The sequence below is a fragment of the Streptomyces sp. NPDC050738 genome (genome assembly GCF_040654175.1).
In the GTDB taxonomy this organism is placed as follows: Bacteria; Actinomycetota; Actinomycetes; order Streptomycetales; family Streptomycetaceae; genus Streptomyces.
The window spans coordinates 55,737-109,565 of the sequence record NZ_JBFAHN010000012.1 but is presented as its reverse complement, the minus strand read 5'-3'; the positions used below and the strand labels follow the sequence as shown (position 1 = coordinate 109,565).

At 70.8% G+C, this 53,829-nt stretch carries 57 protein-coding genes and 1 other RNA gene (1 of these 58 cut by a window edge); 26 read left to right on the top strand and 32 right to left on the bottom strand.

The features are described 5' to 3' along the window. Window positions 1-173, bottom strand: the 5' end (the start) of a protein-coding gene (locus AB0H78_RS27450) for a M15 family metallopeptidase (protein WP_363237280.1). The gene continues 490 nt to the left of window position 1, outside the view; 173 of the gene's 663 nt are visible here — the first part of the coding sequence; its start codon is at window positions 171-173; the stop codon falls past the left edge of the window. 92 nt (window positions 174-265) lie between these two features. Here AB0H78_RS27450 and AB0H78_RS27445 point away from each other — a divergent pair, with 92 nt between their 5' ends. The 3 genes from AB0H78_RS27445 (at window position 266) to AB0H78_RS27435 (ending at window position 2,289) form a co-directional block, all read left to right on the top strand. Further along, complete coding sequence (locus AB0H78_RS27445) at window positions 266-868, top strand: hypothetical protein (protein WP_363237279.1); 603 nt, start codon at window positions 266-268, stop codon at window positions 866-868. 121 nt (window positions 869-989) lie between these two features. Next, window positions 990-2,039, top strand: coding sequence for a hypothetical protein (locus tag AB0H78_RS27440; RefSeq protein ID WP_363237278.1), 1,050 nt, complete (start codon window positions 990-992; stop codon window positions 2,037-2,039). A 52-nt stretch (window positions 2,040-2,091) separates the two neighbouring features. Then, window positions 2,092-2,289 (top strand): hypothetical protein, encoded by a 198-nt coding sequence (locus AB0H78_RS27435; protein ID WP_363237277.1) that lies wholly within the window; start codon window positions 2,092-2,094, stop codon window positions 2,287-2,289. Between the two features lie 1,085 nt (window positions 2,290-3,374). On the opposite strand, the gene AB0H78_RS27430 is transcribed toward AB0H78_RS27435, so the two are convergent. Both AB0H78_RS27430 and AB0H78_RS27425 read right to left on the bottom strand, forming a co-directional pair. Next, on the bottom strand, window positions 3,375-3,809 hold the full coding sequence (locus AB0H78_RS27430; RefSeq protein ID WP_363237276.1) for a DUF6188 family protein: 435 nt from the start codon (window positions 3,807-3,809) through the stop codon (window positions 3,375-3,377). Beyond that, window positions 3,806-5,062, bottom strand: a complete 1,257-nt coding sequence (locus tag AB0H78_RS27425; RefSeq protein ID WP_363237275.1) for a multidrug effflux MFS transporter — start codon at window positions 5,060-5,062, stop codon at window positions 3,806-3,808. Before AB0H78_RS27425 ends, AB0H78_RS27430 begins: the two co-directional genes overlap by 4 nt. Window positions 5,063-5,117: 55 nt before the next feature. Here AB0H78_RS27425 and AB0H78_RS27420 point away from each other — a divergent pair, with 55 nt between their 5' ends. Then, window positions 5,118-6,119, top strand: coding sequence for a Gfo/Idh/MocA family oxidoreductase (locus AB0H78_RS27420; protein ID WP_363237274.1), 1,002 nt, complete (start codon window positions 5,118-5,120; stop codon window positions 6,117-6,119). On the opposite strand, the gene AB0H78_RS27415 is transcribed toward AB0H78_RS27420, so the two are convergent. Further along, complete coding sequence (locus tag AB0H78_RS27415; RefSeq protein WP_363237273.1) at window positions 6,106-7,725, bottom strand: alkaline phosphatase D family protein; 1,620 nt, start codon at window positions 7,723-7,725, stop codon at window positions 6,106-6,108. The two genes, AB0H78_RS27420 and AB0H78_RS27415, sit on opposite strands and share 14 nt — an antisense overlap. 77 nt (window positions 7,726-7,802) lie before the next feature. On the opposite strand from AB0H78_RS27415, the gene AB0H78_RS27410 reads away from it, so the two are divergent. Both AB0H78_RS27410 and AB0H78_RS27405 read left to right on the top strand, forming a co-directional pair. Beyond that, complete coding sequence (locus AB0H78_RS27410) at window positions 7,803-8,585, top strand: SDR family oxidoreductase (RefSeq protein WP_363237272.1); 783 nt, start codon at window positions 7,803-7,805, stop codon at window positions 8,583-8,585. Between the two features lie 101 nt (window positions 8,586-8,686). Then, window positions 8,687-9,145 (top strand): lamin tail domain-containing protein, encoded by a 459-nt coding sequence (locus tag AB0H78_RS27405; RefSeq protein ID WP_363237271.1) that lies wholly within the window; start codon window positions 8,687-8,689, stop codon window positions 9,143-9,145. A gap of 15 nt (window positions 9,146-9,160) precedes the next feature. On the opposite strand, the gene AB0H78_RS27400 is transcribed toward AB0H78_RS27405, so the two are convergent. Together AB0H78_RS27400 and AB0H78_RS27395 are read right to left on the bottom strand one after the other, a co-directional pair. Next, window positions 9,161-10,357 carry a serine hydrolase gene (locus AB0H78_RS27400; RefSeq protein WP_363237270.1) on the bottom strand — a complete coding sequence of 399 codons (1,197 nt, stop codon included), beginning with the start codon at window positions 10,355-10,357 and terminating at the stop codon, window positions 9,161-9,163. Between the two features lie 74 nt (window positions 10,358-10,431). Continuing rightward, the gene (locus AB0H78_RS27395; RefSeq protein ID WP_363237268.1) at window positions 10,432-11,427 is read right to left on the bottom strand and encodes an aldo/keto reductase; all 996 of its coding nucleotides are present in this window, start codon (window positions 11,425-11,427) and stop codon (window positions 10,432-10,434) included. A 66-nt stretch (window positions 11,428-11,493) separates the two neighbouring features. Here AB0H78_RS27395 and AB0H78_RS27390 point away from each other — a divergent pair, with 66 nt between their 5' ends. From AB0H78_RS27390 to AB0H78_RS27380, 3 genes are read left to right on the top strand one after another with little or no spacing between them, the layout of a single operon-like run. Beyond that, the gene (locus tag AB0H78_RS27390) at window positions 11,494-11,850 is read left to right on the top strand and encodes a MazG-like family protein (RefSeq protein ID WP_363237267.1); all 357 of its coding nucleotides are present in this window, start codon (window positions 11,494-11,496) and stop codon (window positions 11,848-11,850) included. Next, a complete protein-coding gene (locus AB0H78_RS27385) occupies window positions 11,847-12,737 on the top strand; it encodes a PhzF family phenazine biosynthesis isomerase (RefSeq protein ID WP_363237266.1) in 891 nt (296 codons plus the stop codon). Before AB0H78_RS27390 ends, AB0H78_RS27385 begins: the two co-directional genes overlap by 4 nt. Beyond that, complete coding sequence (locus AB0H78_RS27380; protein WP_363237265.1) at window positions 12,734-13,354, top strand: HAD-IA family hydrolase; 621 nt, start codon at window positions 12,734-12,736, stop codon at window positions 13,352-13,354. Before AB0H78_RS27385 ends, AB0H78_RS27380 begins: the two co-directional genes overlap by 4 nt. A gap of 5 nt (window positions 13,355-13,359) precedes the next feature. Here AB0H78_RS27380 and AB0H78_RS27375 read toward each other — a convergent pair whose 3' ends face one another. Then, window positions 13,360-14,307 (bottom strand): DMT family transporter, encoded by a 948-nt coding sequence (locus tag AB0H78_RS27375; RefSeq protein ID WP_363237264.1) that lies wholly within the window; start codon window positions 14,305-14,307, stop codon window positions 13,360-13,362. A 19-nt stretch (window positions 14,308-14,326) separates the two neighbouring features. Next, window positions 14,327-15,154, bottom strand: a complete 828-nt coding sequence (locus AB0H78_RS27370) for an AraC family transcriptional regulator (protein ID WP_363237263.1) — start codon at window positions 15,152-15,154, stop codon at window positions 14,327-14,329. A gap of 238 nt (window positions 15,155-15,392) precedes the next feature. On the opposite strand from AB0H78_RS27370, the gene AB0H78_RS27365 reads away from it, so the two are divergent. Next, on the top strand, window positions 15,393-16,601 hold the full coding sequence (locus AB0H78_RS27365) for an MFS transporter (RefSeq protein WP_363237262.1): 1,209 nt from the start codon (window positions 15,393-15,395) through the stop codon (window positions 16,599-16,601). Here the strand turns inward: AB0H78_RS27365 and AB0H78_RS27360 are convergent. The 5 genes from AB0H78_RS27360 to AB0H78_RS27340 form a co-directional block, all read right to left on the bottom strand. Further along, complete coding sequence (locus AB0H78_RS27360; protein WP_363237261.1) at window positions 16,577-16,846, bottom strand: Txe/YoeB family addiction module toxin; 270 nt, start codon at window positions 16,844-16,846, stop codon at window positions 16,577-16,579. The two genes, AB0H78_RS27365 and AB0H78_RS27360, sit on opposite strands and share 25 nt — an antisense overlap. Next, window positions 16,843-17,103 (bottom strand): type II toxin-antitoxin system prevent-host-death family antitoxin, encoded by a 261-nt coding sequence (locus AB0H78_RS27355; protein WP_363237260.1) that lies wholly within the window; start codon window positions 17,101-17,103, stop codon window positions 16,843-16,845. The genes AB0H78_RS27360 and AB0H78_RS27355 overlap by 4 nt, the downstream gene beginning before the upstream one ends. A 169-nt stretch (window positions 17,104-17,272) precedes the next feature. Continuing rightward, window positions 17,273-17,676, bottom strand: an RNA gene (gene rnpB, locus AB0H78_RS27350) — RNase P RNA component class A. A gap of 46 nt (window positions 17,677-17,722) precedes the next feature. After that, window positions 17,723-18,292, bottom strand: a complete 570-nt coding sequence (locus AB0H78_RS27345) for a Uma2 family endonuclease (protein ID WP_363237415.1) — start codon at window positions 18,290-18,292, stop codon at window positions 17,723-17,725. A gap of 141 nt (window positions 18,293-18,433) precedes the next feature. Beyond that, window positions 18,434-19,873 (bottom strand): RNB domain-containing ribonuclease, encoded by a 1,440-nt coding sequence (locus AB0H78_RS27340; RefSeq protein ID WP_363237259.1) that lies wholly within the window; start codon window positions 19,871-19,873, stop codon window positions 18,434-18,436. Between the two features lie 104 nt (window positions 19,874-19,977). Between AB0H78_RS27340 and yaaA the strand changes: the two genes are divergently transcribed. Beyond that, on the top strand, window positions 19,978-20,760 hold the full coding sequence (gene yaaA, locus AB0H78_RS27335) for a peroxide stress protein YaaA (protein ID WP_363237258.1): 783 nt from the start codon (window positions 19,978-19,980) through the stop codon (window positions 20,758-20,760). A 64-nt stretch (window positions 20,761-20,824) separates the two neighbouring features. Further along, the gene (gene eda, locus AB0H78_RS27330; RefSeq protein WP_363237257.1) at window positions 20,825-21,445 is read left to right on the top strand and encodes a bifunctional 4-hydroxy-2-oxoglutarate aldolase/2-dehydro-3-deoxy-phosphogluconate aldolase; all 621 of its coding nucleotides are present in this window, start codon (window positions 20,825-20,827) and stop codon (window positions 21,443-21,445) included. A 264-nt stretch (window positions 21,446-21,709) separates the two neighbouring features. Here the strand turns inward: eda and AB0H78_RS27325 are convergent, their stop codons facing one another. The 4 genes from AB0H78_RS27325 to AB0H78_RS27310 are packed head-to-tail and all read right to left on the bottom strand — an operon-like array spanning window position 21,710 to window position 25,583. Further along, window positions 21,710-22,924 (bottom strand): bifunctional RNase H/acid phosphatase, encoded by a 1,215-nt coding sequence (locus AB0H78_RS27325; protein WP_363237256.1) that lies wholly within the window; start codon window positions 22,922-22,924, stop codon window positions 21,710-21,712. Then, the gene (locus AB0H78_RS27320) at window positions 22,924-23,667 is read right to left on the bottom strand and encodes a C4-type zinc ribbon domain-containing protein (protein ID WP_363237414.1); all 744 of its coding nucleotides are present in this window, start codon (window positions 23,665-23,667) and stop codon (window positions 22,924-22,926) included. The genes AB0H78_RS27325 and AB0H78_RS27320 overlap by 1 nt, the downstream gene beginning before the upstream one ends. Further along, complete coding sequence (locus AB0H78_RS27315) at window positions 23,664-24,503, bottom strand: Nif3-like dinuclear metal center hexameric protein (RefSeq protein ID WP_363237255.1); 840 nt, start codon at window positions 24,501-24,503, stop codon at window positions 23,664-23,666. Before AB0H78_RS27315 ends, AB0H78_RS27320 begins: the two co-directional genes overlap by 4 nt. Window positions 24,504-24,548: 45 nt before the next feature. Further along, complete coding sequence (locus AB0H78_RS27310) at window positions 24,549-25,583, bottom strand: iron-siderophore ABC transporter substrate-binding protein (protein WP_363237254.1); 1,035 nt, start codon at window positions 25,581-25,583, stop codon at window positions 24,549-24,551. 186 nt (window positions 25,584-25,769) lie between these two features. On the opposite strand from AB0H78_RS27310, the gene AB0H78_RS27305 reads away from it, so the two are divergent. Beyond that, complete coding sequence (locus AB0H78_RS27305; RefSeq protein ID WP_363237253.1) at window positions 25,770-26,921, top strand: hypothetical protein; 1,152 nt, start codon at window positions 25,770-25,772, stop codon at window positions 26,919-26,921. A 52-nt stretch (window positions 26,922-26,973) separates the two neighbouring features. Continuing rightward, window positions 26,974-27,138: a hypothetical protein gene (locus AB0H78_RS27300; RefSeq protein ID WP_363237252.1), complete on the top strand. Its 165-nt coding sequence runs from the start codon at window positions 26,974-26,976 to the stop codon at window positions 27,136-27,138. Window positions 27,139-27,196: 58 nt separating this feature from the next. Here the strand turns inward: AB0H78_RS27300 and AB0H78_RS27295 are convergent, their stop codons facing one another. The 3 genes from AB0H78_RS27295 to AB0H78_RS27285 are packed head-to-tail and all read right to left on the bottom strand — an operon-like array spanning window position 27,197 to window position 30,160. Beyond that, a complete protein-coding gene (locus tag AB0H78_RS27295; RefSeq protein WP_363237251.1) occupies window positions 27,197-28,138 on the bottom strand; it encodes a 3-oxoacyl-ACP reductase in 942 nt (313 codons plus the stop codon). 34 nt (window positions 28,139-28,172) lie between these two features. After that, window positions 28,173-29,249: a Zn-dependent alcohol dehydrogenase gene (locus AB0H78_RS27290; protein WP_363237250.1), complete on the bottom strand. Its 1,077-nt coding sequence runs from the start codon at window positions 29,247-29,249 to the stop codon at window positions 28,173-28,175. A 56-nt stretch (window positions 29,250-29,305) separates the two neighbouring features. Beyond that, a complete protein-coding gene (locus tag AB0H78_RS27285) occupies window positions 29,306-30,160 on the bottom strand; it encodes a MaoC/PaaZ C-terminal domain-containing protein (RefSeq protein WP_363237249.1) in 855 nt (284 codons plus the stop codon). A gap of 329 nt (window positions 30,161-30,489) precedes the next feature. On the opposite strand from AB0H78_RS27285, the gene AB0H78_RS27280 reads away from it, so the two are divergent. Beyond that, window positions 30,490-31,650, top strand: coding sequence for a sensor histidine kinase (locus AB0H78_RS27280; RefSeq protein WP_363237248.1), 1,161 nt, complete (start codon window positions 30,490-30,492; stop codon window positions 31,648-31,650). After that, the gene (locus tag AB0H78_RS27275; RefSeq protein ID WP_363237247.1) at window positions 31,647-32,252 is read left to right on the top strand and encodes a response regulator transcription factor; all 606 of its coding nucleotides are present in this window, start codon (window positions 31,647-31,649) and stop codon (window positions 32,250-32,252) included. Before AB0H78_RS27280 ends, AB0H78_RS27275 begins: the two co-directional genes overlap by 4 nt. On the opposite strand, the gene AB0H78_RS27270 is transcribed toward AB0H78_RS27275, so the two are convergent. Then, entirely contained in the window at window positions 32,249-33,166 is a 918-nt protein-coding gene (locus AB0H78_RS27270; protein ID WP_363237246.1) for a MerR family transcriptional regulator, read from the bottom strand. The two genes, AB0H78_RS27275 and AB0H78_RS27270, sit on opposite strands and share 4 nt — an antisense overlap. A 173-nt stretch (window positions 33,167-33,339) precedes the next feature. On the opposite strand from AB0H78_RS27270, the gene AB0H78_RS27265 reads away from it, so the two are divergent. Then, on the top strand, window positions 33,340-33,624 hold the full coding sequence (locus AB0H78_RS27265) for a hypothetical protein (protein WP_363237245.1): 285 nt from the start codon (window positions 33,340-33,342) through the stop codon (window positions 33,622-33,624). 57 nt (window positions 33,625-33,681) lie between these two features. Beyond that, window positions 33,682-33,858, top strand: coding sequence for a hypothetical protein (locus AB0H78_RS27260; RefSeq protein WP_363237244.1), 177 nt, complete (start codon window positions 33,682-33,684; stop codon window positions 33,856-33,858). Window positions 33,859-33,880: 22 nt separating this feature from the next. Here the strand turns inward: AB0H78_RS27260 and AB0H78_RS27255 are convergent, their stop codons facing one another. Together AB0H78_RS27255 and AB0H78_RS27250 are read right to left on the bottom strand one after the other, a co-directional pair. Further along, a complete protein-coding gene (locus AB0H78_RS27255) occupies window positions 33,881-34,378 on the bottom strand; it encodes an N-acetyltransferase (RefSeq protein ID WP_363237243.1) in 498 nt (165 codons plus the stop codon). A 58-nt stretch (window positions 34,379-34,436) separates the two neighbouring features. Beyond that, complete coding sequence (locus AB0H78_RS27250) at window positions 34,437-34,916, bottom strand: helix-turn-helix domain-containing protein (protein ID WP_363237242.1); 480 nt, start codon at window positions 34,914-34,916, stop codon at window positions 34,437-34,439. Between the two features lie 32 nt (window positions 34,917-34,948). Here AB0H78_RS27250 and def point away from each other — a divergent pair, with 32 nt between their 5' ends. Further along, window positions 34,949-35,515 (top strand): peptide deformylase, encoded by a 567-nt coding sequence (gene def, locus AB0H78_RS27245; protein WP_363237241.1) that lies wholly within the window; start codon window positions 34,949-34,951, stop codon window positions 35,513-35,515. 13 nt (window positions 35,516-35,528) lie between these two features. Here the strand turns inward: def and AB0H78_RS27240 are convergent, their stop codons facing one another. The 4 genes from AB0H78_RS27240 to AB0H78_RS27225 all read right to left on the bottom strand — a co-directional run bounded on the left by AB0H78_RS27240 (window position 35,529) and on the right by AB0H78_RS27225 (window position 42,050). Then, the gene (locus tag AB0H78_RS27240; protein WP_363237240.1) at window positions 35,529-36,749 is read right to left on the bottom strand and encodes a GNAT family N-acetyltransferase; all 1,221 of its coding nucleotides are present in this window, start codon (window positions 36,747-36,749) and stop codon (window positions 35,529-35,531) included. Between the two features lie 58 nt (window positions 36,750-36,807). Further along, window positions 36,808-38,277, bottom strand: a complete 1,470-nt coding sequence (locus AB0H78_RS27235) for an MFS transporter (protein WP_363237239.1) — start codon at window positions 38,275-38,277, stop codon at window positions 36,808-36,810. A 396-nt stretch (window positions 38,278-38,673) separates the two neighbouring features. Next, window positions 38,674-39,864: a lipid-transfer protein gene (locus AB0H78_RS27230; RefSeq protein WP_363237238.1), complete on the bottom strand. Its 1,191-nt coding sequence runs from the start codon at window positions 39,862-39,864 to the stop codon at window positions 38,674-38,676. Window positions 39,865-39,875: 11 nt separating this feature from the next. After that, entirely contained in the window at window positions 39,876-42,050 is a 2,175-nt protein-coding gene (locus AB0H78_RS27225; RefSeq protein WP_363237237.1) for an acyl-CoA dehydrogenase, read from the bottom strand. A 171-nt stretch (window positions 42,051-42,221) separates the two neighbouring features. Between AB0H78_RS27225 and AB0H78_RS27220 the strand changes: the two genes are divergently transcribed. The 6 genes from AB0H78_RS27220 (at window position 42,222) to AB0H78_RS27195 (ending at window position 48,744) form a co-directional block, all read left to right on the top strand. Then, window positions 42,222-43,967, top strand: a complete 1,746-nt coding sequence (locus AB0H78_RS27220; RefSeq protein ID WP_363237236.1) for an MFS transporter — start codon at window positions 42,222-42,224, stop codon at window positions 43,965-43,967. Window positions 43,968-44,068: 101 nt separating this feature from the next. Continuing rightward, on the top strand, window positions 44,069-44,869 hold the full coding sequence (locus tag AB0H78_RS27215; RefSeq protein WP_363237235.1) for a thioesterase family protein: 801 nt from the start codon (window positions 44,069-44,071) through the stop codon (window positions 44,867-44,869). Between the two features lie 48 nt (window positions 44,870-44,917). Further along, window positions 44,918-45,568, top strand: coding sequence for a class I SAM-dependent methyltransferase (locus tag AB0H78_RS27210; protein WP_363237233.1), 651 nt, complete (start codon window positions 44,918-44,920; stop codon window positions 45,566-45,568). Window positions 45,569-45,591: 23 nt separating this feature from the next. Further along, window positions 45,592-46,575, top strand: a complete 984-nt coding sequence (locus AB0H78_RS27205) for an N-acetylmuramoyl-L-alanine amidase (protein ID WP_363237232.1) — start codon at window positions 45,592-45,594, stop codon at window positions 46,573-46,575. A 118-nt stretch (window positions 46,576-46,693) separates the two neighbouring features. After that, window positions 46,694-47,596: a hypothetical protein gene (locus tag AB0H78_RS27200; RefSeq protein ID WP_363237231.1), complete on the top strand. Its 903-nt coding sequence runs from the start codon at window positions 46,694-46,696 to the stop codon at window positions 47,594-47,596. Between the two features lie 137 nt (window positions 47,597-47,733). Then, window positions 47,734-48,744, top strand: a complete 1,011-nt coding sequence (locus tag AB0H78_RS27195) for an LLM class F420-dependent oxidoreductase (RefSeq protein WP_363237230.1) — start codon at window positions 47,734-47,736, stop codon at window positions 48,742-48,744. Window positions 48,745-48,750: 6 nt separating this feature from the next. On the opposite strand, the gene AB0H78_RS27190 is transcribed toward AB0H78_RS27195, so the two are convergent. Continuing rightward, window positions 48,751-49,527 (bottom strand): maleylpyruvate isomerase family mycothiol-dependent enzyme, encoded by a 777-nt coding sequence (locus tag AB0H78_RS27190; protein WP_363237229.1) that lies wholly within the window; start codon window positions 49,525-49,527, stop codon window positions 48,751-48,753. Window positions 49,528-49,568: 41 nt separating this feature from the next. Continuing rightward, window positions 49,569-50,108, bottom strand: coding sequence for a hypothetical protein (locus tag AB0H78_RS27185; RefSeq protein WP_363237228.1), 540 nt, complete (start codon window positions 50,106-50,108; stop codon window positions 49,569-49,571). 118 nt (window positions 50,109-50,226) lie between these two features. On the opposite strand from AB0H78_RS27185, the gene AB0H78_RS27180 reads away from it, so the two are divergent. Then, the gene (locus AB0H78_RS27180) at window positions 50,227-50,514 is read left to right on the top strand and encodes a hypothetical protein (RefSeq protein ID WP_363237227.1); all 288 of its coding nucleotides are present in this window, start codon (window positions 50,227-50,229) and stop codon (window positions 50,512-50,514) included. Between the two features lie 18 nt (window positions 50,515-50,532). Here AB0H78_RS27180 and AB0H78_RS27175 read toward each other — a convergent pair whose 3' ends face one another. Genes AB0H78_RS27175 through AB0H78_RS27165 form a run of 3 tightly spaced genes read right to left on the bottom strand, consistent with a single transcriptional unit; the run spans window position 50,533 to window position 53,704 of the window. After that, window positions 50,533-51,621 carry a prenyltransferase gene (locus AB0H78_RS27175; RefSeq protein ID WP_363237226.1) on the bottom strand — a complete coding sequence of 363 codons (1,089 nt, stop codon included), beginning with the start codon at window positions 51,619-51,621 and terminating at the stop codon, window positions 50,533-50,535. Then, complete coding sequence (locus AB0H78_RS27170) at window positions 51,618-52,349, bottom strand: class I SAM-dependent methyltransferase (protein WP_363237225.1); 732 nt, start codon at window positions 52,347-52,349, stop codon at window positions 51,618-51,620. The genes AB0H78_RS27175 and AB0H78_RS27170 overlap by 4 nt, the downstream gene beginning before the upstream one ends. A 20-nt stretch (window positions 52,350-52,369) precedes the next feature. Continuing rightward, window positions 52,370-53,704 (bottom strand): glycosyltransferase family 4 protein, encoded by a 1,335-nt coding sequence (locus tag AB0H78_RS27165; protein ID WP_363237224.1) that lies wholly within the window; start codon window positions 53,702-53,704, stop codon window positions 52,370-52,372. Window positions 53,705-53,829 lie beyond the last annotated feature (125 nt).

Here is a 53,829-nt window from a genome sequence, read left to right as displayed (position 1 = left end):
CGCAACCGCTCCAGCACGCCTTCTCGCAGATACGCGAAAGCATCTGCCGGGTCCTGCTGGCGGGAATCAACCAGCAACCAGTCACTGCGGCGGACATCCACGAGCCGTTCACCGCACTCCGCAACAGGTACGGCGGCGACCTTCGGATCCGACATCAAGACGATCTCGTTCATACCGCGATCATCTCGCGGGCGCTGCCAGGCGAGTCCGCCCGGTCGCGGCGCCGGACAATCTCGGAGGCACGGTCCGGCTGTGACATGCGAAGGTGACGCGCAGGGGCAACTCAAAGGCGTATCCGGTCTTCCGTACCACGGACGCCGAAGAGGCCTGGGCTCAGACCCTGCGCCTGAGCGCCTTGTTGAAGGAGCGGGACGACGAGGTCATCCTGTCGGCTGATCTGCTGACGGTGGAGGATGCTCAGCGGATGGCCGCGACACTGCCCGGCGCAGAGTTCGGCTACCCGGAGGTCCGCCGGGTGGACCCGGTGACCGGTGACTCCCTCGTCTTCGGCTTGGACATTGGCAGCGCAGAACACTCCGTACTTGAGGCTGCACTCCCTCTGTCCGTGCTGCACTACGCAGCATCAGGCACGGTGGAGAACCGATTCGTGGAGTCGGTGGGCCGGGGTATCGCCGCGATCGGCTTGGCCGGCAGATGGCCCGACGATCCAAAGACAGACTCGTACGGCATCGCGAAGTACGACGGCGTGGAAGTCCTCTTCAACTGCGACGATGTGAACGGGTCTCAGCGAACCGATCGCCACACTGTGTTCGTACACGTCGACAAGGGGGGCGACCTCCCCCGAGCCAGAGCCCTGGCAGCACAGCTCGGCAGCACCGTGTTGGGGGACGCCGAGCTGGGTTGGTGAAGCGGGGCCAGCGGCTGCGGTGTCAGCGGCCACGAACGGCCCGCCTCCACGCCGCGCACCGACTGCACCACCGCCATCAACCCAAGTCGTCGCCACGCAACGATCCCCCTAGGTTGGGCTCATGACGAGCCTTTCTCATCCGCAGCTGTCCGGGCTGGGGCGGAACCCGGCAGCCCCTCAGGACGTACTGGTTCGCCTCACTGCGCACAAGGCCGGACGACATGGGATCTCGCTGCGTCCCGGCCGGCTGGAAGACGCGGTCGTCGAAGCCTTGTTGAGGCATGGCGACAACAGCGCAGCGATACGCCTTCGCAGGGACCGGATCTCCGCGACGATGCGTCGCAGAATTGCCGAACACCCTGATCCGGCGATCCGCGATACGTACGCGGACTTCGTCCGCTCCATGGTGGACTCCGGCGTATCGATCGGCATCGACCCCCTTGAGGAGGCTTACGGCCAGCCAAGGACCGCACTCGTCAGCGCGCCGGACCCGAAGCTGCGCGCCGCGGTCGCGCGAGCCTGGCTCGACCGGCCTCTGACCGTTCAGGTAGGGCTACTGGCCGACCCGGATCCACAGGTTCGCTCAGCAGCCACCGAGCACAGTGAGTCGGGCGTGCCTCCCGAATGGAGGGACCGCTGCTTGACCGACCCTGCCGTGCGCACCAACGTGGCGCGCTACATCCCTCTCACACCGGCCCAGTTCGCGCGGCTCCTGCACAGTGGCGAAGACGAGGCCTGTCGGGCAGTTGCCCGAAACCCGCACCTTTCGGCGGGGATGGTGGCCCGACTCCTGGACGTCGACGATCCAGCGGTGCGGGTCGCAGTGGCGCAGAGTCACCATGTCGACGCCGACACCAGGAGCCGCCTGTACGCCCTCGTAGAAGCCGAGCGAGCAGAGGGGAGCATCGACGCGGATGTGGCCCTGAACTGGGGAACGACTAGGCCGACTTGGCTGCAGCGCGTTCCCCTCAGAGAGCGGATGACCTACCTGGACTGCCCGTTCACGACGTTTCGGCTTGTACTGGCCTCCTGTCACGACTTGCCCGCGGAGGCGTGGCACCGGTTGGACAACGACCCCGATCTCGCGGTCCGCCGCGCTGCCGCCCGGCGGCCGAACACTTCTCGTGGACCACCCCAATTACCCCCGCGATACGTTGCCCACGCTCGTTGACGAGCCGGATCCACACGTACGCTTCGTCGCCTTGCAGGACGGAGAACTTCCGGTGTCGGCCCTTCAGCAACTCGCCGCCGCTGCCGAGCCCTTCCTACGAAGCGGGGTCGCCCGCCATCCCAACGTTTCGGACGCGCTGCTGGAACAGCTGCTGGCGGACCCCGACTCGACAGTGGCCGACAGCGCCGCGGCCAACGCCGAGCTGCCGCCGTCCCGGATGCATCGCATTCTCACGGCTGCCGGTCTGTGACCGCAGGAGAGCCTCGCGCCCATGCCGGGAGGGGCGGGGGGGGGCGGGGGGCGGCCTCCTACCCGGTGGCTCTTGTCGGGGTCGGATGGGTGGGCCCCCCTGCCGACCGATACCTGGAGTGTGGCGTTTCCGGGGCGGAGTAAAGGGCGCGACTGCGTCGCGTCGGCTACGCCGATTCCGCTGCGCTCCACCCTTGACACCACCCCTCCACCGCAAAAACTTGGCGGGTTATCGGTCGGCAGAGGGTCCTGGCCGCAGAGATAGCAGGGCACCTGGGGCCCCCTCGGCCCGGGGTGGCACGGCGGCCATTCAGAGCACGGCCGGTGGCCCGGTCCGCCACCCGCACCGGGTGTGAACGAACGACCGCACCCGCTGAGCACGTGGTGCGGGTCTGCTCGGCGGATGCGGGACGGCGGACCGGACCCCTCCGCGTGCGATTCGTGCCCCTAACTGAACACACACCCACCCCACGCCCGACGAGCACACGACACACAGGCATCGTCGCAGGTCACAGCCCTGCACCCCGGGAACGGGATGGTTGAAGGCTCAAGTGGGTCACCTAAGGGGCACTCCCACCGCTTCCGCCCACCCGAAACAGCGACCAGCGGGGCACGAAGTCCCGCCGAGCGACGGCCCTTTGGCGCCGAGCCGAGAGCCACAGCCCCATGCAAGTCGTGCGACCTTCGCCCCCGGCGCGGGGAGCGGAGCTCCACCTTGGATGCTGTGACGATCACCCCCCGCCGAAGTGCCCCGCACACGAACCGCCCAGTCCCACCGGTCCGCAGGAGCAGCGCGGTGTACGCGAAGCGCCAGCCCCAACGCGGCAGCAGCCAGCCGGACGAGCCCCCAAGGCTCGGCCTACGACGCGCAGCGTCGTACATCCCTGACGCCGACATCAAGCCGAGCCGCGTGACCGGCAACCGGCGCACGCCCCCCACCTGTTCGTCGTAGCTGCTTCTGTGTGCCCGGAGGGCGCGAAACGCTCCCGCCACCGCCCCACCCACCCGAAGCCCACCACCCACCCCGCCACCGCTCTCGCCGCGACGGTACGGATCGGGTGCGGGCCCGGGGCGTCGAGTCTGCGCCTACTGAGAACCGGGGCGAACATCGAGACCCCCGCCAGGTCTCGCGGCGAACAGGCTCCCGCGTGGACCTGCGATCTGCCACGCTTCGCGTTCCGGGTCGGGTGCGCAGGTCAACATCAGCGGGGTGTCGAAGACCAGGCGCAGGCTGCCGGACTTGAACGCGACCGCCGACAGAACCTTCGCGCCGAACAGCGGGAGTGCCGCACCCGCACCCACACCCACACCCACACCCCACGTTGCCGGGTTGACTCGTACGGACGGCCCGGCCACCGGACCGAGGCGCGCGGGCCCCTCCAGTACGACCGCCCAGTCCCGCCCTAGGGACAGTCTGAGCTGGGCGTCGACTTCGATCCTGGTGACCGTAAGGCCACGCAGGCCCAGGCGCCAGCGGTCCTCGTCCTCCACCGGCTCGTGCGCGGGTACGGCAGGATTCATCGCCCCCGCTGCCACGGCCGGCACAGCACCGCGAAGCACACCGCCGCCCCCACCCCGCACGCCAGCTGCACCACCGCCATCGGTACCGCCGTCGCCTCCCCCGCTATCCCCACCAGGGGCGACGCCACCGCGCCCAGCAGGAACGTGGACGTGCCGAGCAGCGCCGATGCCGAGCCTGCCGCGTTCGGGGTGCGCATCAAGGCCTGGGCGTTCGTGTTCGGCATGGCCAGGCCCATTGCCGACATCAGGACGAACAGGCCCGCCGCCACCGGGAACAGGCCCGGCTTGCCGAAGACCCCTGACGTCATCAGGAGCAGTGCCGTCGCCGCCAGGATGATCACCGCCAGGCCGAAGCCCAGCGCCTTGTCCAGGCTGACCCGGCCCACCAGGATCTTGCCGTTGATCTGGCCCACCGCCACCAGACCTATCGAGTTCAGGCCGAACAGGAGGCTGAAGGTCTGCGGCGATGCGCCGTACAGGTCCTGGACCACGAAAGGGGAGGCGCTGATGTACGCGAAGAGCGCCGCGAAGGCCAGGCCGCCCGACAGCATGTAGCCCGTGAAGACGCGGTCCGCGAGCAGGCCCCGCATCGTACGGAGGGCGTCGCCCACCCCGCCTGCGTGGCGGCGCTCCGGCGGGAGCGTCTCGTGCAGCCACTTCCAGACGATCAGGGTGAGGAGCGTGCCGATGACCGTCAGGACCACGAAGACTCCGCGCCAGTCCGTGAGGCGCAGGATCTGGCCGCCGATCAAGGGGGCCACCACCGGGGCCACACCGGAGATCAGCATCAGCGTCGAGAAGAAGCGGGCCATCTCCACGCCGTCGTAGAGGTCGCGGACCACCGCCCGGGCGATCACGATGCCCGCCGCTCCCGCCAGGCCCTGGAGCAGGCGGAAGGCTATGAGCAGTTCCGCCGTGGGGGCGAAGGCGCAGACCGCCGTGGCCGCCACGTAGATCACCATGCCGATGAGCAGCGGGGTCCTGCGGCCGAATCTGTCGCTCATCGGGCCCACCACCAGCTGGCCGAGCGCCATGCCCACCAGGCAGGCGGTGAGCGTCAGCTGGACCGTCGCGGCCGGGGAGTGCAGGGCGCCGGTGACCTCCGGGAGTGCCGGGAGGTACATGTCCATCGAGAGCGGTGGGAGCGCGGTGAGCCCGCCGAGGACGAGGGTGACGAGAAGGCCGGTGCGGCGGGTGGCGGCAGGGGCGGGCTGCCCGGTTCGTATGTGGCCGGGCGTGGAGGTCTTCGGCATGGCCTCTATTCTCTCAGCACGGGTGGAGTGGTCGGGACCTTCTTTTGGGGTGGGTATGGACAGGGTCATTCGCTGGGGTGTGCTGGCTACCGGAGGCATTGCCGCCTCCTTCACCGCCGATCTGCTGGCCATGGAGGGGGCCGAGGTCGTCGCCGTGGGGTCGCGGAGCGACGCTTCCGCCCAGGCCTTTGCCGAGCGGTTCAAGATCCCCCGGGCTTACGGGAGTTGGGCCGGGCTGGCGGGCGACGCGGACGTTGATGTGGTGTACGTCGCCACTCCTCACTCCGCCCACCGCGAAGCCGCCGGGCTCTGCCTGGAGGCCGGGCGGGACGTGCTGTGCGAGAAGGCCTTCACACTGAATGCGGGTGAGGCCGAGGAGCTCGTCCAGATCGCGCGGGACCGCGGGCGCTTCCTGATGGAGGGCATGTGGACGTACTGCAATCCCCTCATCCTGCGCATGATGGAGCTCGTACGGGACGGCGCCATCGGTGAAGTCCGCACTGTTCAGGCCGACTTCGGGATCCAGGGGCCCTTCGGTCCCGATCACCGTCTCCGTGATCCTGAGCTGGGTGGCGGCGCGCTGCTCGATCTCGGGGTGTACCCGGTCTCCTTCGCTCAACTGGTGCTCGGTGAGCCCGATTCCGTACAGGCGCATGCGCTGATCTCGGAGGAAGGCGTCGATCTCAATACCGGGATCCTGCTGGGCTGGTCCGGGTCCGGGGCCTCCGCCCTGCTGTCGTGTTCCGTGACCGGCAGCAGCCCGACCACCGCGTCGATCACCGGCACCGAGGGGCGCATCGAACTCCCCCACGGGTTCTTCCACCCGGAGCGGTTCGTGCTGCACCGCGCCGGGCGCGAGCCCGAGGAGTTCGCCCTGGAGAGCGGTGACCTGCGCGGCTTCGCCCCGGAGGCCGCCGAGGTCATGCGGTGCCTGCGGGCCGGCGAGAAGGAGTCGCCGCTCGTTCCGCTCGACGGGAGCCTCGCCGTGATGCGGACGCTCGACGCGGTACGGGACCGCATCGGCGTCCGCTATCCCCGGGAGATCACGCCTGCTTGAGGCCCGGGTCCCCCGCCTCCGTCACGAAGGATCCGACCGTGGATATCGCGGCTCCGGGCGTGGTCACCCCGGCCACCGCCCGGAAGTCCGCCCGCGTCTGCTGCTCGGTGAGCGTGGCCGTCACATAGCCGCGGCGGCCGTGGTAGAAGCGCATGTGCGGGTTGGACGTCATGTAGGCGTCGTAGTTGCTCGGCCTGTCCGCGCCGTCGCCTCCGCTGGTGATGGAGGTGGCGACCAGTTCCACGCCGACCGTCTTCGACGCGGGGTCGTCGAAGTTCTGCTTGAGGTCGTGCGCGTAGGCATTGTGCAGGTCGCCGGTGAGGACCAGCAGGTTGTCGGCGCCCGTCGCCACCGCGCCGTCCAGCATCCGCTGCCGTGCCGCCGGGTAACCGTCCCAGCCGTCCATCGAGAGCTTCGAGACACCGGTCGGGACGTTGCGGCGCTGGGCCACGCAGACCTGCTGGGGTACGACGTTCCAGGTGGCCCGCGATGCCCGCCAGCCGTCCAGCAGCCACCGCTCCTGGGTCGCGCCCGTCATGGTGCGCGCCGGGTCCTCGGACTCCGGGCCCGGGTACTGCCAGCCGTCGCCGTACGCCTGGTCCGAGCGGTACTGCCGGGTGTCCAGGACGTCGAACTGCGCGAGCCTCCCCCACTGGAGGCGGCGGTAGAGCTGGGCGTCGGGTCCGGTGGGCCTCTGCGGGAGGCGCAGCGGCTGGTTCTCCCAGTACGCGCGGTACGCGGCCGCCCTGCGCAGCAGGAACTCCTCCGGCGGGACGTCGTTCTCGGGGGTCTCGTCCGCGTAGTTGTTCTCGGTCTCGTGGTCGTCCCAGGTGACGACGAAGGGGTGCGCCGCGTGCGCCGCCTTCAGGTCCGGGTCGCTCTTGAAGAGCGCGTACCGCAGCCGGTAGTCCTCCAGCGTGATCGTCTCGCGGTTGAAGTGCGCGGGCACGCGGCGGTCGGTGTAGTTGCGGAGACCGCCGACGGCGTTGACCGCGTACTCGTAGAGGTAGTCGCCGAGGTGGAAGACGACGTCCAGGTCCTCCTCCGCCAGGTGCTTGTAGGCGGTGAAGTAGCCGTCGTGGTACGCCTGGCAGGTCACCGCGGCCAGTTTCAGCTCGCCTACGCGGGCGCCGTGCGCCGGTGCGGTACGGGTGCGGCCGACCGGGCTGAGCCAGCTCCCGGCGCGGAAGCGGTAGTAGTAGACGCGGTCGTGGTCGAGACCGCCGACCTCGACGTGCACGCTGTGGTCGAACTCCGGGTGCGCGGTGGCGGAGCCGCGCCGCACGATGCGGGTGAAGCGCTCGTCGTGGGCGACCTCCCAGCGGACGGTGACGCGGGCGGCGGGCAGGCCGCTGTCGGCGGCGTACGGGTCGGGCGCGAGTCTCGTCCACAGGAGTACGGAGCTCGGCAGCGGGTCCCCGGAGGCGATGCCCAGCGTGAAGGGGTCCGCGGTGATCTTCGCGGCGTCGAGTTCGGCGGCCTGCGCGGTGCCGGGGAGGTTGGTGGCGAAGGCGAGGGCTGCCGCGGCGCCGGTGACGGTGAGGAAGCGACGGCGGCCCATGTGACGTGCGGCGGCCCTGAGTTGGGGTGAGTGCTCTGTCGTCATGAGTGCATTCGAGTGGCGCGGGACGACGGCAGGTTGTCGCGTACACCACAGCCGGATGGCGGACGGATGAGGTCCGGATGTCGGACCCTCCCGTACGCTGCGGCCCCATGAACGCAGCTGAGAAGAAGATCGCGCTGGTCACGGGCGCGGGCTCCGGCATCGGCCGGTCCGTCGCGCGCACTTTGTCCGAGGCCGGCTGGTCGGTGGCGCTGGCCGGGCGGCGCACCGAGGCGCTGGAGGAGACGGCGGCGGGGATGACGGATGCGCTGTGCGTACGGACCGACGTGGCGGACCCCGCCGACGTGGACGCGCTCTTCGCCGCCGTGCGCGGGCGGTGGGGGCGGCTCGACCTCCTCTTCAACAACGCGGGGACCTTCGGGCCGGGCGGGACGCCGCTGGAGGATCTGCCGTACGAGGCGTGGCAGCACGTGGTGAACACCAACCTCACCGGGTCGTTCCTCTGCGCGCAGGGTGCCTTCCGGCTGATGAAGGCGCAGGATCCGCAGGGCGGCCGGATCATCAACAACGGGTCGATCTCGGCCCATGCGCCGCGGCCGAACTCGGTGGCGTACACGGCGACGAAGCACGCGACGACCGGGCTGACGAAGTCGCTGTCGCTGGACGGACGCCCGTACCGCATCGCCTGCGGACAGATCGACATCGGCAATGCCGCGACGGAGATGACCGAGCGGATGCAGACCGGGACCCTGCAGGCCGACGGCTCGCTGGCGGTGGAGCCGGTGATGGACGCGGGCGATGTCGCACGGACCGTGCTGCACATGGCGGAGCTGCCGCTGGAGGCGAATGTGCAGTTCGTCACGGTGCTGGCGACCGCTATGCCGTATGTGGGGCGCGGCTGAGGGGAGTTGGGGCGGAAGGGGTTCGGTCGAAGCGCTTACGGCGGCCTTCTCGGACCCCTAGAATTGCCCCTTCTTCACACTTTCCACATACGGAGCACACCGTGCGCATACGCACCGCGGCGCCTGCCGCCCTCGCCGTCGCCGCCCTCGGGGGCACCCTGCTCGTGACCGCTCCGAGCGCTTCGGCCGCCGCATCGCCCGTACAGATAAGCAAGGTGCAGTACGACTCCCCGGGCAAGGACGTCCACACGAACAAGTCCGTCAACGGCGAGTGGGTCAGGCTCCTGAACCGTTCCAAGGGCACGGTCAGCATCAAGGGCTGGAAGCTCACGGACACCAAGCGCCACGTGTACACCTTCGGCAACGTCTCGCTGAAGAAGGGCCAGTCGCTCACCGTCTACACGGGCAAGGGCAAGGACACCGCGGCGTCCAAGTACCAGCAGCGCGGCTGGATGATCTGGAACAACACCCACGACACGGCGACCCTCACCGACGCCAAGGGCGCGAAGAAGGATGCCGTGAAGTGGACGAAGCCCGGCAAGGGGTACATCAACAGCTGAAACCCGCCGTGACGCTCAGCGCCGGTGACGGTGCCGGCCGCCGCCGCTCTCCGGGGCAGCGGCGGCCGGCTCGCTCCGCCTGCGGTTCCTGAGCGCGAACACCGAGCCCCCGAGCAGCGCCAGCGCGCCGCCGGCCCCGCCGATCAGCGGCCAGGAGAAGGCGCTCGCCGAGGCGGCCGGGGAGCCGGAGACCGTCGCGGCGGCGGCCCCTGGACCGCCCCCGGCCTTCGGCGCCGCCGGGGCACCGCCCGCGCTGACCGGCTTGACCAGCGTGCCGACGGCCTGCGCCGTGCCCGCTGCCGCGAACCCCCAGTCGAGGAGCGCCGAGGTGTCGCGGTACACCGCGTCGTAGCCGGGCGCCGGGTGCATCACCGTGACCAGCAGCGTGCGGCCGCCGCGGGTCGCGGCGCCGGTGAAGGTGTTGCCCGCGTTGGTCGTGTAGCCGTTCTTGACGCCGATCAGGCCCCTGTACGTACCGAGCAGGCGGTCGGTGTTCTGGATCTGGAACGTCTTGCCCTTGTTCCCGTCGGGGAAGTCCGCGAGCCGCATCCCGCAATAGTGGCGGAAGCTGTCGAGGCCCAGACCGTGCCGGGCGATGAGCGTGAGGTCGTACGCGGACGAGACCTGCCCGGGGTGGTCATAGCCGTCCGGGCTGACGACCTTGGTGTCGAGTGCCTGCAGATCGACGGCCTTGGCCTGCATCTGGCGGACGGTCTCGTCCACCCCGCCGTTCATATGGCTCAGCACATGGACGGCGTCGTTGCCCGACCGCAGGAAGACGCCCTGCCACAACTGGTCGACGGTGTACGTCGTCCCGGCCTCGACCCCCACCAGGCTGCTGCCCCCGGGTATCCCGGCCAGGTCGGCCGCGGTGACCTTGTGCCGCTGCGTGACCTCGCCGACGCGCGGCAGCACCGTGTCGGCGAAGAGCATCTTCAGCGTGGAGGCCGGCGGCATCGCGCGGTGCGCACGGTACGAGGCGAGGACCTCGCCGGTGGTGTGGTCCGCGACCAGCCAGGACGCGGCCCTGATCTTCGGCAGCGCGCGGGCCCCGGAGAGGTCCGCCTGGACCCCGTCGAGGCCCAGCCGCTCACCGCCCACGGCTTCGGCGGCCGCGGCGGAACCGCTTCCGGCGAGGACTGCGGCCGGGACGGCGGCGGCCAGGCTCAGGGCCGCGCGTCGGGACATCGGGGCTCGGGAGGATTCACGCACCTCAGGACCGTACAAACCGATGCTGTGCGTACGAACAGCGGGTCCGCGTTCCGCTTTCCGGACCCGCCTCACACTCAGCCCAGGATCCGGGCGATCTCCGCCAACTGCCCTTCGTCCAGGGGCCCTTGGGCCAGCGCACCCGCATTCTCCTCCGCCTGGGCGACGCTGCGGAATCCGGGGATCGGGACGGTACGGGGGCTGCGCCCCCAGAGCCAGGCCAGCGCGCCCTGCCCCGGCGTGCGCCCGCCACTGGTCAGAATGTCCCGTAACGCCTCCACGCGAGCCGCCCACTCGGGGGCGGGCGCCCCTCCCTCGCCGAACCAGCGCAGCCAGGCCGGCGGGACCGTGCGGATGTCGCTGTCACCGGGGCGGACCCCGGCCGCGTACTTGCCCGTGAGCAGCCCCATGGCGAGCGGGCTGCGGTTGACGCTGGCCAGATCCAGCCGCTCGCACAGGGCCAGCATCTCGGGTGCGTCCTCCAGCACACTGCAGGAGTGCTGCACCGCCGCGCAGTGCTCCCCCGCGGCGAAGACTTCGGCGCGCTCCGGGTCGTCGGTGCTCCATGCGTACGCCCGGATCAGGCCCTCCCGTACGAACTCCTCACAGGCGTCCCGCAGTTGAGCCCCCTCGACGAGCTCCGCGTCACCGGGATGGAGCTGGAACAGGTCGACGTGATCGGTGCCGAGCCGCCGCAGCGAGGCGGTCAGCGCCTCGCGCGCGTACTGCGGTGTGGTGTCGCGCCCGGTCAGCGTGCGCGTCGTCTCGTCGAACCGATTGCCCCATTTCGTGGCGATCACGACCTCGTCCCGCCGCCCGGCGAGCGCCCGCCCGAGCACCCGCTCGCTGTGCCCGGTGCCGTACACATCGGCGGTGTCGAAGAAGGTCACCCCGAGGTCGAGCGCCCGGCGGATCGCGCGCACCGACTCCTCGTCGTCGACCTTCCCCCACCCCAGCGGATTCCCGCCGGCGTCCGCCCACTCCCCGCCGATCGCCCAGCACCCGAATCCGAGCGCGCTCACCTCGATGCCGCTGCGTCCCAGCTTCCTTGTCGTCGTCCTTGTCGTCTCCATGCCTGTGCACGCTAGGAGTTGGAGTGCATACGAAGGCAAGACCCCGGGCGTGGGAAGGTGGCGTTCATGGACGACCGGACCTGGAAAACCGTCGAGCAGCTCCACGCCTGGCTCGCCACAGCGCACACCCGACCGCCCGAGGAGGAGGTGCTGCTGCGCATCCTCAAACTCTCCGAGGAGGTCGGCGAGGTCGCCCAGGCGGTCATCGGGGCGACCGGGCAGAACCCCCGCAAGGGCGCGAGCCACACCTGGCAGGACGTGGAGGCCGAGCTCTGCGACGTGATCATCACGGCGATGGTGGCGCTGCGCACGCTCACTCCGGACGCGTCGGGGACCTTCGGCGCGCACCTCGGCCGGGTGGCGGACCGTTCTCTCGGCAGCGACGGGAATGATCCTTCGGTCCCGGGAGTTCCCCGGCCATGACTGCTTCGCACGCGCGCCCCGAGATCCTCCGTTACACCGCTTTCTCCGCCGACCCCGCGGGCGGCAACCCCGCCGGTGTCGTCCTGGATGCCGCGGGCCTCTCCGACGAGGAGCAGCTCGCGATCGCCGCGGAGCTCGGATACAGCGAGTCCGCTTTCCTGACCGCGCCGCCCGAGGGGCTCGGCGGGGAGCCGGGCCGGGCGTTCACCGTGCGCTACTTCTCCCCCAAGGCCGAGGTCGCCTTCTGCGGCCATGCCACCATCGCCACGGCCATCGCCTTCGCCGAACGCCACGGCGCCGGTGAGCTGCTCTTCTCCACGCAGGCCGGTCAGGTCCCGGTGACGGTGACGCAGTCCGCCGACGGCACTCTGCGCGCCACGCTCACGAGCGTCGAGCCCGCGGTCTTGGATGCCGAGGAGAAGGTCGTCGCCGAGGCACTGGAGGCGCTCGGCTGGTCCGCCGCCGATCTCGACCCGGCGTTCCCGCCGCGGATCGGTTTCGCGGGCAACCGCCACCTGGTCCTGGCGGCCGCGACGCGCGCCCGGTTGGCCGACCTGGACTACGACTTCGAGCGCCTGCTCGCCCTCATGACGGCGCTGGACTTCACCACGGTGCAGCTGGTGTGGCGCGAGTCGGAGACCGTCTTCCATGTACGCGACCCGTTCCCGGTCGGCGGGGTCGTCGAGGACCCGGCGACGGGCGCCGCGGCCGCGGCCTTCGGTGCGTACGCCCGCGAACTGGGCCTGGTCCCCGAGGAGTCGGTCCTCACCCTGCACCAGGGCGCGGACATGGGACGCCCCGGCGAGCTGCGGGTCGAGCTGCGCGCGGGCGATGCGCGGGTGCGGGTCGGCGGCACGGGGGCACGTATCCCTGAGGCCACCGCGTGACGGTTCGCCACCCCTTCGACTTCGACGCCCTGCTCTGCGACCTGGACGGGGTCATCCGCTTCTACGACACCACCGAGGTCAGCCGCCTGGAGCTGGCCGCGGGCCTCCCGGACGGCACGACGGCAGGGTTCGCCTTCGCGCCCGAGCGTGACGGGCTCTTCCTGCTGGGGAAGATGACGCACGCGGAGTGGGTGGAGTCGACGGCCGAGGCGCTCACCGAGGTGACGTCCGTGCCCCGGGCGCGGGAACTGGCGGCGGCTTTCGCCTCGTCGCCGTTCCGGGCGGACCCGGAGATCCTGGAGCTGCTCGCCCGCGTACGGAAGCACGTCCCCCTCGTCCTCGTCACCAATGCGACGACGGACCTGGAGGGGGACCTGACCCGGCTGGGCCTCGACGGCTTCGTGGACCATGTGGTCAGCAGCGCACGGATCGGCGTGGCCAAGCCCGACGAGCGCTTCTACGAGATCGCGGCGGGCCGTGTCGGCGTCCCGTACGACCGCTGCCTGTTCGTCGACGACTCCGAGGAGAACGTCAAGGCAGCGGTCGCACTGGGGATGACCGGGGTCCACTACCGCGAACTCGCGGACCTGAAGCGGGCATTGAGCCCGCTGCCGTAGGCCGGTTACGCGAGCCCGGCGGGCGCCGGCAGCCCTTCCCCGCTGTCGCCCGCCGACTGCGCTTCCCCCTTCGTTTCCGTGGCTTCGTCGACCTCCGCCCGGCCCTTCGCCGTCGCGAGCACCGAACCGCCGAGGATGAGGACGAAGGCCCCGCCGACCGACACGGTCAACTCCTCGCCGAGCAGGGCGACTCCGGCCGCCACCGCGATGGCCGGGTTGACGTAGGTGATGACCGAGGCCCGGACGGGTCCGACCTCGCGGATCAGCTCCAGGAAGGCGACGAAGGCCAGCGCGGTGCAGACGACCCCGAGCCCGGCGAGGCTGGCGATGACCTGCCCGGAGGGCATCGCGGACGGCCAACTGCCCACCGCCGCAGGGGCGTAGACGACCGCGGCCAGGATCAGGCAGGGGGTGATGAGCCGCAGCGTCGGCACGTCCTTCATGTGCCGGGCGGCGATCAGCGGCGCCGTGGCGTATCCGAGCGCGGTCAGCAGCACCTCGGTGATCGACCAGGCGTCTCCGCCGCTGAGGTGCGGCACGGTCAGCACGGCGACCCCGCCCAGTCCGAGCGCGAGCCCCAGCCCCCGCCGCTTCCCGAGCTTCTCCGTGTCGCCGAAGAACCGGGCGATGAAGGCCCCGAAGATCGGTACGGCCGCGATGAGCAGCCCCGCCATGGAGCTGGAGAGCTTGCGCTCGGCGTCCGTCAGGGTCCACCACGGGCCGATGATCTCTATCGCGGCGAAGGCCAGCATGGGCACCCAATGCGCCCGTACCGTACGGAAGAAGCCGCCGCCCCGCAGCGCGAACGGCAGCAGCAGTGCCGCCCCGATGGCGCATCGTACAAAAACCACCCCGGCCGGCGAGAAGCCGTCGACCGCCACCTTGATCATCAGGTACGGGATGCCCCAGAGCACACCCATCATCCCGAAGAGAGCCCACCCACGTGTTGTCATGTCCCCATGATCCCGGGTCTCACCCCCCGCTGTCTTGAACGCTGTTGCGGTACGCGGCCGGGGTCGCCCCCGTCACCCGCCGGAACCACCGCGTCAGATGCGCCTGATCCGCGAAGCCGACGAGGCCCGCCACCTCGGCAGGCTTCTGCCCCGCTTCCAGCAGGGTCCGCGCGCGCATCACCCGGTGCTGCGCGAGCCAGGCGTACGGCGGCATCCCGAAGGTGTCGCGGAAGGCGCGCAGCAGTTGGTACCTGGAGAGCCCCAGCTCGGCCGCCAGCTCGGCCAGCGAAGGCGGCTCGACGACCGCCTCCACCAGCCGGTCGCGCACCCCCACCGCGATCCCCCGCGCCCCCACGACCCGGTCAGGGACGCAGAGCACCCCCGATCCGTGCCGCCGCGCCAGCGCGGTGAGCAGCCACGGTATGCGCGACTCGGCCTCCAACGGGTCGTCGGTCAGGCTCAGTTCGGTGTGCGCGGTCCGCAGCGCGAGGGACAGCTCGGGGTCGTCGATCACGGCGTCCCGGAAGAAGGGCAGCCCCACCGACCCCTCGCTCAGCAGCGCGGCCTTCGGATACATCGACCGGTACGCGTACCCCTCGCACCCCGAGGCCGGCCGCCCGGTGTGCGCCTCGTCGGGCATCAGGACGACGATCGACCCCACCCCGGAACGCACGCGCTCGCCCCGGTAGTCGATGATCTCCTCGCCGCCGACGGTCACCCCGACCGTCAGCTCCTCATGCGCGTGCGGCGCGAACTCGTGCCGCTCGAAGCGCGCATGCAGCAGATGCAGCGACTGCCCCGGCCCCAGACAGGCCAGCGCCCAGTCGGCCCGCTCACCCACACCCATGCCCCACCCCCGATCCTGCTCCCTGCACAAACCGTAAAGCCTGGCACCGACAAAGCCCGAACCCCTATGCTCACAAGCTCATTCACATGACTTCTGCCCGGTGACGGAGTCGGCGTGGGGTGCGTGTCCCCGCTCCACGCCAACACTGGACGGTTCCAGGCGATGACCACGGGTCGGATCTTCCGGACGCCGACGACCCCGGGTGGTCCGCCCCGCCGGGCAGCGAAAGGGACCCGCCGTGCCCTCGGCGAACTACTCCACCCTGCTGCGCACCCCCGGCGCCAAAGCCTTCTACCTGACCGCCGCCCTCGGCCGCATCGGCATCGCGATGACCGGTCTCGGCATCGTCTGGCTCGTACAGGGCCGGACCGGTTCGTACGCCGTGACCGGGATGGTCACCGGCGGTTGTGCCATCGGCGACGCCGTGGCCGGACCCCAACTCGGCCGGCTGATCGACCGGTTCGGCCAGACCAGGGTGCTGCCGCCCGCCCTGCTGGCCCACGCCGCAGCGGTGGCGACACTCCTGGCCCTGGTCCTCTGCTCCACCTCGACCTGGCTGATGACAGCGGGCGGAGTCCTGGTCGGCGCCACCCTCCCGCTGCTCAGCGCGGCGTCCGCGGCCCGCTGGGCGGCGCTGCTCCACGGCGACCGGGCCGCTGAACTCCCCACCGCCTTCGCACTGGAGTCGCTCGCCAACGCGCTGGGCTATCTGGTCGGCCCGGCCCTGGTCAGCGCGCTCGGAGCAAGCGGACACCCGGTGCTCGGAACGGCCCTGGCAGCCACTCTGGTGGTCGCGGGCGGACTGGCCTTCGCCGCACAGCGCGGCACCGCACCGCCGCCGGCCCCCGCATCCACCCCGCACACCCGCGCGGCCCGCTCCCTGCTCCGTCCCGGCTTCGCCGTGCTCGTCGCCCTCAACCTCGCGATCGGCGTGTACTTCGGCGCCCTGCAGCTCTCGGTGACTGCGTTCGCGGTGGAGCACCATGCCGCGGCGTCGGCCACACCGGTCTTCGCGGTGTCGAGCTGCAGCGGCCTGCTGGCGGGCTGGCTCTACGGGCTACGCCGTTGGAGGATGGCGCCCCGGACCCAACTGGCAGTGGCAACAGCCGTGTTGGCACCGGCCAGCCTCCTGCTGCTCGCGGCCACCACGCCGCTCGGACTCGGGGCGGTGGTCCTGGTGACCGGTGCGACGATCCCGCCCGTACTGGTGCTGTTCTCGGTCCTGACCGAATCGACCGTCCACCGGACCGTCCTGACCCAGGCCTTCACCTGGCTCGGCTCGGCAAGCGTCGCAGGCTCGGCCGGTGCGGCGGCGCTCTCCGGCTGGGCGATCGCCGCTTCCGGCGCGCGGGGCGGATTCGCGGTGGCGATCACGGCGGCCGCCGCGATGGCGGCACTGGCCGCGGTCGGCATACGACGACCTTACCGCTCGGTGTCATGCCCGTAGGCGCGGGCGATCTCCAGTACGTCGCCGCTCACTCGGTACACGAGCCGGTGCTCCTCGGTGATGCGACGCGAGCACCAGCCCTTGAGCGCACCTTTCAGCATCTCGGGCTTTCCGATGCCGTTGTTGTCATCGGGGTTGCGCTGAATGTCCGCGATCAGGGCATTGATGCGCTTGAGGGTGCGCCGGTCGGTCATGGCCCACTGCGCGTACTGCTCCCATGCGCGGGTGGAGAACATGACCTTCACGCCGATTCCTCCGGGTCGATCAAGTCGCGCACAGCGCCATGTCCGGCGTCCAACTCAGCAACCGACTCCATCAGTTCGGCGGCGGTGCGCGCGTTACCGAGCAGATACATGGTCTCCGTCCACGCTTCGTAGTCGGACTCGGCCATGAGGACGGCGTTCCCCTGTTTGGAGGCGATCCGCACCGGCGCGTGATCGTCATTGACCTTCTTCAGCAGCGGGAAAAAGTCTCTCCGCGCCTCGGTTCCTGTGATCGTCATTGCCGGTGCCCCTTTCGCCCCAACCACCGCTATATCGGTACCGAAAAGCGTACATCATTGGTACGAAATTCGGTACCATGCTATCGCGGTCGCTCACGCCCACGGAGTACGCACCGCTGCACGCAAAACAGCCCCAACCCAGGCGATTCCCAGGTCAGGGCCTTAATGGCGGACGAGTCGGCCTGTACGCCGGGTTTTGTCTCCCGGTGACCTTGCGGTCGCCGGGGAGACGGCCATCCATCTAGGACCGGCATTGCTGCCGGCCTCCTGCGGTCTACCCGCGAACTCGGGCGAGCAGCCCTCGAACGTCCGCGCAAAGCCGTCTTCCGACGGCCTCTCTTGACCTTGCTCCAGGTGGGGTTTACCTAGCCGCCTGAGTCACCTCAGGCGCTGGTGGTCTCTTACACCACCGTTTCACCCTTACCGAGGACCGAAGCCCTTGGCGGTCTGTTTTCTGTGGCACTGTCCCGCGGGTCACCCCGGGTGGCCGTTAGCCACCACCTTGCCCTGTGGAGCCCGGACGTTCCTCGGGAGGAATCCGAAGATCCCTCACGCGGCCGTCCGGCCGGCTCGTCCGCCGTGACGACCATGCTACCCGGGGATACAGGACCTCTCCGACTCAGGCGAAGTCGGTGGTCTCCAGGTCGAAGCCGAACGGCTCGGGCAGGGTGACGGACTTCCCGAAGGGACGGGTGCAGGACTCGCGGTAGTCGCCCTTCTCCGGGTCGCTGAAGAGCGTGAGGGACGACTTGTCGCGGTCGATGAGGAGATAGAGAGGGATGCCGCCCTGGGCGTAGCACCGGCGCTTGGCTTCGCGGTCGGCCTGTGGTTTGGAGGAGGTCACCTCGACCGCCAGGGCCACACCCGCGCAGGGCATCCAGGATCCTGCACCCTGGAACAGGCGGCGAGCCGTCGGCGCGAAGGTGCCGTCCGGAATGACGTGGTTCTTCGGGCAGTCCCCTCCGCTGGGCAGCTTCAGTCCCTTGTTGCCGGAGAAATCCATGTCGGTGTGGGACTGCCTGATCACCTGCTTCATGATCAGGTTGATGTAGTCCTCGTGGTCCCCGTCCGGCGGCGGCGTCACGACAATGTCCCCCTCGATGAGCTCGGCCCGGAAGCCTGTCGGCGTATCCAGGGCCAGGAAGCCCTCCAGCAGGACATCCGCCTGCGCGAGCTGCTCGTGTGCCATGACTGCCATGTCGCGCCCCTTCCTCGGCCGGTCGTCAGACTGGGACATGGGGGATCCGCCCGTCCATGAGAAGGAGAACTGTTCCCTCGATCGTGGCACAGACAACCGTTTCTGCGGGGAGTTGCGGCCGTCCGGTCACCGTCACGCCGGAGCGAACTGCACCTTGGAGGTCCCCGGGTCGGCCTGGGTGAGGCGCACCCGAAGCCGCTCCCCCAGCGGGAGCTTCGACGTGCCGCCCTCGATGCGCGCCACCACCGCCGGGTCCTCCAGGTGGACCGTGCCGGACGACGGGTCCTTCTCCTTCAGGTCCACCACGTACGCGTCGAACGTCTCGCCCACCCGGTCCTTGAGCAGGGCCGCCTCGACGAGGTCGACGCACTCGCGCTCCACGGAGTTGGCGCGGCGAGTTCCGTCGGCCATCTCCTGGGGGAGGGCGGGAAGGGCCGCCGTCACCCAATCCGGTGGGGTCTCGTTCGCCACCGCCGCCAGGCACAGCTCGCCCGCGTAACGGTCGACCAGGCGGCGGAGCGGTGCCGTGCAGTGGGCATAGGGGGCGGCCACGGCCGCGTGCGTCGCCGGGTCGGGGCGCTCGCCGTCCGTGAAGAGCGTGTAGCCGGCGCCTCGCAGGAGGCTCGTGCACTCCTGGAGGAAGGCCGCGTGGCGCGGTTCGGACGGGTCCAGGGTGCGGATGAGCTGCGCGTACGGGACGTGGTGCGGCCAGTCGATGCGCAGGGCTTTGGCCGACCTGCGCAGGCGCGAGACCGCTCCGTCGGGGGCCGTGGGAAGCGTACGCAGGATGCCGGTGCCCGCGGCGAGCATCAGGTCGGCGGCCGCCATGCCGGTGAGGAGGGAGATCTGGGCGTTCCAGCCGTCGGCGGGGAGCGGGGTGCGGTAGCCGAGGTCGTAGGCGCCCGCGTGCTCGGTGATCTCCTGCTCGGGAACGTTGAGGGAGATGCCGCCGCGGGCGACCTCCTGGGCCTCGCGGAGGCGGCCGATGTCGGCGAGGAGGGCCACGGGGGTCTCGGCGGTGCCGTCGTCGATCCGGTGCTGGACCGTCTCGTAGTCCAGCTTCGAGCGGCTGCGTACGAGAGCCCGCTCGACGTGGGCCGCCGTGGTGGCGCCGTCCTTGTCCAGGTCGATCCGCCAGAGGAGGGCCGGGGCCGTCTGGTCGGGCAGGAGGCTCGCCGCGCCCTCGGAGAGCAGCGTCGGGTGGAGGGGGACCTTCGTGTCCGGGAAGTAGAGCGTCGTCACGCGGCGGTGGGCCTCGGTGTCGAGCGCGCCGCCGGGGGTGACGAAGGCGGCCACGTCGGCGATCGCGTAGTGGACGCGGTAGCCGGTGGGCGTGCGGGCGAGGTGCATCGCCTGGTCGAGGTCTCGGGAGGTCGGCGGGTCGACCGTGAAGAAGGGGATGTCCGTCGCGTCGCGGGCGGGCAGACGCGGGGACTTGGCGGCCTGTTCGGCCTCGGCGAGCACCTCGGGCGGGAAGGCGTCGGGGAGCTCGAGTGTGGTGCGCAGTCCGCACAGGGCGGCGCGCAGCGGAGCTTCGGCTTCGCCGGTCATGTACATGTGGCGGCTGGGCATGGGGCGAGCGTATTGCGGGTGGGGGGCACCGGCACCTTTACGCTGGCCGTTGCAGTCGTAGTCGTTGTCGTAGTCGTTGTCGTACGTCGCTGAGGAGAGTTGTCGTGCTGGTGCTCTTGCCGCCGTCGGAGGGTAAGGCCGCGAGTGGGTCCGGTGCGCCCCTGAAACTGGAGTCGCTGTCGCTGCCGGGGCTGAACGAGGCCCGCGCCGCCGTGGTGGACGAGCTCGTCGAGCTCTGCGCGGCCGACGAGGAGAAGGCGCGCGAGGTGCTCGGGCTGAGCGAGGGGCTGCGCGGCGAGGTCGCGAAGAACCTGGAGCTGAGGACCGCGGGGGCGCGGCCCGCGGGGCAGATCTACACCGGCGTGCTGTACGACGCACTGGATCTCGGATCGCTGGACGCGGCGGCCAAGCGGCGGGCCGGGAAGGCGCTGCTGATCTCGTCCGGGCTGTGGGGCGCGGTGCGGGTGGGGGACCGCATTCCCTCGTACCGGTGCTCCATGGGCGTGAAGCTGCCGGGGCTCGGGGCTCTGGGTGCGCACTGGCGGGGGCCGATGGCGGAGGTCATGCCGGAGGCCGCGGGAAGTGGGCTTGTGCTCGATCTGCGGTCGGGGGCTTATGCGGCCGCGTGGAAGCCGAAGGGGGAAGTCGCCGGGCGGACCGCTTCGGTGCGGGTGCTGCACGCGCCGACCCGGAAGGTGGTCAGCCACTTCAACAAGGCCACGAAGGGGCGGATCGTACGGGACCTGCTGGTGGCCGGGGCGGCTCCTCGTGGGCCCGGTGAACTGGTCGAGGTGTGGCGGGAGTTGGGGTACGTGGTGGAGGTGGCGCCTCCGTCCGGGGGCGGGCAGGCCTGGTCGCTGGATGTGCTGGTGGATCAGATCCACTGAGGGTGCGTTGCGGAGGGTGCAACGCTCGTTGCGCATGTCGTGTGGGGCCAGGCAGGATGGCCGCATGACTTCCGTGCTGGACCTCGCGCCCGTTGTTCCTGTTGTCGTGATCGACGACGCCGCCGATGCCGTGCCGCTGGCGCGGGCGCTGGTCGCGGGCGGGCTGCCCGCGATCGAGGTCACGCTGCGGACGGACGCGGCGCTGGATGCGATACGGGCCATCGCGGCTGAGGTTCCGGACGCGGTGGTCGGCGCCGGCACCGTGATATCTCCTGCGAACGTCGAGGCCGCGGTGGGCGCCGGGGCGCGGTTCCTGGTGAGCCCGGGGTGGACCGATGCGCTGCTGAGCGCGATGCGGGGGGCCGGGGTGCCGTTCCTGCCGGGGGTGTCGACCACTTCGGAGGTCGTCGCGCTTCTGGAGCGCGGCGTGACCGAGATGAAGTTCTTTCCGGCGGAGGCCGCGGGCGGGGTGCCGTATCTGAAGTCGCTGGGCGGGCCGTTGCCGCAGGCGCGGTTCTGTCCTACGGGGGGTGTCGGACTGCCGTCCGCGCCGTCCTATCTGGCGTTGCCCAACGTGGGGTGTGTGGGCGGGACTTGGATGCTTCCTGCGGATGCGATCGCTGCGCGGGACTGGGGGCGCGTGGAGTCGTTGGCCCGGGAGGCGGCTGCGCTGCGGGTGGGCTGAGCGGGGGCTCTCCCCCACCCCGCCCCTTCCCGCTGTGACATTGCGCGGCTCCGCCACGGGCGGGGTTGCACCCCGGCCCCCGCCTTCGCAGGGGCTACGCCCCCGGCACCCCCGATCGCGGCCTCCGGCCGCTCGTCCTCAATCGCCGGACGGGCTTGTTTTTGCTGATCCCGGCTCGCAGGATGCAGGTCCGGGAGGGGCTTGAATTTGCTGAGCTCGGCTCACAGGTGCAGGTCCGGGGCAGCGCCCCGGGAGAAGTCCCGCTCAGGGCGTCCTCAGGTGTGACGTGTCGTTCAGTAGGCGCAGCGACGCGTTGCCGTCCGCGTAGTACGCCACCGCCGACACCGACGCCGCCGACAGTTCCATCCTGAACAGCGACTCCGGCGGAGCCCCGAGTGCCAGGCGGACCAGCGTCTTGATCGGTGTCACGTGTGTCACCAGCAGGACCGTCTTGCCCCGGTAGCGCTCGATCAGCTTGTCGCGGGTCGTCGAGACCCGCCTCGCCACCGTTGCGAAGCTCTCGCCGCCGCCCGTCGGGGTCGCCTTCGGGGAGGTCAGCCAGGCGTCCAGGTCGTCGGCGTACCGCTCCCGTACCTCGCCGAACGTCAGACCCTCCCAGGCCCCGAAGTCCGTCTCGCGCAGGCCCTCTTCGACCGTCACGGGCAGGCCGAGCGCCGCCGCCACCACATCCGCCGTCTCGCGGCAGCGGAGGAGGGGTGACGTGACCACCGCTTGGATCGTGCCGCGTGCGGAGAAGGACGTCGCCGCCTTTTCCGCCTGGGCGCGGCCCGCCGCCGACAGCATCGGGTCGCTGCCCCCGCTGCCGGAGAAACGCTTCTCGGGGGTGAGCGCCGTCTCGCCGTGGCGCAGCAGGACGAAGGTCGCGGGAGCGCCCAGGTCGGCCGGGGCCGCCCAGCCCACCGGCGGGGCGGACGGGGCATCCGCGGCCGTACGGCCGGACCCGGACATCGCCGCCCTTGCCTTCGCCGCGCCCGCCGCGTGGTCGCCCACCGGGCCCGCGGCAGGCACGTCCAGGGCTGCCATGGAGGCCGAAGGCTCCCACTGCTTGCCCTTCTTGCCCGCGTCCATCGCCTCGTTCGCCAGGCGGTCCGCGTGCTTGTTCTTCTCGCGCGGGATCCACTCGTACGTCACCTGCGCGCGCGGCAGGATCGTCGCCGCCTCGGCCGCCAGCGGCTTCATGTCCGGGTGCTTGATCTTCCAGCGGCCCGACATCTGCTCGACGACCAGCTTCGAGTCCATGCGGACCCGGACCTTCGCCTCGGGGTCCAGCGCGCGGGCCGACTTCAGGCCCGCGATCAGGCCCTTGTACTCGGCCACGTTGTTGGTGGCGATCCCGATGTACTCGGCGGCCTCCGCGAGGGGCTCGCCCGTCACCGGGTCGAGCACCACCGCGCCGTAGCCGGCGGGGCCCGGGTTGCCCCGGGAGCCGCCGTCCGCCTCGACGACGAACTGCCGCATCAGATCCCCGAGTCGGCCGTACGGACCAGGATGCGGCTGCAGTTCTCGCAGCGCACCACCGTGTCGGGCGACGAGGCCTTGATCTCGTTGACCTCGGTGATGTCGAGCTCCAGGCGGCAGCCCTCGCAGCGGCGCTGGTGGAGGCGCGCGGCGCCGATGCCGCCCTGCTTCTCGCGCAGCCTGTCGTAGAGCTTCAGCAGGTCGGCCGGGATCGACTCGGCCACGACCGAGCGCTCCTTGGTCGCCGTCGCGATGTCCGCGTCGAGAACCGAGGTCGCGGCGTCACGGCGCGACGTGGCGTCGGCGGTCTTGGCCTCGACGGCCGAGACGCGCTCGGTGAGCTCGCTCGCCCGCTCCTGCGCGGACTCGCGGCGCTCCATGACCTCCAGGACGACGTCCTCGAGGTCGCCCTGGCGCTTGGCGAGGGAGACGATCTCGCGCTGGAGGTGCTCCAGGTCCTTGGGCGACGTGACCGCACCCGAGTCGAGGCGCTGCTGGTCGCGTACGGCGCGCTGGCGGACCTGGTCGACGTCCTGCTCGGCCTTGGTCTGCTCGCGTGCGGTGTCGGACTCCTCCGTCTGTACGGCGACCAGCAGGTCGCGCAGCTGGGTGAGGTCCTTGGTCAGGGATTCGATCTCGGCGTGCTCGGGCAGCGACGAGCGCTTGTGCGCGAGCTGCGACAGGCGTACATCGAGGGCCTGGACGTCGAGGAGGCGGATCTGGTCGGCGAGCGCGGCGTTCAGTTGGGGGCTCCAGAAGAAGAGAGGTGGACTGTCCAGGGGTCTGTGACCGTACGGGAGACGTGGGTGCGCAGACCCCATCCGTTCCGGTCGGAAATCTCGTCGAGCTGCGCGGCGGCCTGTTCGCACCAGGGCCACTCGGTGGCCCAGTGCGCGGCGTCGATCAGCGCGAGCGGGGAATGCTCGCGGGCCTCGGACACCGGGTGGTGGCGCAGGTCCGCGGTCAGGAAGGCGTCGACTCCGGCGGAACGTACCTGCTCGAAGAGGCTGTCGCCCGATCCGCCGGACACCGCGATGTGACGGATGAGGGCCTCCGGGTCGCCCGCGACGCGGATGCCCTGCGCGGTGGCGGGCAGCCGTGCGGCGGCCTGTGCGGCGAAGTCCCGCAGCGGGAGGGGGTGGTCGAGCTCACAGATCCGGCCGAGGCCGCGACGGCCCGACGGGTCGGTGGGGTCCGGCACCAGGGGGCGTACGACCCGGAGGCCGAGCGCGCCCGCGAGGGCGTCGGAGACGCCCGGGTCGGCGCCGTCCGCGTTGGTGTGGGCCACGTGCAGGGCGATGTCCTGCTTGATCAGGGTGTGCACGACGCGGCCCTTGAAGGTGGAGGCCGCGACCGTCGTCGTACCGCGCAGATACAGCGGGTGGTGGGTGACGATCAGCTGGGCGCCGAGTTTGCCGGCCTCGTCGGCGATCTCCTGGACGGGGTCGACGGCGAAGAGGACCGTGGTGATCTCCGCGTCCGGGTCCCCGCAGACCGTGCCGACGGCGTCCCAGGATTCGGCCCGCTCGGGGGGCCACAGGGCGTCGAGCGCGGAGAGGACTTCAGACAGACGGGGCACGGAGTACAGGTTACCCGCGCTCCGTGCCCCGCCTGCCGGTCGCGTCTACTTGACCAGGAAGCCGTGCAGGTCGTCGAGGACCTTGTCGGCCGCCGTCACGCCGAGGCCCAGGTACCAGGTCTCGTCGGGTACGTCCTTGGCCTGGCCGGCCTTGACCGCCTTGAGGTTCTTCCACAGCGGGTTGGACTGGGTGGTGTCGCGCTTGGTGGCCTTCGGCGGACCGTAGACGCCCGTGAAGATCCAGTCGGCGTCCGCGGAGTCGATCTTCTCGGGGCTGACCTCGACCGCGAGGTCTTCGATCTGCTGGTTCTCGGGGCGCGGGATGCCCGAGTCCTTGAGGATCGTGCCGATGAAGGAGGCCTGGGCGTACAGGCGGATCTTGTCCGGCAGGTAGCGGACCATCGAGACGGTCGGCTTGTTCGGGCCGACGTCCGTGCCGAGCTTCCTGGCCTTCGTCTCGTACGCCGCCAGGTTCGTCTTCGCCTCCGCGGTCTTGTCGAGCGCGGCCGCGTTCAGGAGGTAGTTCTCCTTCCAGGTGAAGCCCGGACGGATGGAGAACACGGTCGGCGCGATCTTGGAGAGCTCGTCGTACTTGTCCGCTGCGCGCAGCTGGCTGCCGAGGATCAGGTCGGGGTGGAGGTTCGCGATCGCCTCGAGGTTGAGGTTGTTGATCGTGCCGACGTTCTTGGGGCTCCCCGCGTCCGCCTTGAGGTAGCTGGGGATGCCCACGCTGCCCTCGGTGGGGGCGTAGCCGACCGGCTTGATGCCGAGCGAGACGACATTGTCGAACTCGCCGACGTCCAGGACCACGACCCGCTTGGGCTGTGCCTTCAGCTCGGTTTTACCCATGGCCTGGGTGATGGTCCGCGGGAACTGGCCGGCCTTGGCGTCCGTGCCGAGCGCCGCGGTCTTGGCCGCCGCGTCGCCGAAGTCCTTGCCGCCCTGGGCGACGGACTTCTTGTCGGAGCCTCCCTTGCTGCCGGAGCCTGCGCTGTCGTCGCCGCTCGAGCAGGCGGCGAGGGAGATCGCTCCGACGACGGCGAGGGCGGCAGCAGCGGTTCCGCGGCGGCGTAGGGACATCACAGGCTCCTGACAGCGACTTCTTAGGTTCGCCTTACCTTAGCGGCCGTTTCCGTGCACAGCACACCCGCCCCCTCCCCCTCAGGAGAATCGGATGACGGCCACCCTTATGTGTGAAGTCGTGCGACTCGTGCCGTTCGCCCGGCCGTACGAAAACTAGCTTCGTGGCCGGAGGTGACCGACACGATGACGGCCTTGGCCATCGAGACCGCTGAAGGAACAGGTCTCACGATCGCGGCTGACGGGTCCTATGCGGCGCGGCTGGCACGCAGGGACGGAGCGGGCGGTGCGGGTGCGGAGGCGTGGTGTCCTGAGCGCTGGACGCTGGACGGGCCCGAGCCGTACGTCGTCCAGCTGCCGGGCGCCCAGCCCGAGGACCCGGGCGCCGATGTGCTGCCGCTGGCCGACGGACGGGTGCTGATCCGCCGGTTCATGGAGGGGCGTCATGCCCTCTCGCTGCTGTACCCGACCGGTCCCGGGACCGGCGAACTGCCGCTGGGGGCGGTGGAGTGCGCGGATCTGACGCTGCTGCCGCCCGCGCCGGGCGGTGAACTCGCGTACGCGCTGGCCGCCGGTGAAGATTCGACGGCGATCTGGCTGGTCGCGGGCGGGGCCTTCGGGCCCGAGCACGTCGCGCAGGTCGAGGGGCGCTGCTCGGGCGGCGTCTGGCTGGACCGGGAGGGGCGCATGCTCGCGCTGGACCGGGAGCTGGACGGGGTGACGAAGGCGGTGGCGGTCGATCTGGAACGGGGCGGCGAGGTCTCCCCCCTGCTGCAGATCACGGAGGACAGCAACGACCGGCTGCTGCTGGCCGAGCCGGACAGCGGCCTGCTGCTCGTACGGTCGGACGCGCCTGGCGAGGACCGGCTCGGGTGGGGCGTGCTCGGGTCGGCGCGGCCGGTGCGCTTCCCGGAGTGCCTGCGCGTCGAGGACGCGGCCGTGACGCCTTTCGCCGTCCAGCCGGGGCAGGTGCTGATGCCGGAGAGCTGTGCGGTGGCGCTGCGGATCGACGGGGCCGCGGGGGGCGCGAGCTGGGTGGGGGTGTGGCGGCCCGCGGGGCGGCGGCTGCATCAACTGGCAGCGCCGGTGGGGTGGTTGGCGGGGGCGGGGCTGTGGACGCGGGAGGGGATTCTGCGGCTGCCGTACGCGCATGCCGAGGTGGATTGCGGGGTAGTCGCCGTAGAGCCTCCCGAGGACGACCTGAATGCGATGGTCACCGAACCCTCACATACGGAAGCCGCAGGTGAGGAACCGTCTGCCGCTTCGGAGACTCCTGCTGTGTGCAAGCCTGTCCCACTGCAGCAGGCGCCTCTCATGGGGCGGTTGGGGGCTGACTAGACTCTCGGCCTTGCACGCATACGTAAGCGATCACACGGGGTGATTCGTCATCATGTCCGAAACCCGAACCGACACGGCCGCCACCGCTACCGACCGGGGCGAAACCGACGGCTACGGCAAGCATCGAGGGGGCGCGGCGCTGACGGAGGCGTCCTCCACGGAGGCACACGGCCGGCACCGGCGCCTGGAGCAGCGGGGCCCGTCGGGGCAGTCCTGACCTTCCCCGGGCGCCGAAGTGCAGGGGGCTTCGCCCCCTGCACTCCCGGTCTCGCCCCTCAGCCCCGCTTCAGGCCGAGAACCTCCGACGCCGCGAACGTCTCGTTCGCCGGGCGCCCCTCGTAATAAGGGGACAGCACACCGTCCAGCTCCTCGTACGTGAACGCCTCCTTGCCCGTGTCGAACTTGGCCGCGACCTTCGGCCGGTCCACGATCGCCACCATCCCGCCGTGCACCACGAGCAGCTGGCCGTTCACCTTCGCGGCCGCCGGCGAGGCCAAGTACCCCACCAGCGGGGACACATGCTCGGGCGCGAGCGCGTCCAGCTCCCCCGCCCCCGGCTCCGCGAAGCCTGCGAAGACGTCCTCCGTCATACGGGTCCTGGCCCGGGGGCAGATCGCGTTCGCCGTCACCCCGTACTTCCCCAGCGCGAGCGCCGAGGACGTCGTCAGGCCCACGATGCCGCCCTTGGCCGCCGCGTAGTTCGGCTGTCCCGCCGAGCCCGCCAGGAACGCCTCGGATGAGGTGTTGACGATCCGGCCGTAGACCGGAGCTCCCGCCGCCTTGGACCGCTCGCGCCAGTGGACCGAGGCGAAGTGGGTGGTGTTGAAGTGCCCCTTGAGGTGGACCCGGATCACCGTGTCCCACTCCGCCTCGCTCATGGAGAAGATCATCCGGTCGCGGAGGATGCCCGCGTTGTTGACCAGGATGTCGAGCTTTCCGTACGTACTCACCGCCAACTCGACCAGGGCCCTGGCCTGTTCATGGTCCGCGACGTCGCCGAGGTGCGCGACCGCCTGCCCGCCCGCCGCACGGATCTCCGCGGCGACCTCCTCCGCCGGAGCGGCCGAGGCCTCCCCCGAGCCGTCGCGCCCCGGCTGTCCGAAGTCGTTGACGACGACGGACGCGCCGAGCCGGGCGAGTTCGAGCGCTTCCGCGCGCCCGAGGCCTCGCCCCGCCCCCGTGACGATCGCGGACAGGCCCTCAAGTGGCAAAGACATGCGTGGAGTTCCCCTCAGGTCAGATCTGGTCGGATCAGATCTCGATGCAGGTGCGCAGCGCCTCGCCCGTGCGCATCTGCGCCAGGGCGTCGTTGATCCCGGCGAGCGGCACCCGGTGGGTGATCATGGATTCGAGGTCGATGCGGCCTGCCCGCCACAGGGCGATGGCCCGCTCGTACGAACGGAGCACGTCCCCGCCGCCGTACATCGAGGGCAGGATCCGCTTCTCGTCGAAGAACAGCTCGAACATGTTGAGCTGGAGGTTGTCGTCCATGGCGCCGGCGCCGACCACGACCAGGGTGCCGCCGCGGCGGGTCGTCTCGTACGCCGTGCGCGCGGTGACCGACTTGCCGACGACCTCGAAGACGTAGTCGAAGCCCTCGCCCGCGGTGATCCGCTGCTTGGCGTCGCCCAGCGCGTCCGGTGCGACGGCCTCGGTGGCGCCGAATCGCAGCGCGGCCTCCCGCCGTGAGGCGACCGGGTCGACGGCGACGATCTGTGCCGCACCCTTGAGCCGCGCGCCCTGGATCGCGGAGATGCCGACGCCGCCGCAGCCGATGACGGCCACCGACGAACCAGCTTGCACGTCAGCGGTGTTGATCGCGGCGCCGAGCCCGGTCGTCACTCCGCAGCCGATGAGGGCCGCGATCTCGAACGGCACGTCGTCGGGGATCGCCACCGCGCATCCGGCGTCGACGACGACCTCCTCGGTGAAGGTGCCGGTCCCCGCGAATCCGAAGACATCGCCGCCGGGGCGCTTGAAGTTGGGGGTGCCGGCGTTCATGAAGCCGGCCAGACAGAGCTGGGTCTGGCCGCGCTTGCAGGCGGGACAGACACCGCAGGCGGGGAGCCAGCAGATCAGGACCCTGTCGCCCTGCTTGACGTTGGTCACGCCGTCGCCGACGTCCAGGACCTCGCCCGCGCCTTCGTGGCCGGGGATGAAGGGGGCGGGCTGCGGGAGCACGCCACTCATCGCGGAGACGTCGGAGTGGCACAGGCCCGTGGCCCTGACCCTGATCTTCACCTTGCCGGGGCCGAAGCCCACCGCCTCGACGTCGTCGAGGACTTCGAGCTTGTCCTGGCCTATCTCGTGCAGTACTGCTGCGCGCATGGTGCGGCTCCCCTCTAGGGTGCGGACGGTTCAGGAGTGGTTCAGGCAGGCGTGGTTCAGGAGTGTTCGACGATGGTGTCGGCGAGGACCGGCGCCTCGTCGCGCTCGACCGCCGCGACCGTGACCTGGATGCGCCCCGGCGTCTGCCACATCCGGATGCGCAGGGTCTCGCCGGGGAAGACGATCCCGGCGAAGCGCGTGCTGTACGAGGTGACGCGGGCGACGTCCCCGCCCAGGAGCGTGTCCACGACGGCCTTGAGCGTCATTCCGTAACTGCAGAGCCCGTGCAGGATCGGCCGGTCGAAGCCCGCCAGCTTGGCGAACTCGGGGTCGGCGTGCAGCGGATTCCAGTCCCCGCTCAGCCGGTAGAGGAGCGCCTGGTCCTCACGGATCGGGCGCTCCACGGTCCGGTCGGGTTCGCGTTCGGGGAGGTCGATCCGGGCGGAGGGTCCGCGCTCGCCGCCGAATCCGCCTTCGCCGCGTACGAAGATCTGCGAGTCGCTGGTCCAGAGCGGACCCTGCTCGTCGGCGACTTCGGAGCGCAGGACGATGACGGCCGCCTTGCCCTTGTCGTACACCGCCTGGACGGTGGAGGTGGAGGTCGCCGCGCCCTTCACCGGGAGCGGACGGTGGACCTCGACGCGCTGGCCGCCGTGCAGTACGTGGGCGAGGTTCACGTCGACGCCGGGCGCGGAGAGGCCGCCGGCCAGGGCCATTCCGGCGCCGGCGACGGTGGCGAAACTGGGCAGGACGTGCAGCCGGGATTCGAGCGTGTAGCGCAGTTCGTCGGCGTCGGTGGCGGGGAGGCCCGCGCCGACGCCGAGGTGGTAGAGCTGGACGTCCTTGTGGTCCCAGCTGATCTCGCTCGATCGGGGTTCGGCGGCGACGGCCTTCGCTGCATCAATCGGCATGGACTCAAGGCTCCTTGACGTGCTCGTGCTCTGCTACGGCTGGAAGACCTCGGTGCGACCGTCCGCACCGTCGGCCGCACCGAGGTCGCATACGGATCGGCTTTCCGCGCCTGTTCTAGAACGCGTTCTAGCCGATGCGCCCTATGTATAACGCACCCCTCGATGGTTGTGAAGACTCCTGACGCCACGTCAGATCCAACTTCTCCGACACTCCGGCCATGACATTTGTCCTGTCGGACCGCGTACAAGCGCATCTGCCGGAGTGGGTGCGCGACTCCGTACGGTGATCACATACGGTTCCGCCGGGACCGCAGCAACGGGGAGAGACCATGCCGAAGTGGCCGGGGCGGCGCAAGAAGCTCAGCAAGGAAGAAGAGGACCCGGGACCACCGAACGGCTATGCCCTCCTCCCCTGGCTGCTCCTCGGCCTGGGCAGCTTCTCCAACCTGATCAACGGCAAGTCCCCGAACCCCTGGATCGGCGGGCTCGGCCTCCTCGCCTTCAACTCCCTCTATATCTCCGTCGCGATCCGCGCCTTCGTCAAGGAGAAGCGGACCAGCCGCACCCAGCTGTATCTGCTGGGCGCGATGGCCGCCGTCACGTACGCCCTCGCGATCGGCTACGGCGGCGTCTGGCTCCTCTACTTCCCCCTCCTCGCCCTGGCCGTCGGCACCACGCTGCGCAAGAGGCCTCTCGTTGCCGTGCTGCTGGTGATCGTCTTCTCGGCGGGCTGGCTCGGCGCGGTCGAGGGCGACAGCCCCTGGGACCCGTGGACCATCGGGTACGCGAGCTTCATCTCCGGTGCGGTGACGGCCGCGCTCCTGGAGCTCTCCGAGACGGTGCGCGAACTGCGGTCCACACGCCAGGAGTTGGCGCGCACGGCAGTGGAGAAGGAACGCCTCCGCTTCTCCCGCGACCTGCACGACCTCCTCGGCCACACCCTCTCGGTGATCGTGGTGAAGTCGGAGGCGGCCCGCCGCCTCGCCCCGCGCGACATGGACGCGGCGCTCGCCCAGGTCGCCGACATCGAGTCCGTGGGCCGCCAGGCGCTCACCGAGATCCGCGAGGCGGTGACCGGCTACCGCGACGCGAGCCTGGCCCAGGAGCTGGAGCGCGCCGAGTCGGCGCTGCTCGCCGCGGGCATCGATCCTGTCGTACGGCTGTCGGGCCCGCCCCTGGAGCCACAGACGGCGGCGCTGCTCGGCTGGGTCGTACGGGAGGCGGCGACGAATGCCATCCGGCACTCGAAGGCGAACCGCTGCGAGATCACGGTGGACGGCGACTCCGAGCGCGTGCGCCTGATGATCACCGACGACGGCCGCGGCGTAGGCTCGGACGCACCGGGCAGCGGTCTGAAGGGCCTCACCGAACGCCTCGCGGCGGCAGGCGGTTCTCTCACGGCAGGCCCCGGGCCGCGCAAGGGCTTCCGGCTGGTGGCCGAACTGCCGGTGGACACCGACACCGCAGCAGAGATGGAGCACAGCGCATGATCCGAGTACTCCTCGCCGAGGACCAGGGCATGATGCGCGGCGCCCTGGCGCTGCTGCTCGGCCTCGAGGTGGACATCGAGGTCGTCGCGCAGGTGGACCGGGGCGACAAGATCGTCGACGCGGTGCTCCACTCGAACCCGGACGTGGCACTCCTGGACATCGAACTGCCGGGCCGCACCGGCCTGGACGCCGCCGCGGACCTGCGCACCGAGGCCCCGAACTGCCGGGTCCTGATCCTCACCACCTTCGGCCGCCCCGGCTATCTGCGGCGCGCGATGGAGGCAGGGGCGGCCGGTTTCCTGGTCAAGGACGGCCCGGTGGAGGATCTGGCGGCGGCGATCCGCCGGGTCCTGGCGGGCGAGACGGTCATCGACCCGGCTCTGGCGGCGGCCGCACTGAGCGCGGGTCCGAGCCCGCTGACCGCGCGCGAGACCGACGTACTGAACGCGTCGGTGGACGGCGCGACGGTCGCCGACATCGCGGGCACGCTCCATCTGTCGGAGTCGACCGTACGGAACTACCTCTCCTCGGCGATCGGCAAGACGGGCACGCGCAACCGCATGGAGGCGGTCCGCTCGGCGCGGCAGCAGGGCTGGCTCTAGGGGGAAACTCCCTGGCCCCGCTCCTTGCGCAGCGCCCGGAGCAGCCAGGAAAGGTCGTCGGGAAGCAGACCGGGCAGTACCTGCCAGCCGTTGACAGCCCACACCAGTCGCCAGTACCTCTCCACCCGAGGATCCTCGGCCGCCTCCAGATACTGCATCAACCGGTCTGTCACCTCGGCGTCCGCGAGATCCGGGTGCGCCCGTGCGTACAACTGGACGATGCCCTCGACCCTCGGAGCGGCATCCGGACCGAGCGGGTCGATGCCCGCTTGCTCCGCTGCGAGCACCCGCTCACGAACGCCCGCCAGTGCCTCGTCGGTCTGCTGCGCGGCCGTCTGCCGCAGGCGGTCGCGGAAGTCTTCGTCGCCGATGAGTTCGTTGAGCTCCACCCATGCGTGGATCTGTTCAGGCGTGGGGTCGTCGGGAAGGTCGGGGGCGGCCACGCGCATCATGGCCGCCGACTCCGGACGGGCGTGCTCCGCGCCAAAGGTGGCGTCGATGAAGTCGTCGATCAGACGTCTGCGTTCGACAGCTGTGAGCCGGGTGAGCTTGTGCACGAGTTTGGCCTCCTCGGGACCGGAACCCTGGGCGGACAGGGCCCGCAGAACACTGCGCCGCATGCGCAACGTCCGGATCTGGAGATCCACGGCTTCCGCGTGGACCGCCGCGACGTCCGCCACCGGGACCTTGCGGTCCAGCACACGCCGGATGGTGGCGAGGCTCATGCCCAGCTCCCGCAGGGTGCGGATCAGGTCGAGCCGGAGCAGCGCGTCGTGGTCGTAGAGCCGGTAGCCGGCGGGGCTGCGGCCGGCGAGCGGCACCACCCCCGCATCGGAGTAGAACCGGATCGTCTTCACCGACAGCCCGGTGAGCCGGGCAACTTCCCCGATCGGATGGAGGGTCGCGTCGTTCATGCCCCACATCCTGGCGTCTCCCCCGACGGGAGACTCAAGCCGCCGGAGCGTTCGTCGGCCTCTTCTCCCGGCATGCCTGAGAAGCCGCCGCACTGGCATGCTCTTCGAGCATGGGAGCAGGCAGGTCACGGGGTGCGGTTCGAGTGGGGTCCGGCCTGGCCGTGGGGCGGAGCATGGCCGACGAGGCGTCACCTTGGTCGCTTTCACCGGCCGCCCTGCGACGCGCTCCCTTCGTACCCCGATTGGTGCTTCCCTCGCCCAACGGCTCCGCCATCGCCGCGGCGGCGGGGGAATCGGCGGTCCTCGCCGGATCGCTGCGGAACGCGAGCGCTGTCGGCCGATGGCTGGCCGATCGGGGATACGGGACACTCGATCGGCCTGTTGCGGTGATCGCCTCGGGTGAGCGCTGGCCCGACGGCAGTCTCCGGCCGGCACTTGAGGATCTGCTCGGCGCGTGAGCTGTGATCGCTGCTCTGTGCCGGGCCGGCCGGGACCAGGTCTCACGTGAGGCAGCCATGGCCGCCGAGGCTTGGAACAACGCGGGGGACGTCGGCGCCGCCGTCGCCGACTGCGCCTCGGGACGCGAACTTGTCGGCAGCGGCTATGCCGATGATGTCGCTGTCGCCACCGAGGTAGACGCCGGCGACGTCGTTCCTCTCATCGTCGACGGGGCTTTTGCCGCGTCGCGGTAGAACCGGACGACGTCCGGACGTGTCACGAGGCGCGCGGCAGTGCGCGCCAGTCCTGCCAGGAGATCTCACGGCCCAGTTGGCGGGGCCGGCTGAACGGCCAGTCGGCGGCGATCCACTGCGGTACCAGCGCGTCCAGCGCGCGCTCCTCCTCGCTGCCGGCGAGCTCGTCCACCACCCACCACGCGACCTCACCGTCGGAGCCTGCGCGCTCGGGCGGGTCGATGTAGACGCAGCCGAGGAGTGCCGTCTCCTGCTCGTTCAGCAGCGCGTAGTTGAACGACTTGTGCGCGGCGATCTCCTCCTCGTGCCGCCGCAGGTCGACGCGGTTCGCTTCATAGGTCATCGTCTCGCTGGGCCATGACCAGGCCGGTCCAAAGATCTCCCACAAGCGCTCGCGGGACCCCATCACGGCGGGGTAGTCGAGCGTGGTGTCCGCCTCGCGGATGGGCCGCAGGTGAAGCGTGGTGCCGGGTACGGGCACATGGACGGGATGCACGAAGTCTTCAGGAAGCCAGGTCATAAGGGTCGAGGCTACCCATCCGGGCGACGGGCACGGGCCACGGGCGGCGGCCGCTCTGTCACGCGTCGGTGAGCGACAGCAGTCGGACCACGGCCGCAACGGGGACGGCGCCGTCGCGGCGACTACGGGGTGATCGATACTCCGCCAGCAACTCCCTCAGCGACGAGGCGAGTTCTGCCATCTCGCGCGGCGTGAGGTGGAGTACGGCACTGAAATCCTCGTCGGCGCCCAGCTGCCCGGCTGCCGGGGTCTTCGCCTCCGGCGCCAGGGCATCCCCGCCCTCCGACTCCCAGCGCAACCGCCAGGGCCGGGCCCTCCCGCCCGTGTGCGGTGCCTCCTCGATGAGGCCGTGGCGGGCGAGCTGGCGCAGGTGGAAGGAGCACAGACCCGAGCTCTCGCCCAGACGTTGGGCCGCCTCGCTGGAGGTGACCGTGCCCACCTCGGCCAGCAGATCGAGCAGGGCGATGCGCAGGGGGTGGTCCGGCAGGCGACGCGAAGTCTTTTCATTGCTCACTTTGCAAAGCCTGCTACTTTGCATGCCATCCGGTCAAGCAGGGAGAGGGGCAGAGCATGGCCATGCGACGCATCACTGTCGTCGGCGAGGAGATCCTGGGACGCCGCTGCCGCGCCGTCGCGGAGTCCGAGTTCGGTACGCCCGAGCTGGCCCGCCTCGTCGACGACATGTTCGCCACGCAGGAGGTCGCGGAGGGCGCCGGGCTCGCCGCCAACCAGGTGGGGGTGGATCTGCAGGTGTTCGTCTGGGACTGCACCGACGAGTGGGGCACCCGGCACGTGGGGCACATCTGCAATCCCGTACTCGATGAAATCCCCGCCGGAGAGCGGGAGTTGGCGGACGAGCCGGAAGGGTGCCTCTCCGTCCCCGGGCCGCACCGGTCCGTCCCCCGGCCCGACCGTGCCGTCGTACGCGGCCGCGACCTCGACGGCAGCCCCCTCACCGTCGAAGGCCGGGGCTACTTCGCACGCTGCCTCCAGCACGAGACCGACCACCTCCACGGGCGCCTCTACCTCAGCCGGCTCTCCGCCCGCGAACGCAGGTCCGCCCTGCGGGAGATGGAGGACGCGAAGGACGGCGTCTTCGCCCGCAGGGCGGAACGGGCCGCCAGACTCGGTGCGTGATGCGCGGCGGCGGTCAGAACCAGTGCAGGCAGTGCGGGGCGCGCTCGGCGCGGAACAGGGCGTCGGCCAGGGCGGCCGCCTCAGGGCGGTGGGCCCTGATGTGTCCTGCGCGTACGAGCATGCTCGGAGTGGTGCCGCCCAGATAGACCGACCCCAAGTCGCTGACGTCCAGGGACAGATCGGGCTCCCGGTCCGTCACGGCGCACTCCGCCTTGCCGTCCCTGACGGTCAGCAGATATCGGCCGCGCTCGCCGAGGAACGGGTCGTCCACGTCGAGGACCAGCTCACCGTCCGTGAACCAGCCGCGCGAGGTCAGCGCACGCGGTACGTCGAGGATGCGCACCCAGAGCCAGTCGGTGTCGTCGCTCACCTCGCCTGCCCGGAAGTCCGCGAGCTGCCAGCGCAGCGGGTGGTCGGGCGGGACGTGCTTGAACACGATCCGCGTGGCCAGGTCGTGTCCGAGGACGAATCGGGCCAGGGCCGTGAAGACCGCGTCGTCGGTGGCGATGATTTCGTCGACCGTGAAGGTGCCGGAGTCCCCGCGTGCGTAGCAGGCGTACCCGTTCGCGACCCCGTCCGCGTCCCGGTGCACGGCGACGTAGCGAGGCGCCGGGGTGATCGGGGGCTGCCCCGCACGCGACGCCCACCAGCGGGGCGGGCGGGACAGCGCGCCGGGCCTGGCGCGGCGGTAGCGGTCGTAGACCTCTTCCAGGAGGTCGGCGCAGCCGGCGTCGGAGCGCCGCAGCAGCTCGATGGAGCCGGGCGCCGGTGTGTCCCCGGCCCGCGGGACGGCGAAAGCGCCCTGGTGGCGTTCCACCGTCACCCGCTGCGTGTACGTCGCCGGGCCGTACCCGAACCTGCGGTAGATCAGCGCCTCGGAGGCCAGAAGCACGGAGAGGAACTCCCCGCGGGCCCGCACCTGGTCGAGCTGATGCCGCATCATCGCGCTGAGCACACCCTGGCGCCGGTGCGACGGCAGGACGCCGACAGCGCTCAATCCGGCGACCGGGACGACGGTCTCGCCGGGCAGGGTGAGCTCGAAGGAGTACGAGGCCGCGGTGCCCACCGGTCGTCCCTCCGGCGTCATGGCGAGCAGGCCGCGGTCCATCTCGATCGCCGACCACCAGAGCCCGCCGCCGCCCTCGGCCTGGGTCTCCGGGAAGCGGCCGAACGCGGCATGGACGGTGTCGACGAACACGTCGAGGTCCTGGTCGTTCGTGGGACGGATCTCCATCGCTGCTGCTGCCTCCGTGGGATACGGAGCGCCGCGCTTCGCGGCGCCCCGGCACACTTCAGCGTCGACCCGCCGCCCGGTCAAGCGAGTTAACGGGTGTCCGGCGGTCGGTGTCCCCGCGCGGCATCCAGAGCATCAGCACCAGGACCCCGGCGAGCAGGATGATCCCGCCCCAGCGGAACGCCAGCGCGTACCCGGCCGTCAGCGCCTCGGGCGTCGTACTCGCATGCGTACGGGACGCGGCGACCGTCGAGAGCACCGAGAGGCCGAGTGCGCCGCCGAGCGTCCGTGAGGTGTTCACCAAGCCCGACACCAGCCCCGCGTCGCCCGGGTCGGCACCCGAGGTGGCCAGCGAGGCCAGGGGTGTCATCGCCAGGCCGGCGCCCGCCATCATCACCATGCCGGGGAGCATGATCGAGGTGACGTATCCGCCGTGCGCGGTCATCGTCGACTGCCAGCCGAAGCCGACGGCCGTGATCAGCACGCCGATGACGGCGACGTTGCGCGAGCCGATCACCGGCATGATCCGGGGTGCGAATTTCGAGCCGGCGACGACGCTGAGGGAGCTGGGGATGAGCGCCAGTCCCGCGCCCAGCGGGGAGTAGCCGAGGACGTTCTGTGCGTAGAGCGTCATGAAGAACCACATGCCGAAACTGCCCGCTCCGCAGACGAACATCGCGGCGTTGGCTGCCGCGACGGAGCGGACCTTGAAGAGCTTCAGCGGCATGAGGGGTGTTTTCGTACGGGCCTCGACGAGGAGGAAGAGCGCGATCAGGGCCAGTCCGGCGATCAGCGGCACCAGGGTCGCGGCCGCCGTCCAGCCCTCGGCCTCGGTCTGCACGATGCCGTACGCGAGGGTCGCGGCCCCTGCCGTCACCAGTACGGCGCCCGGCAGGTCGAGGCGGCGCCTGGCCACCGCCCGGCTCTCGGTGATCCAGCGGGCGGCGCCCGCGATGACGAGCGCCCCGACCGGGACGTTGATCAGCAGCACCCAGCGCCAGGAGAGCGAATCGGTGAGCGCCCCGCCCACGAGTCCGCCCGCCGCACCGCCGCCCGCGCCGACCGCGGTCCAGGTGGCGATGGCCCGCGCACGGGCCGCGCCCTCGGGGACTGCGGAGGTCAGGATGGTGAGGGTGGAGGGCGCGAGGACGGCCGCCCCCAGCCCCTGGACGGCCCGCGCGGCGAGCAACTGCCAGCCCTCCTGGGCGAATCCGCCCGCGAGCGAGGCGAGCGTGAAGAGCCCGAGCCCGACGAGGAACATGCGCTTGCGCCCGAAGAGGTCGCCTGCGCGGCCGCCGAGGAGCATGAAGCCGGCGAAGGCGATGGCGTAGGCGTTGACCACCCACTGGAGGCCGGTGGCGCTGAGGCCCAGGTCGGTACGCATGGAGGGCAGCGCGACGTTGACGACGGAGACGTCGAGCACGACGAGGAACTGGCCTGCGCAGGCGGCGAGTACGACCAGCCACGTGCGGGTGGGGGTGGCGGGCGGGGTGGGGGCTATTCGGGTGTCCGGGCGGGTTTGCGGCATGGGGGCCATGGTGGCAGCCGGTCCGTGGTGCGTGCATCGGGATATCGGCGTACGGGTCCGGGGCCGGTGGACCTAGGTCCACCGGAGGACGCCACCGGGCCGGACCCGAGCCCGCCGCTGCGCGGGGCCGTTCCCCCACCCCGCCCCTTCCCGAAACCGGGGCGGAGCCCCGGACCCCCTGGGCCCCGGTACGCGGCCTTCGGCCACGTGTCCTCAATCGCCGGACGGGCTTGAATTTGCCGGCCTTCGTTCGCACTCGCACGTAGAAGCGATGGTGGGCAAGATCAAGCCCCTCCGGCGATTGAGGAGCGGGGGCCCGGGGGCGGAGCCCCCGAAAGCGGGGGCCGGGGTACGACCCCGGTTTCGGGAAGGGGCGGGATCGGGGAGTGACCCCCGCTAGGCCCGCCTCAGCATGGTCACCACCGCCGCGCCCCCCAGCCCGATGTTGTGCGCAAGCCCCACCTGGGCCCCCGGCACCTGCCGCGCCCCCGCCTCTCCCCTCAACTGCCAGCTGAGTTCCGCGACTTGGGCGATCCCCGTAGCCCCCAACGGGTGCCCCTTCGAGATCAGCCCGCCCGACGGGTTCACCACCCACCGGCCCCCGTACGTCGTCGCCCCGCTCTCCACCAGCTTCCCCGACTCCCCCACCCCGCACATCCCCAGCGCCTCGTACGTCAGCAGCTCATTGATGGAGAAGCAGTCGTGCAGCTCGACCACATCCACATCCTCGATCCCGAGCCCCGCCCGCGCGTACACCTGCTCCGCCGCCGCCCGCGACATCGGCTGCCCCACCACATCGATGCACGACCCCGACCCGAACGACTCCCCCGTGTCCGTCGTCATCGCCTGCGCGACGATCTCGACGGCCTTCTCCTCCAGGCCGTGCGTCTCCACGTACCGCTCCGAGACGACGACCGCCGCGGCCGCCCCGTCCGAGGTCGGCGAGCACTGCAGCTTGGTCAGCGGGGCATGGATCTCCCGCGCCGCGAGCACCTCGTCCACCCCGTACACGTCCTGGAACTGGGCGTAGGGGTTGTTCGCCGAGTGCCGGTGGTTCTTCGCCGCGACCGCTGCCAGCTGCGCGGCCGTCGTCCCGTACTTCTCCATGTGCTCGCGCGCCGCGTTCCCGAAGATCTGCGCGGTCGGCGGCGTCATCTCGAAGCCGTGGCCGGCCGCCATGATCCCGTAGTGCCGTGCGACCGGCGAGGTCTTGAAGTCCCCTCCATCCGCCCCGCCCCCCAGCGCACCCTTCTTCATCTTCTCGAAGCCGAGCGCGAGCACGCACTCGCTCACACCGCCCTCCACGAACTGCCGCGCCATCATCAACGCGGTCGATCCCGTCGCACAGTTGTTGTTGACGTTGTAGACGGGGACCCCGGTCAGCCCCAGTTCGTACACCGCGCGCTGCCCGGCCGTCGAGGCCTGGAAGCAGTACCCCACCGGCACCTGCTCGACCTCCCCGTACGCGACCCCCGCGTCCGCCAGCGCCGCGCTTCCCGCCTCCTTCGCCATGTCCCAGTACTGCCAGTCCCTGCTCTCCGGCTTCTCGAACTTCGTCATCCCGACACCGACCACATACGCCTTCATGAAACGCTCCTTCAGTCCCTCGGCAGGCCGAGAATCCGCTCGGCAACGACATTGAGCTGCACCTGAGTTGTGCCTCCGGCGATGGTCAGACAGCGCGCCATCAGGAATCCGTGGACGGCCCGCTCCCCCGCCCCCTCCCGCACCGCACCCTCCGGGCCCAGCAGTTCCAGGGCCAGCTCGGCGACCTTCTGCTGATGCGGTGTCTGTACGAGCTTGCGCACCGAGGCCCCCGCCCCCGGTTCGAGTCCCGACACCTGCTGCATGGTCGTCCGCAGCCCGATGCAGCCCAGCGCATGCGCCTCGGCCGCCAGGGCGCCCACCCGCGCCCGCGTCGCCCCGTCCAGCTCCGCCGACCGCCCGATGAGCGCTTCGAGGCCCACGTCGAAGGTCAACTGGTCGGCCATGTGCACCCGTTCGTTGCCGAGCGTGTTCCTTGCCACCTTCCAGCCGCCGCCCACCTCCCCCACGACCGCGTCCTCGGGCAGGAGCACATCGTCGAAGTACACCTCGTTGAAAAGCGACTCCCCGGTGATCTCCTTCAGCGGCCGCACGTCGATCCCCTGCGTCCGCTTCATGTCGACGACGAAGTACGTCAGCCCCTTGTGCTTGGGCACGTCCGGATCGGTCCTCGCCAGCAGGATCCCGTAGTCGGCGCCCTGCGCCGAAGAGGTCCACACCTTCTGCCCGTTGACCCGCCAGCCGCCGCCCTCGACCCGCTCGGCCTTCGTCCGCAGCGACGCCAGATCGGACCCCGCCCCCGGCTCCGAGAAGAGCTGGCACCACTGCAGATCGCCGCGCATGGTGGCCGCCGCGTACCGCTCCTGCTGCACCTTCGTCCCGTACGCGAGGAGCGAGGGCACCACCCAGGTCGCGATCCCCAGGTCACTCACCCGCACCCCCGCTGCCGCCAACTCCTCCTGGACGGCGAGCTGTTGTACGGGTCCGGCCCCCAGCCCGTAAGGCTTCGGCAGATACGGAGCCGCGTACCCGCTCGGCGCCAGCTCCCGCCGCGCCGCCCCCGGAGCCATCCCCCGCGCCCCCTGGATCACCGCACGCGCCGCGACCCGGTACCCCTCGGCCTCCCGCGGCAGTTCGAGCCGCAGCTCCCGCCGCGCCCCCTCCGCCGCCAGCCGCACGGCCCGCAGCCGCCACGCGTCACCGGTGCCGAGCAACTGCCGCGCGACCAGCGACCGCCGCAGATACAGATGCGCGTCGTGCTCCCAGGTGAAGCCGATCCCGCCCAGCACCTGAATGCAGTCCTTGGCGCACGAGTACGCGGCATCGAGCGCGGTCGCGGCGGCCAGCGAGGCGACCAGCGACCGCGCGCCCGCCACGGCCCCCACGGCCCGCGCCGCGTCCCATGCCAGCGCCCGCGCCTGCTCGACCCGTACGAGCATGTCCGCGCACAGGTGCTTGATCGCCTGGAACTGCCCGATGGGGCGCCCGAATTGCTCGCGCACCTTCGCATACGAGGCCGCGGTCTCCAGCGCCCAGGCGGCGGTCCCGCACGCATCGGCCGCGTACAGCACCGCGGCCAGATCCCGTACGAGAACCGAGTCCAGAGCCCCGAGCACCCGCCCGGCCGGGACCTCCACACCCCCCGCCGAGACCTCCGCCGTGGGCCGCGTGGGATCCGCGCTCTCCTGCGCCCGCACGCCCAGCCGGTCCGCGTCCACGGCCAGCCACACCGTGCCGTACGCGGCCTCCGCGGCCAGCACGATCACATCCGCGTGAGCCCCGGAGAGCACCGGCGGCGCAAGCCCGTCCAGCAGATACCCGCCGCCCTCCACGGCCACCGCGGTCATCGACCCGCAGCCGAGCGCGACGGCGCCGATCCGCTCCCCCGAAGCCAGCGCGGCGACCAGATCCCCGCGGCCGCCGGCCCGCTCGAACAGCACCGAGGCGATCGCGCTCGCCAGGAACGGCCCCGGCAGCGCGGCCCGCCCCGCTTCCTCCAGCACGACGGCGAGCTCCTCGACCCCGCCGCCTCCGCCTCCGTACCGCTCGGGCAGGTGCACCCCGAGCAGCCCCTGGGCCGCGATGGAGTCCCAGTAGGCCGGCCGCCCGGCGCTTCCCCCCGGGGCGTCGAGAAGCTTCCGCACCTCCTCCACCGGCACGTTGCGCGCCAGCCAGCCCCGCACGGCGTCGGCCAACTCCCGTTGTTCCTGCGTGATTCCGATGCCCATGCGCACGCAGACTAGAACACGTTCCAATCTGACGGAAGGTCAGATACTGCGCGGATCCAACGTGACACAGCCCACATGCCCTTTACGTGCCCTTTACATAGATCAGGAATACCGGAACCCCACGAAAAGGTTGCTCCAAGCACACACTTACCGCCTCCGGAGGCTCCACGCATGACACAGGCCGCACGCCCGCAGCCCGCGATAACCGAAGAAGGAACCCCCGCAGTCATCCACCGGGCCGGCATCGTCCCGGTCCTCGCCTTCGCCGGCATCGTCGTCGCGGTCATGCAGACCCTCCTCGTGCCGGTCATCCAGGACCTCCCGGCCCTGCTCTCCACGGCACCCTCCAACGCGACCTGGGTCATGACCGCGACCCTCCTCGCGGGCGCCATCTCCACCCCGATCATGGGCCGCCTCGGCGACCTGGCCGGCAAGCGCAAGATGCTCATCGCCAGCCTGGCCGTCATGGTCGTCGGCTCGCTGATCTGCGCCTTCACCGACGAACTCCTCGTGATGATCGTCGGCCGCGCGCTCCAGGGCTTCGCCATGGGCGCCATCCCGCTGGGCATCGGCATCATGCGCGACGAGCTCCCCCGCGAGAAGCTCCCCTCCGCGATGGCGCTGATGAGCTCCTCCATCGGGGTCGGCGGCGGGCTCGCCCTTCCGATCGCCGCCCTGATCGCCCAGCACAGCGACTGGCACGCACTGTTCTTCATGGCGGCGGGCCTGGGCGTCGTATCGATCGCCCTCACCCTCGTCTTCGTACCCGAGTCCAAGGTCCGCGCCCAGGGCTCCTTCGACCTCCCCGGCGCCCTCGGCCTCGCACTCGGCCTGATCGCCTTCCTGCTGCCCATCACCAAGGGCAGCGACTGGGGCTGGACGGACACCAAGACGCTCGGCCTCTTCGCCGCCTCCCTGGTGATCTTCCTGCTCTGGGGCTTCATGGAGCTCCGCAAGAAGGCCCCGCTGGTCGACCTGCGCACCACAGCCCGCCGCGAGGTCCTCCTCACCAACCTGGCCTCGATCATGGTCGGCGTCGCGTTCTACGCGATCTCGCTCGTCCTCCCCCAGCTGCTCCAGCTCCCGAAGGCGACGGGTTACGGCCTCGGCCAGTCGATGGTCGTCGCGGGCCTCTGCGTAGCGCCTCTCGGCCTGACGATGATGCTGACGGCCCCGGTCTACGCCCGCCTCTCCGCGCGCTACGGCCCGAAGGTCACCCTCATCCTCGGCATGCTGATCATCGCGATCGGTTACGGCGCCGGGCTCGGCCTGATGAGCGCCGCCTGGCAGACGATCGTCATCTCGGTGGTGGTCGGCGCGGGCATCGGCCTCGCGTACTCCTCGCTCCCCGCCCTGATCATCGGCGCGGTCGACCCCTCCCAGACGGGCGCGGCCACCGGCCTCAACACCTTGATGCGCTCGATCGGCACCTCGGTCTCCAGCGCCGTGATCGGCATGGTCCTGGCCAACACCTCGGTGAAGTTCGGCCCGGTGGAAGTCGCCTCCATGAACGGCTTCCGCACCTCGTTCATGATCGCCACGGGTGCGGTCGCGGTGGGCGTGCTGCTCGCGGTGTTCCTCCCGGGCCGCCCGAAGGCAGGCGTGCTCGCACCCAAGCCCCTGGCCTCCAGCGAGGACGAGACCCCCTTCTTCACCGGCTTCCGCGGCCGGATCGTGGACGCGGCCGGCACCCCGGTCCCGCGCGCCTCGGTCACCCTGCTCGACAGCCACCACCGCCAGGCGGGCCTCACGGTCGCGGACGAGGAGGGCCACTACACCTTCCCCACCCGCCCGGCGGGCCGCTACATCCTGGCGGTCACGGCGACGGGCCTCCCGCCGCTGGCCCACCCGGTGACGTACAACGGCACCCCGCTCCAGGCGGACCTGACACTGACGGGCGCTCCGGTCACGGCCTGACGCCTCCGGTGGCTCCACTGCGCCCCGTTCACGACGCCGAGTCGTGAACGGGGCGCAGTGATGTCTCTCCCCCCGACGGCTTGTTGAGTAGCTTTCGTCCCATGCGACAGAGCATCGAGCACGATTTCGACCGGGACACCCGGCTCGACTGGTACGGCGAGGAGAGCTGCACGGCTCAGCTCACCGATCGCTGGAACACCGCCACCGGCCACCCCAACGGCGGCTACCTCATGGCCGTCGGCGTGCGTGCCCTGCAGGAGCACGCCGCCCATCCGGACCCGCTGGTGGTCTCGGCGTTCTTCCTCCGGCCGGGGTCACCGGGGCCGGCCGACATCCGGGTGGAGTCGGTCAGGGAGGGGCGCCGGACTTCCACGCGCGAGGCACGGATGTGCCAGGGCGGCCAGGAGATCCTGCGGATCGTGGCGACGTTCACCAACTTCGACCAGGCGGACGGCCGCAGTCTCTCCCTGGCCCGGATGCCCGACTTGGCGCCTCCGGACGACCTCTCGGATCCGCTTGCCGGGACCGAGCTGCCCGGCATCACCGTTGCGGACCGGGTCGAATACCGGACGGCGCAGCCGCCCGGGTGGCTGCAGGGGCAGCCCAGCGGCGACCCGAGCATGACGTTCTGGATGCGGTTCGCCGACGGCCGCCAACCCGACCTTGCGAGTCTGCCGTTCCTGGCCGACGCGGCATATCCGGCGATCATGGAGCTGGGAGAGATGCCTTCGGCCACCGTCGAGTTGACCATCCACTTGCGGGATCGGCCCGTACCCGGCTGGCTGGCCTGTCAGATCAGCACCCGGCACGTCGCCGGCGGTTTCCATGAGGAGGATTGCGACATCTGGGACTCGCGGGGCGTCCTGGTCGCCCAGTCCCGCCAACTCGCTCTCCTGCCCTGAGCTTACGATGGCCCGGCTCGCCCCAGCCCATCCCCGCAGGAGGACCCCGTGGCCGCCACACCCAAGCCCGACATCCTGGCCGCCTTCGAGGCCGCCAAGGGGTTCATGCCCGTCGGCGAGGGTCTCGCGCTGTACGGGGCCGCCGTCGAGGCCGGGGCCCTCGGGCTGCCGCTGCTCGAAGTCGGTACGTACTGCGGGCGCTCCACGATCCTGCTCGCCGACGCCGCCCGCGCGGCCGGCGTCTCCGCCATCACCGTCGACCACCACCGCGGCAGCGAGGAGCAGCAGCCGGGCTGGGAGTACCACGACCCCTCCGTCGTGGACCCCGAGGTCGGACAGATGGACACCCTCCCCACCTTCCGCCGCGCCCTCTTCCACGCGGGCCTCGAAGAGCACGTGGTCGCGATCGTCGGGCGCTCCCCGCAGGTCGCACGGGCCTGGGGCGGGCCGCTCGGGCTCGTCTTCATCGACGGCGGCCACACCGACGAGCACGCGACCGCCGACTACGAGGGCTGGGCCCCGCACGTCGCCCCCGGCGGCCTCCTCCTCATCCACGACGTCTTCCCCGACCCGGTGGACGAGTGGACGGGCCAGGCCCCGTACCGCGTGTACCTCCGCGCCCTCGCGTCCGGCGCCTTCACCGAGGTCTCGGTGACCGACTCCCTGCGCGTTCTGCGTCGTACGGGAACCGGTATCTGAGCCTCCCGGATAGGCTCACTTTCGTGTCGTACGACGATAGCCAGCCCCCGGCCCCGCGCCGCTTCCGCAATTCCACCCTCCTGATCGTGCTCGTCGCCCTCGTGCCGACGTGCCTCGCGGGCTGGCTGGTCTGGCAGGCGATGAGCGGGCCCGGCGACAGCGGGCCGCAGAAGGTGCTGCCCCTGCCGACCCCGGCGGCCACGTCACCGGCCACCACACCGCCCGCGACGTCACCGGGCAGCAGCCCGCACACCTCGCGGCCACCGTCGAAGTCCGCCCCGGCGTCCGCACCCTCGTCCTCGTCCGCCGACAACAAGGCACCCACCGGGAAGGGCCCCCTCGCGGGCAAGGTCGTCGTCATCGACCCGGGCCACAACCCGAACAACTACAACCACGGCCGCGACATCGCCCGCCAGGTGAACATCGGCAACTCCAGCAAGGAGTGCGACACCACGGGCACCTCCACCAACGGGGGTTACACGGAGGCCCGTTTCACCCTGGACGTCTCGCACCGCCTGCGCACGCTGCTCCAAGCAGAGGGCGCCACGGTCGAGTTCACCCAGGACGAGAACCGCTCCTTCGGCCCCTGCGTGGACGAGCGCGCCCGCATCGGCAACAAGGCGAAGGCCGACGCGGTGGTCTCCGTGCACGGCGACGGCTCCGCGGCGGGCAACCGCGGCTTCCATGTGATCCTTCCCGCATCGGTGCACGCGGGCATCGCCGACACCCGCCCGATCGTCGCCTCCTCGCACGACCTCGGCGTCCGTATCGCCGGGAATTTCGTCCGGGACACCGGGAGCGCGCCGTCCAACTACATTGGCGGCGGTACGGGGTTGGACACCCGCAGCGACCTGGGCGGTCTCAACCTCTCCACCGTGCCGAAGGTCTTCATCGAGTGCGGCAACATGCGTGACCCGAAAGACGCGGGGCTGATGACGAGCGCGAGCTGGCGCCAGAAGGCCGCTCAGGGCATCGCGGACGGAATCATCTCGTTTCTGCACCAGTAGTCACGAGACCCGGCACACGACCCGACCGACCAGACGATAGATTCATCCGTACGATGGGGAGCCGCCCCCGAGCTCCGCGTTGCCCCGATACCGAGCCGACTGACGAAGGACTTCTTACGTGAACATCCGCTCCCTCACTCGAGGCGACAGCGTGGTGATCGGAGCAGCGGTGGTGCTGTTCATCGCCTCGTTCCTCAGCACCTTCGACACCGAGGCTGACAAGGCCCCCAATGCCTGGGACGACGGTCAGCTCCTGATGAGCGTCTACCTCGCGGGCCTGATCGCCGCCGCGCTGATCGTGGTCGGGCGTGCGATGCCTCGCAAGGTCGCCGGCCTGGAACTCGGGCCCTTCGGTGTCGCCGTCGCGGTCTTCACCGCGTGGAGCGCACTCGGCGCGATCTTCGATCCGATGGGTCCCTTCGACGGCGAAGGCGCACCTGGTTTCAGCGCCGGCATCGGCCTCATCCTCGGCCTGATCGCCGCCCTCGTGCTGGCCGGTGCGGCCATCGCGGGCCCGCTGGTCCCCGCCCTCCAGGCCCCCCTGCTCGGCGCCCCGCGCCCCGCGGTCCAGCAGCCGCCGTACGGCGGCCAGCCCGGTCAGCAGCAGCCCGGTCAGGGCTACGGATACCCGGGCCAGCCTCAGCAGCAGCAGCCGTACGGCATGCAGCAGGGCCAGCCCGGCCAGCCCCAGCCCGGTCAGCAGCAGCCCTTCGGCGCCCAGCCGCAGCCGGGTCAGCCCGGTCCGGGTCAGCCGCAGCCGCAGCCCGCGCAGCACCAGCAGCCGCAGCCGGGTCCGGCCGCCGGAGCAGGCGCGCCCGCCGGGGACTTCACCCCGTTCTGGTTCGCGGTTCCGGTCGCCCGTCCGCTCTACGGTGAGGACGGTTCCCCCGCCCCCATCGCCGAACTGGCGCCGGGTACCTGGTACCTCGCGGTCGAGCAGCGCGGTCCGGCCCTGATCGCCCAGACCCAGGACGGCCGCCGCGGCGTCCTCCAGGACACCACGGGCATCCAGCGCGGCTAGGAGCCGACGGCTCCCCGCGTACGCAGCACACACGGCTCATCACGGCCCCCACCCCTTCCGGGTGGGGGCCGTTGCGCTTACAGTCACCCGAAGTCACCTGACGCACCGTCAGAAGATGCGCGACCAAAGGGGATTCAATGCGCCTCGGACTCGCCCTCGGCTACTGGGGCCGCGGACCGACACCCGGCCATCTCGAACTCGCCCAGGAGGCCGAGCGGCTCGGCTACGACTCCGTATGGACCGCCGAGGCCTGGGGCTCCGACGCCTTCACCCCGCTCACCTGGATCGCGGCGCACACCTCGCGCATCCGCCTCGGCACGGCCATCGCGCAGATGGCGGCCCGCGCCCCCACCGCCACCGCCATGCACGCCCTGACCCTGGACCACCTCTCGGGCGGCCGCATGATGCTGGGCCTGGGCCTCTCGGGACCCCAGGTGGTCGAGGGCTGGTACGGCCGTCCCTTCCCGCGCAGCCCCCTGACCGCGACCCGCGAGTACGTCGACGTCATCCGCCAGGCGCTGCGCCGGGAGGGCCCGGTCACCCTGGACGGGCGCTTCCACACCCACCCCTACACCGGCCCCGACGCCACCGGCCTGGGCAAACCCCTCAAGCCGATCACGCACCCGCTCCGCGCCGAACTCCCCATCCTCCTGGGCGCGGAGGGCCCCAAGAACATCGCCCAGACGACCCGCATCGCCGACGGCTGGCTCCCGCTCTACTGGTCGCCCACCCGTACCGACGTCTACGAGGCGTCACTCACGGACCTCCCCGAGCACTTCATGATCGCCCCGATGGCACGCGCGAAGGTCTGCGACGACGTCGCGGAAGGGCTGCTGCCCGTCAAGGCGATGCTCGGCTTCTACATCGGCGGCATGGGCCACGCGGCCCGCAATTTTCACGCCGATCTGATGGCACGCATGGGGTACGAGGAAGAGGCCCGCCGCGTCCAGGAGCTGTTCCTGGCGGGCCGCAAGGAGGAAGCGGTGATGGCCGTACCCGACGCATTCGCCGACGAGATCTCCCTCGTCGGACCCCGCCAACGCATCGCGGAACGCCTGGAGTTGTGGCGCAAGGGCCCGGTCACCGACCTCCTCGTCACCGCCCCCGACCCGCACACCCTGCGCGTGCTGGCCGAGCTGAACACGTAACTCCGGTCAGAACGAAGCCCGCTCCAGCCAGAAGTCCAGCAGCTCCGCGTCTCCCAGAACCTCCACCCGGTCGCTGTCGGCGGGCAGGCGGCGGTAGAAGACCCGCAGCACATCGGCGAGCGGGCCGCGCAGCGCCACGGTCGCCTTCTCGTGCGCGTGGCGCCAGGTGAAGCCCTCGTCGCTGAACTCGATCAGCCACTCCGCGTCGGGGACGTCCGTGGCGTGCAGGTGCAGGGAGCGTCCCGCGCCGCGCAGTTCCAGCGCCTCGGGGTCGCCCGCCGCGGCCGAGAAGGCGACGATCTCCAGCCATTCCTCGATGGTGTCTGCGGCGACCGCCGGGTCCACCTCGTACTCCACCGCGGCCGCGAGCGCCGCGTCCGCCCGGTGGATCACCGTCTCGTGGACCATCCGGCGGGTCCAGAAGGCAGCGCTCTGGTCCGGGGCCCAGCTCCACACCTTCAGCGCCGGGCCTGCCGCGCGCAGGGTCTCGGCGAGCATTCCGGCGCCCTCCGCCAGCCAGGCGTCCAGGGCGGCCGGGTCGTCGCCATCGGGGGACGCGGCATTCGGAACGTCCTCGTCCGGGACCTCGGCCGAGGCCTGCGTCCGTATGATGTGCTCCGCCCAGCGGTGCGCGCCGCCCACATGCCGGGCGAGCCGGCCGAGGTCCCACTCCGGACAGGAAGGAACCCTGGCCGAGAGGTCGGCGCCACGAACGATGGCCCTCATCCGGTCGGTCTCGCGGATGAGGGCCTCGCAGTACTGCTCATGGGAAAGAAGTGTCATGGGCGCACGATATGCAGGTCAGCCCATGTACCGCCATGCCTTTAGCTGCCGGTGAGTTGGCCCGCCGACGGGATCTTGTCGGTGACCTCCGCGCCCGCGCTCTTGCCCGCGTCCTTCACGGAGTTGATCACGTCCTGGAAGGTGCCCGCGGCGCCCTCGGCGCTGTCCTTGTTGCGCAGTTTGCTCGGCAGCGCCTTCAGCGACTCGATGCCCGCGGTGAGCGGTGCGACCGCCTTGGCGAGGGTGTCGTCGCCCTTGGCGTTGCTGACCGCCGCCTTGAGCCGGTTGTAGACGAAGAGACCGGCCACACCCGCCTTGACCATCGCGAACTTCTGGCCGCTCGCGTCCTTCTTGAACTTGCCCGCCTTGAGCGGCTTCACGATCCACTGGTACGTCGCACCGGCCGCGAGTCCGGCGTTGGTGACGAACCGGGTCTTGGCGAACTTCTGCGCCTCGGCGGAGGACGTCGGCGTCGCCGCCGCGTCCTTGTCGTCGGAGCCGCAGGCGGTGGTGCCGGCCAGCAGGGCGCAGGACAGGAGCAGCGCCACCACGGTGCGGCGGAGGGGGGCGGAAGAGGGCACGACGTACCTCCAGGTACACGGATCGATGCTTCCCGCAGCCTCACTCGGGGGCGGCACGCCCGCCACTGGAGCGCGTCCGGACAGGTTTTGCCCGCGCGAGCGGGGCAACACGTGTTCCATGTCCAGATACGCGCACGGCAGCAATCCGGCGGCGAGGGTGATCCTCGTCGTGGCGGACGTCATGGCCCTCATCCTGGGCCTGTGGATCCTGATGTACCTGCTCGACGCGAACCGCGCCAACGACCTGGTGGACTTCGTCCACCGCTCGGCCAACTGGCTGGCGGGCTGGTCGCGCGACCTCTTCACCTTCGACGAGGCCTGGGCGCGCGTCGTGGCCGGCTACGGCCTGGCCGCGGTCGTCTACCTCTTCATCGGGCACGCGGTGGCGGGCCGGATCCGCAGGTAGCGCCCTACGCACAAGGCGCTAGCAGCAGTCCGGCTCCAGCCCCCTGGGGAGCCTCTCCCCGCCGAAGACCGCGGTGGTCGCCTCGTCCCCCCCGAGTGCGGCCACCGCGAGCAGCAGCGACCCGGCCGTCCAACTGGTCTTCTCCTCCGGCCAGATGGCCGCCGGGTCGCCCTGTGCGCCGCCCTCGAAGACGTAACCCGTCCAGTACATGCCGTCCTCGGCGGACCGCAGGTGCTGGATGGACTGCAGGATCTCCAGTGCGCGGTCCGACTCCCCCATCACCCAGAGCGCCAGGGCGAGTTCACAGCTCTCGCCGCCGGTGACCCAGGGGTTGGGCAGGACGCAGCGGACGCCGAGTCCGGGGACGACGAAGCGGTCCCAGCCGTCCTCGATACGGGCCTTGGCGGCCGATCCGGTGAGCGCGCCGCCCAGCACGGGGTAGTACCAGTCCATCGAGTACCGGGACTTGTCCAGGAAGCGCTCGGGGTGGCTGCGGATCGCATGACCGAGCGCGCCCGCCGCCAACTCCCAGTCGGGCTGCGGCTCTTCGCGCTCCTCGGCGATCGCGAGCGCGCAGCGCAGCGCGTGGTGGATCGAGGAGGACCCGGTGAGGAGCGCGTCGCGCACCGCCGTACCGTCCTCCTCGCGCTTCCAGCCGATCTCGCCGCCGGGCTGCTGCAGCGCGATCACGAACTCGATCCCCGCGTACACGGCCGGCCACATCCGGTCGAGGAAGGCGTCGTCGCCGGTGGCCAGATAGTGGTGCCAGACGCCGACGGCGATGTACGCGCAGAAGTTGGTCTCGCGGCCCCGGTCGGTGACGCGGTCCGCGTCCCCGTCCTGGTATCCGGCATACCAGGACCCGTCCGGGTTCTGGTGGCGGGCGAGCCAGTCGTAGGCGCGCCCGGCGGCCTCGTGCTCGCCTGCCGCGTCCAGTGCCATGGCCGCTTCGGTGTGGTCCCAGGGGTCGAGGTGGTGGCCCCTGAACCACGGTATGGCGCCGTCCTCGCGCTGCACGGCAAGGATCCCGGCCACCGTCAGGTCGGCCTGCTCGGCGGTGAGGACTCCGGGCAGGACGAGGTGATCGGTGCGCCCCGGTGAGGTCACGCGTCGACCTTGGGGGCGTGCGGCTTGGTCGCGTACGCCACGAAGCTCTTGCCGACGACCGGGTTGAGCAGCTGCTCGGCGATGCGGGTCGCGGCGGGCTTCTTCATGATGTCCCAGACCAGGAGCTTGTGGTACGCCTTCACCGGCAGCGCCTTGTCGTTGTCGACGCCGAAGGCGCACTTGAGCCACCAGTACGGGGCGTGCAGGGCGTGGGCATGATGCGTGCCGTACGGCTTCAGCCCCGCCTCGCGCATCTTCCCCAGCAGTTCGTCGGCCTTGTAGATGCGGATGTGGCCGCCCTCGTTCGCGTGATACTCGTCGCTCAGCGCCCAGCAGACCTTCTCGGGTCCATAGCGCGGGACGGTCACGGCGATACGGCCGCCCGACTTCAGCACCCGCACCATCTCCGCGAGAACACCCTTGTCGTCAGGGATGTGCTCCATGACTTCCGAAATGATCACGACGTCGAAGGAGTCGTCGGGGAAGGGCAGGTTGAGCGCGTCGCCCTCCATGGCGGTGGCGGTGGCGCCCGCCGGGGCCTCACCGGCCTCCTTCATGGCGGCGAACCACTTGGCGACCTCGCGGATCTCCTCGCCGTTCTGGTCGAGGGCCACGACCTGGGCGCCGCGCCGGTAGCACTCGAAGGCGTGCCGGCCCGCGCCGCAGCCCAGGTCGAGCACGCGGTCGCCTGCGGCGAGCGGGAAGCGGGAGAAGTCCACGGTCAGCACAGAGGTGTCTGCCTTCTTCGCTAGGAGGAGCGGGAGGAGGTGCGGTTGCGGCGGGCGGCGATCGCCGCGCGATAGTGCTCGGCCGTGCCGATCGCAGCCTGACGCCAGGTGAAGCGGGACAGCACCCGCTCGCGTCCTGCGGCGCCCAGGCGGGCGCGGAGCTCCGGGTCGCCGAGGAGCCGTGCGAGGGCATCGGCGAGGGCGCCCGCGTCGCCGGGCGGCACGGCCAGGCAGGTCTCGCCGTCGGCGCCGGTGACCTCGGGGATGGCTCCGCCGGTGGTCGCGACGAGGGGGGTGCCGGTGGCCATCGCCTCGGCGGCGGGCAGCGAGAAGCCTTCGTACAACGACGGGACACAGCTCACCTGCGCGCTGCGCACCAGGTCGACGAGCTCGGCGTCGGTGATGCCCTTGACGAACTCGACGGCGCCTTCGAGCCCGTACTTCTCGATGGCCCGGGCGACGGGCCCGTGCTCGGCGCGCTTGCCGACGACGACAAGGTGGGCGGCCGGATGGCCCGTACGCACCTTGGCGAGGGCCTCCACGAGATGCACGAGCCCCTTCAGCGGGACGTCGGCGCTCGACGTGGTGACGATGCGGCCCTCGACCTCGGCGACGGAGGGGTCGGGCGACCACAGGTCGGTGTCGGCACCGATGTGCACGACGTGGACGCGCTCGGGGCGCACCCCGAGGTGGTCGACGATCTCCTTCTCCGAGGAGCCGGAGACGGTGAGGACGGAGGGCAGGCGGCGGGCGACGCGCTTCTGCATGCGCGTGAAGCCGTACCAGCGGCGTACAGAGGCGCGCTTGCGCCAGCCCGGGGCCGCGTCGAGGTCCAGCTGCCGGTCGACGGTGATGGGGTGGTGGATGGTGGTGACGAGGGGCGCGCCGAGGTCGGCGAGCAGTCCGTAACCGAGCGTCTGGTTGTCGTGGATGACGTCGAACTCGCCACGCCTGGCTGCCAGATGGCGCCGCGCGCGGAGCGAGAAGGTCAGCGGCTCGGGGAAGCCGCCGGTCCACATGGTCCCGACCTCGACGGCGTCGATCCAGTCGCGGTACTCGTCGCGCTTGGGCGTCCTGAAGGGGTCAGGGCTGCGGTAGAGGTCGAGGCTGTCGAGCTCGGTGAGCGGCACGCCCTCGTCGAGCACGGGGAAGGGCTGGGCGCCGATGACTTCGACGCTGTGGCCGAGGCGGGCGAGCTCGCGGGAGAGATGGCGTACGTAGACGCCCTGGCCTCCGCAGAACGGATTGCCCTTGTACGTGAGGAGCGCGATGCGCAGCGGTCGTTCGCCGGAGGTGGCGGACGGCTCCGCGTCGGGGGCGTCGAGAGACCCCGCTTCTATGGCCTCAGCGGTCACTCTCGGCCCCCTTCTTCACTGCAAGCTTTTCGCCGGAGCGTAACCGCTCGTGCCAATCTAGAACAAGTTCTCGTACACTGGGCCGATCGTTCAATGCGCATCGAATCTACCGGCTGGTAGCCCCG

What these genes read in the sequence shown, in the direction of transcription:
- AB0H78_RS27395 (WP_363237268.1), bottom strand. Translation starts at nt 11,427, where the DNA reads ATGGAGACGACAAGGACGACGACAAGGAAGCTGGGACGCAGCGGCATC.
- AB0H78_RS27220 (WP_363237236.1), top strand. Translation starts at nt 42,222, where the DNA reads ATGACACAGGCCGCACGCCCGCAGCCCGCGATAACCGAAGAAGGAACC.
- AB0H78_RS27390 (WP_363237267.1), top strand. Translation starts at nt 11,494, where the DNA reads ATGGACGACCGGACCTGGAAAACCGTCGAGCAGCTCCACGCCTGGCTC.
- AB0H78_RS27295 (WP_363237251.1), bottom strand. Translation starts at nt 28,138, where the DNA reads ATGTCTTTGCCACTTGAGGGCCTGTCCGCGATCGTCACGGGGGCGGGG.
- AB0H78_RS27370 (WP_363237263.1), bottom strand. Translation starts at nt 15,154, where the DNA reads ATGGGTGTGGGTGAGCGGGCCGACTGGGCGCTGGCCTGTCTGGGGCCG.
- AB0H78_RS27235 (WP_363237239.1), bottom strand. Translation starts at nt 38,277, where the DNA reads ATGCCGCAAACCCGCCCGGACACCCGAATAGCCCCCACCCCGCCCGCC.
- AB0H78_RS27430 (WP_363237276.1), bottom strand. Translation starts at nt 3,809, where the DNA reads ATGAATCCTGCCGTACCCGCGCACGAGCCGGTGGAGGACGAGGACCGC.
- AB0H78_RS27310 (WP_363237254.1), bottom strand. Translation starts at nt 25,583, where the DNA reads ATGTCCCTACGCCGCCGCGGAACCGCTGCTGCCGCCCTCGCCGTCGTC.
- AB0H78_RS27265 (WP_363237245.1), top strand. Translation starts at nt 33,340, where the DNA reads ATGGCCGACGAGGCGTCACCTTGGTCGCTTTCACCGGCCGCCCTGCGA.
- AB0H78_RS27345 (WP_363237415.1), bottom strand. Translation starts at nt 18,292, where the DNA reads ATGGCACACGAGCAGCTCGCGCAGGCGGATGTCCTGCTGGAGGGCTTC.
- AB0H78_RS27255 (WP_363237243.1), bottom strand. Translation starts at nt 34,378, where the DNA reads ATGACCTGGCTTCCTGAAGACTTCGTGCATCCCGTCCATGTGCCCGTA.
- AB0H78_RS27230 (WP_363237238.1), bottom strand. Translation starts at nt 39,864, where the DNA reads ATGAAGGCGTATGTGGTCGGTGTCGGGATGACGAAGTTCGAGAAGCCG.
- AB0H78_RS27250 (WP_363237242.1), bottom strand. Translation starts at nt 34,916, where the DNA reads ATGCAAAGTAGCAGGCTTTGCAAAGTGAGCAATGAAAAGACTTCGCGT.
- AB0H78_RS27385 (WP_363237266.1), top strand. Translation starts at nt 11,847, where the DNA reads ATGACTGCTTCGCACGCGCGCCCCGAGATCCTCCGTTACACCGCTTTC.
- AB0H78_RS27425 (WP_363237275.1), bottom strand. Translation starts at nt 5,062, where the DNA reads ATGCCGAAGACCTCCACGCCCGGCCACATACGAACCGGGCAGCCCGCC.
- AB0H78_RS27415 (WP_363237273.1), bottom strand. Translation starts at nt 7,725, where the DNA reads ATGACGACAGAGCACTCACCCCAACTCAGGGCCGCCGCACGTCACATG.
- AB0H78_RS27180 (WP_363237227.1), top strand. Translation starts at nt 50,227, where the DNA reads ATGTCCAGATACGCGCACGGCAGCAATCCGGCGGCGAGGGTGATCCTC.
- AB0H78_RS27340 (WP_363237259.1), bottom strand. Translation starts at nt 19,873, where the DNA reads ATGCCCAGCCGCCACATGTACATGACCGGCGAAGCCGAAGCTCCGCTG.
- AB0H78_RS27375 (WP_363237264.1), bottom strand. Translation starts at nt 14,307, where the DNA reads ATGACAACACGTGGGTGGGCTCTCTTCGGGATGATGGGTGTGCTCTGG.
- AB0H78_RS27325 (WP_363237256.1), bottom strand. Translation starts at nt 22,924, where the DNA reads ATGCGGCAGTTCGTCGTCGAGGCGGACGGCGGCTCCCGGGGCAACCCG.
- AB0H78_RS27240 (WP_363237240.1), bottom strand. Translation starts at nt 36,749, where the DNA reads ATGGAGATCCGTCCCACGAACGACCAGGACCTCGACGTGTTCGTCGAC.
- eda (WP_363237257.1), top strand. Translation starts at nt 20,825, where the DNA reads ATGACTTCCGTGCTGGACCTCGCGCCCGTTGTTCCTGTTGTCGTGATC.
- AB0H78_RS27305 (WP_363237253.1), top strand. Translation starts at nt 25,770, where the DNA reads ATGACGGCCTTGGCCATCGAGACCGCTGAAGGAACAGGTCTCACGATC.
- AB0H78_RS27290 (WP_363237250.1), bottom strand. Translation starts at nt 29,249, where the DNA reads ATGCGCGCAGCAGTACTGCACGAGATAGGCCAGGACAAGCTCGAAGTC.
- AB0H78_RS27300 (WP_363237252.1), top strand. Translation starts at nt 26,974, where the DNA reads ATGTCCGAAACCCGAACCGACACGGCCGCCACCGCTACCGACCGGGGC.
- AB0H78_RS27215 (WP_363237235.1), top strand. Translation starts at nt 44,069, where the DNA reads ATGCGACAGAGCATCGAGCACGATTTCGACCGGGACACCCGGCTCGAC.
- AB0H78_RS27280 (WP_363237248.1), top strand. Translation starts at nt 30,490, where the DNA reads ATGCCGAAGTGGCCGGGGCGGCGCAAGAAGCTCAGCAAGGAAGAAGAG.
- AB0H78_RS27355 (WP_363237260.1), bottom strand. Translation starts at nt 17,103, where the DNA reads ATGACGATCACAGGAACCGAGGCGCGGAGAGACTTTTTCCCGCTGCTG.
- AB0H78_RS27275 (WP_363237247.1), top strand. Translation starts at nt 31,647, where the DNA reads ATGATCCGAGTACTCCTCGCCGAGGACCAGGGCATGATGCGCGGCGCC.
- AB0H78_RS27225 (WP_363237237.1), bottom strand. Translation starts at nt 42,050, where the DNA reads ATGGGCATCGGAATCACGCAGGAACAACGGGAGTTGGCCGACGCCGTG.
- AB0H78_RS27420 (WP_363237274.1), top strand. Translation starts at nt 5,118, where the DNA reads ATGGACAGGGTCATTCGCTGGGGTGTGCTGGCTACCGGAGGCATTGCC.
- AB0H78_RS27260 (WP_363237244.1), top strand. Translation starts at nt 33,682, where the DNA reads ATGGCCGCCGAGGCTTGGAACAACGCGGGGGACGTCGGCGCCGCCGTC.
- def (WP_363237241.1), top strand. Translation starts at nt 34,949, where the DNA reads ATGGCCATGCGACGCATCACTGTCGTCGGCGAGGAGATCCTGGGACGC.
- AB0H78_RS27440 (WP_363237278.1), top strand. Translation starts at nt 990, where the DNA reads ATGACGAGCCTTTCTCATCCGCAGCTGTCCGGGCTGGGGCGGAACCCG.
- AB0H78_RS27270 (WP_363237246.1), bottom strand. Translation starts at nt 33,166, where the DNA reads ATGAACGACGCGACCCTCCATCCGATCGGGGAAGTTGCCCGGCTCACC.
- AB0H78_RS27410 (WP_363237272.1), top strand. Translation starts at nt 7,803, where the DNA reads ATGTCGGACCCTCCCGTACGCTGCGGCCCCATGAACGCAGCTGAGAAG.
- AB0H78_RS27190 (WP_363237229.1), bottom strand. Translation starts at nt 49,527, where the DNA reads ATGACACTTCTTTCCCATGAGCAGTACTGCGAGGCCCTCATCCGCGAG.
- AB0H78_RS27285 (WP_363237249.1), bottom strand. Translation starts at nt 30,160, where the DNA reads ATGCCGATTGATGCAGCGAAGGCCGTCGCCGCCGAACCCCGATCGAGC.
- AB0H78_RS27195 (WP_363237230.1), top strand. Translation starts at nt 47,734, where the DNA reads ATGCGCCTCGGACTCGCCCTCGGCTACTGGGGCCGCGGACCGACACCC.